The sequence below is a fragment of the Actinomadura sp. DC4 genome, from assembly GCF_030406325.1.
Taxonomy (GTDB): domain Bacteria; phylum Actinomycetota; class Actinomycetes; order Streptosporangiales; family Streptosporangiaceae; genus Actinoallomurus.
On the sequence record NZ_JAUEQY010000019.1, the window covers coordinates 1 to 54,902 of the forward strand.

Annotated in this window: 60 protein-coding genes and 1 pseudogene (1 of these 61 running past the window's edge); 27 read left to right on the forward strand and 34 right to left on the reverse strand. The window is 72.2% G+C overall.

Translation table 11 applies throughout. The features are described from left to right. The 4 genes and pseudogenes from QWU11_RS28090 to QWU11_RS28105 form a co-directional block, all read left to right on the forward strand. Window positions 1–285, forward strand: a pseudogene (locus QWU11_RS28090) (hypothetical protein); the annotation flags it as partial. Window positions 286–331: 46 nt separating this feature from the next. Next, complete coding sequence (locus tag QWU11_RS28095; protein WP_290117444.1) at window positions 332–856, forward strand: CGNR zinc finger domain-containing protein; 525 nt, start codon at window positions 332–334, stop codon at window positions 854–856. A 105-nt stretch (window positions 857–961) separates the two neighbouring features. Next, window positions 962–1,492: a GNAT family N-acetyltransferase gene (locus QWU11_RS28100; RefSeq protein WP_354670914.1), complete on the forward strand. Its 531-nt coding sequence runs from the start codon at window positions 962–964 to the stop codon at window positions 1,490–1,492. Between the two features lie 26 nt (window positions 1,493–1,518). After that, on the forward strand, window positions 1,519–1,656 hold the full coding sequence (locus QWU11_RS28105) for a hypothetical protein (protein ID WP_290117446.1): 138 nt from the start codon (window positions 1,519–1,521) through the stop codon (window positions 1,654–1,656). Window positions 1,657–2,025: 369 nt separating this feature from the next. Here QWU11_RS28105 and ung read toward each other — a convergent pair whose 3' ends face one another. Together ung and QWU11_RS28115 are read right to left on the reverse strand one after the other, a co-directional pair. Continuing rightward, window positions 2,026–2,718: a uracil-DNA glycosylase gene (ung, locus tag QWU11_RS28110; RefSeq protein ID WP_290117447.1), complete on the reverse strand. Its 693-nt coding sequence runs from the start codon at window positions 2,716–2,718 to the stop codon at window positions 2,026–2,028. Between the two features lie 49 nt (window positions 2,719–2,767). Continuing rightward, window positions 2,768–3,247, reverse strand: coding sequence for a MarR family transcriptional regulator (locus tag QWU11_RS28115; protein WP_290117448.1), 480 nt, complete (start codon window positions 3,245–3,247; stop codon window positions 2,768–2,770). Window positions 3,248–3,471: 224 nt separating this feature from the next. On the opposite strand from QWU11_RS28115, the gene QWU11_RS28120 reads away from it, so the two are divergent. The 6 genes from QWU11_RS28120 to modA all read left to right on the forward strand — a co-directional run bounded on the left by QWU11_RS28120 (window position 3,472) and on the right by modA (window position 9,009). Next, window positions 3,472–5,025 (forward strand): MFS transporter, encoded by a 1,554-nt coding sequence (locus QWU11_RS28120; protein WP_290117449.1) that lies wholly within the window; start codon window positions 3,472–3,474, stop codon window positions 5,023–5,025. Window positions 5,026–5,050: 25 nt separating this feature from the next. Then, window positions 5,051–5,917, forward strand: coding sequence for a 1,4-dihydroxy-2-naphthoate polyprenyltransferase (locus QWU11_RS28125; RefSeq protein ID WP_290117450.1), 867 nt, complete (start codon window positions 5,051–5,053; stop codon window positions 5,915–5,917). 65 nt (window positions 5,918–5,982) lie between these two features. Beyond that, window positions 5,983–6,366, forward strand: a complete 384-nt coding sequence (locus QWU11_RS28130; RefSeq protein WP_290117451.1) for a TOBE domain-containing protein — start codon at window positions 5,983–5,985, stop codon at window positions 6,364–6,366. Window positions 6,367–6,409: 43 nt separating this feature from the next. Then, the gene (modB, locus tag QWU11_RS28135; protein WP_290117452.1) at window positions 6,410–7,186 is read left to right on the forward strand and encodes a molybdate ABC transporter permease subunit; all 777 of its coding nucleotides are present in this window, start codon (window positions 6,410–6,412) and stop codon (window positions 7,184–7,186) included. Continuing rightward, window positions 7,183–8,211 carry an ABC transporter ATP-binding protein gene (locus QWU11_RS28140; RefSeq protein WP_290117453.1) on the forward strand — a complete coding sequence of 343 codons (1,029 nt, stop codon included), beginning with the start codon at window positions 7,183–7,185 and terminating at the stop codon, window positions 8,209–8,211. Before modB ends, QWU11_RS28140 begins: the two co-directional genes overlap by 4 nt. 48 nt (window positions 8,212–8,259) lie before the next feature. Further along, window positions 8,260–9,009 (forward strand): molybdate ABC transporter substrate-binding protein, encoded by a 750-nt coding sequence (gene modA / locus QWU11_RS28145; RefSeq protein ID WP_290117454.1) that lies wholly within the window; start codon window positions 8,260–8,262, stop codon window positions 9,007–9,009. On the opposite strand, the gene QWU11_RS28150 is transcribed toward modA, so the two are convergent. Next, window positions 8,996–9,502 (reverse strand): MarR family transcriptional regulator, encoded by a 507-nt coding sequence (locus QWU11_RS28150; protein WP_290117455.1) that lies wholly within the window; start codon window positions 9,500–9,502, stop codon window positions 8,996–8,998. The two genes, modA and QWU11_RS28150, sit on opposite strands and share 14 nt — an antisense overlap. Before the next feature lie 131 nt (window positions 9,503–9,633). On the opposite strand from QWU11_RS28150, the gene QWU11_RS28155 reads away from it, so the two are divergent. Beyond that, complete coding sequence (locus QWU11_RS28155; protein ID WP_290117456.1) at window positions 9,634–10,542, forward strand: sigma-70 family RNA polymerase sigma factor; 909 nt, start codon at window positions 9,634–9,636, stop codon at window positions 10,540–10,542. Between the two features lie 87 nt (window positions 10,543–10,629). Further along, window positions 10,630–11,499, forward strand: coding sequence for an alpha/beta hydrolase (locus QWU11_RS28160; RefSeq protein WP_290117457.1), 870 nt, complete (start codon window positions 10,630–10,632; stop codon window positions 11,497–11,499). Window positions 11,500–11,889: 390 nt separating this feature from the next. On the opposite strand, the gene QWU11_RS28165 is transcribed toward QWU11_RS28160, so the two are convergent. Then, entirely contained in the window at window positions 11,890–13,287 is a 1,398-nt protein-coding gene (locus QWU11_RS28165) for an MFS transporter (RefSeq protein WP_290117458.1), read from the reverse strand. A gap of 183 nt (window positions 13,288–13,470) precedes the next feature. Here QWU11_RS28165 and QWU11_RS28170 point away from each other — a divergent pair, with 183 nt between their 5' ends. After that, a complete protein-coding gene (locus QWU11_RS28170; protein WP_290117459.1) occupies window positions 13,471–14,205 on the forward strand; it encodes a hypothetical protein in 735 nt (244 codons plus the stop codon). Here the strand turns inward: QWU11_RS28170 and dapB are convergent. From dapB to QWU11_RS28200, 6 genes are all read right to left on the reverse strand, one after another. After that, on the reverse strand, window positions 14,202–14,942 hold the full coding sequence (dapB, locus tag QWU11_RS28175; protein WP_290117460.1) for a 4-hydroxy-tetrahydrodipicolinate reductase: 741 nt from the start codon (window positions 14,940–14,942) through the stop codon (window positions 14,202–14,204). The two genes, QWU11_RS28170 and dapB, sit on opposite strands and share 4 nt — an antisense overlap. A 98-nt stretch (window positions 14,943–15,040) precedes the next feature. Then, window positions 15,041–16,369, reverse strand: a complete 1,329-nt coding sequence (locus QWU11_RS28180) for a pitrilysin family protein (RefSeq protein WP_290117461.1) — start codon at window positions 16,367–16,369, stop codon at window positions 15,041–15,043. After that, a complete protein-coding gene (locus QWU11_RS28185) occupies window positions 16,366–18,711 on the reverse strand; it encodes a polyribonucleotide nucleotidyltransferase (protein WP_290117462.1) in 2,346 nt (781 codons plus the stop codon). Before QWU11_RS28185 ends, QWU11_RS28180 begins: the two co-directional genes overlap by 4 nt. A 252-nt stretch (window positions 18,712–18,963) precedes the next feature. After that, the gene (rpsO, locus tag QWU11_RS28190) at window positions 18,964–19,233 is read right to left on the reverse strand and encodes a 30S ribosomal protein S15 (RefSeq protein ID WP_290117463.1); all 270 of its coding nucleotides are present in this window, start codon (window positions 19,231–19,233) and stop codon (window positions 18,964–18,966) included. 228 nt (window positions 19,234–19,461) lie between these two features. Further along, a complete protein-coding gene (locus tag QWU11_RS28195; RefSeq protein ID WP_290117464.1) occupies window positions 19,462–20,430 on the reverse strand; it encodes a bifunctional riboflavin kinase/FAD synthetase in 969 nt (322 codons plus the stop codon). Window positions 20,431–20,559: 129 nt separating this feature from the next. Next, window positions 20,560–20,745 (reverse strand): hypothetical protein, encoded by a 186-nt coding sequence (locus tag QWU11_RS28200; protein WP_290117465.1) that lies wholly within the window; start codon window positions 20,743–20,745, stop codon window positions 20,560–20,562. A gap of 80 nt (window positions 20,746–20,825) precedes the next feature. Between QWU11_RS28200 and QWU11_RS28205 the strand changes: the two genes are divergently transcribed. Continuing rightward, window positions 20,826–21,362: a CGNR zinc finger domain-containing protein gene (locus QWU11_RS28205; RefSeq protein ID WP_290117466.1), complete on the forward strand. Its 537-nt coding sequence runs from the start codon at window positions 20,826–20,828 to the stop codon at window positions 21,360–21,362. Between the two features lie 59 nt (window positions 21,363–21,421). On the opposite strand, the gene truB is transcribed toward QWU11_RS28205, so the two are convergent. The 8 genes from truB to rimP form a co-directional block, all read right to left on the reverse strand. Continuing rightward, window positions 21,422–22,288: a tRNA pseudouridine(55) synthase TruB gene (truB, locus tag QWU11_RS28210; RefSeq protein WP_290117467.1), complete on the reverse strand. Its 867-nt coding sequence runs from the start codon at window positions 22,286–22,288 to the stop codon at window positions 21,422–21,424. Continuing rightward, complete coding sequence (locus QWU11_RS28215) at window positions 22,285–23,313, reverse strand: bifunctional oligoribonuclease/PAP phosphatase NrnA (protein WP_290117468.1); 1,029 nt, start codon at window positions 23,311–23,313, stop codon at window positions 22,285–22,287. The genes truB and QWU11_RS28215 overlap by 4 nt, the downstream gene beginning before the upstream one ends. Next, on the reverse strand, window positions 23,310–23,792 hold the full coding sequence (gene rbfA / locus QWU11_RS28220) for a 30S ribosome-binding factor RbfA (protein WP_290117469.1): 483 nt from the start codon (window positions 23,790–23,792) through the stop codon (window positions 23,310–23,312). Before rbfA ends, QWU11_RS28215 begins: the two co-directional genes overlap by 4 nt. Before the next feature lie 187 nt (window positions 23,793–23,979). Further along, complete coding sequence (locus QWU11_RS28225; RefSeq protein ID WP_290117470.1) at window positions 23,980–24,276, reverse strand: DUF503 domain-containing protein; 297 nt, start codon at window positions 24,274–24,276, stop codon at window positions 23,980–23,982. A 106-nt stretch (window positions 24,277–24,382) separates the two neighbouring features. Beyond that, the gene (gene infB / locus QWU11_RS28230) at window positions 24,383–27,514 is read right to left on the reverse strand and encodes a translation initiation factor IF-2 (protein ID WP_290117471.1); all 3,132 of its coding nucleotides are present in this window, start codon (window positions 27,512–27,514) and stop codon (window positions 24,383–24,385) included. Window positions 27,515–27,633: 119 nt separating this feature from the next. After that, the gene (locus QWU11_RS28235) at window positions 27,634–27,945 is read right to left on the reverse strand and encodes a YlxR family protein (protein WP_354670910.1); all 312 of its coding nucleotides are present in this window, start codon (window positions 27,943–27,945) and stop codon (window positions 27,634–27,636) included. Next, complete coding sequence (gene nusA / locus QWU11_RS28240; RefSeq protein ID WP_290117473.1) at window positions 27,911–28,966, reverse strand: transcription termination factor NusA; 1,056 nt, start codon at window positions 28,964–28,966, stop codon at window positions 27,911–27,913. Before nusA ends, QWU11_RS28235 begins: the two co-directional genes overlap by 35 nt. 23 nt (window positions 28,967–28,989) lie before the next feature. Next, complete coding sequence (gene rimP, locus QWU11_RS28245) at window positions 28,990–29,523, reverse strand: ribosome maturation factor RimP (RefSeq protein ID WP_290117474.1); 534 nt, start codon at window positions 29,521–29,523, stop codon at window positions 28,990–28,992. A gap of 186 nt (window positions 29,524–29,709) precedes the next feature. On the opposite strand from rimP, the gene QWU11_RS28250 reads away from it, so the two are divergent. The 4 genes from QWU11_RS28250 (at window position 29,710) to QWU11_RS28265 (ending at window position 33,282) form a co-directional block, all read left to right on the forward strand. Then, the gene (locus QWU11_RS28250; protein ID WP_290117475.1) at window positions 29,710–30,183 is read left to right on the forward strand and encodes a hypothetical protein; all 474 of its coding nucleotides are present in this window, start codon (window positions 29,710–29,712) and stop codon (window positions 30,181–30,183) included. Further along, complete coding sequence (locus tag QWU11_RS28255) at window positions 30,180–30,656, forward strand: ferritin-like domain-containing protein (protein ID WP_290117476.1); 477 nt, start codon at window positions 30,180–30,182, stop codon at window positions 30,654–30,656. The genes QWU11_RS28250 and QWU11_RS28255 overlap by 4 nt, the downstream gene beginning before the upstream one ends. 74 nt (window positions 30,657–30,730) lie before the next feature. Continuing rightward, window positions 30,731–32,116, forward strand: a complete 1,386-nt coding sequence (locus tag QWU11_RS28260; RefSeq protein ID WP_290117477.1) for a threonine/serine exporter family protein — start codon at window positions 30,731–30,733, stop codon at window positions 32,114–32,116. Window positions 32,117–32,214: 98 nt separating this feature from the next. Continuing rightward, window positions 32,215–33,282 carry a lysylphosphatidylglycerol synthase transmembrane domain-containing protein gene (locus QWU11_RS28265; protein ID WP_290117478.1) on the forward strand — a complete coding sequence of 356 codons (1,068 nt, stop codon included), beginning with the start codon at window positions 32,215–32,217 and terminating at the stop codon, window positions 33,280–33,282. Here QWU11_RS28265 and QWU11_RS28270 read toward each other — a convergent pair. Further along, window positions 33,279–34,202, reverse strand: coding sequence for a hypothetical protein (locus tag QWU11_RS28270; protein WP_290117479.1), 924 nt, complete (start codon window positions 34,200–34,202; stop codon window positions 33,279–33,281). The two genes, QWU11_RS28265 and QWU11_RS28270, sit on opposite strands and share 4 nt — an antisense overlap. A gap of 373 nt (window positions 34,203–34,575) precedes the next feature. Between QWU11_RS28270 and QWU11_RS28275 the strand changes: the two genes are divergently transcribed. Then, window positions 34,576–35,151: a flavin reductase family protein gene (locus QWU11_RS28275; RefSeq protein ID WP_290117480.1), complete on the forward strand. Its 576-nt coding sequence runs from the start codon at window positions 34,576–34,578 to the stop codon at window positions 35,149–35,151. A gap of 40 nt (window positions 35,152–35,191) precedes the next feature. On the opposite strand, the gene QWU11_RS28280 is transcribed toward QWU11_RS28275, so the two are convergent. Further along, a complete protein-coding gene (locus QWU11_RS28280) occupies window positions 35,192–35,494 on the reverse strand; it encodes a hypothetical protein (RefSeq protein ID WP_290117481.1) in 303 nt (100 codons plus the stop codon). Window positions 35,495–35,708: 214 nt separating this feature from the next. Between QWU11_RS28280 and QWU11_RS28285 the strand changes: the two genes are divergently transcribed. Continuing rightward, window positions 35,709–36,365, forward strand: coding sequence for a hypothetical protein (locus tag QWU11_RS28285; protein WP_290117482.1), 657 nt, complete (start codon window positions 35,709–35,711; stop codon window positions 36,363–36,365). On the opposite strand, the gene QWU11_RS28290 is transcribed toward QWU11_RS28285, so the two are convergent. After that, window positions 36,362–37,024, reverse strand: a complete 663-nt coding sequence (locus QWU11_RS28290; protein WP_290117483.1) for a hypothetical protein — start codon at window positions 37,022–37,024, stop codon at window positions 36,362–36,364. The two genes, QWU11_RS28285 and QWU11_RS28290, sit on opposite strands and share 4 nt — an antisense overlap. Before the next feature lie 27 nt (window positions 37,025–37,051). Next, window positions 37,052–38,329, reverse strand: a complete 1,278-nt coding sequence (locus QWU11_RS28295) for an aspartate aminotransferase family protein (protein ID WP_290117484.1) — start codon at window positions 38,327–38,329, stop codon at window positions 37,052–37,054. Between the two features lie 75 nt (window positions 38,330–38,404). On the opposite strand from QWU11_RS28295, the gene QWU11_RS28300 reads away from it, so the two are divergent. Together QWU11_RS28300 and QWU11_RS28305 are read left to right on the forward strand one after the other, a co-directional pair. Beyond that, the gene (locus QWU11_RS28300; RefSeq protein ID WP_290117485.1) at window positions 38,405–39,295 is read left to right on the forward strand and encodes a LysR family transcriptional regulator; all 891 of its coding nucleotides are present in this window, start codon (window positions 38,405–38,407) and stop codon (window positions 39,293–39,295) included. A 36-nt stretch (window positions 39,296–39,331) separates the two neighbouring features. After that, window positions 39,332–40,390, forward strand: coding sequence for a MerR family transcriptional regulator (locus QWU11_RS28305; protein WP_290117486.1), 1,059 nt, complete (start codon window positions 39,332–39,334; stop codon window positions 40,388–40,390). Here the strand turns inward: QWU11_RS28305 and QWU11_RS28310 are convergent. Both QWU11_RS28310 and QWU11_RS28315 read right to left on the reverse strand, forming a co-directional pair. Next, on the reverse strand, window positions 40,387–40,647 hold the full coding sequence (locus QWU11_RS28310) for a hypothetical protein (RefSeq protein WP_290117487.1): 261 nt from the start codon (window positions 40,645–40,647) through the stop codon (window positions 40,387–40,389). The two genes, QWU11_RS28305 and QWU11_RS28310, sit on opposite strands and share 4 nt — an antisense overlap. 53 nt (window positions 40,648–40,700) lie before the next feature. After that, entirely contained in the window at window positions 40,701–41,252 is a 552-nt protein-coding gene (locus tag QWU11_RS28315; RefSeq protein ID WP_290117488.1) for a hypothetical protein, read from the reverse strand. A gap of 182 nt (window positions 41,253–41,434) precedes the next feature. Between QWU11_RS28315 and QWU11_RS28320 the strand changes: the two genes are divergently transcribed. Next, window positions 41,435–41,959, forward strand: coding sequence for an NUDIX hydrolase (locus QWU11_RS28320; RefSeq protein ID WP_290117489.1), 525 nt, complete (start codon window positions 41,435–41,437; stop codon window positions 41,957–41,959). A gap of 12 nt (window positions 41,960–41,971) precedes the next feature. Here QWU11_RS28320 and QWU11_RS28325 read toward each other — a convergent pair whose 3' ends face one another. From QWU11_RS28325 to QWU11_RS28350, 6 genes are all read right to left on the reverse strand, one after another. Beyond that, window positions 41,972–43,309: a serine/threonine-protein kinase gene (locus tag QWU11_RS28325; RefSeq protein WP_290117490.1), complete on the reverse strand. Its 1,338-nt coding sequence runs from the start codon at window positions 43,307–43,309 to the stop codon at window positions 41,972–41,974. A gap of 4 nt (window positions 43,310–43,313) precedes the next feature. Beyond that, window positions 43,314–44,351, reverse strand: coding sequence for a LacI family DNA-binding transcriptional regulator (locus QWU11_RS28330; protein WP_290117491.1), 1,038 nt, complete (start codon window positions 44,349–44,351; stop codon window positions 43,314–43,316). Window positions 44,352–44,355: 4 nt separating this feature from the next. Then, window positions 44,356–45,768: a GH1 family beta-glucosidase gene (locus tag QWU11_RS28335; protein ID WP_290117492.1), complete on the reverse strand. Its 1,413-nt coding sequence runs from the start codon at window positions 45,766–45,768 to the stop codon at window positions 44,356–44,358. Continuing rightward, the gene (locus tag QWU11_RS28340) at window positions 45,765–46,640 is read right to left on the reverse strand and encodes a carbohydrate ABC transporter permease (protein ID WP_290117493.1); all 876 of its coding nucleotides are present in this window, start codon (window positions 46,638–46,640) and stop codon (window positions 45,765–45,767) included. Before QWU11_RS28340 ends, QWU11_RS28335 begins: the two co-directional genes overlap by 4 nt. Continuing rightward, on the reverse strand, window positions 46,637–47,602 hold the full coding sequence (locus tag QWU11_RS28345; protein WP_290117494.1) for a sugar ABC transporter permease: 966 nt from the start codon (window positions 47,600–47,602) through the stop codon (window positions 46,637–46,639). Before QWU11_RS28345 ends, QWU11_RS28340 begins: the two co-directional genes overlap by 4 nt. An 84-nt stretch (window positions 47,603–47,686) precedes the next feature. Beyond that, window positions 47,687–49,012: an extracellular solute-binding protein gene (locus tag QWU11_RS28350; protein ID WP_290117495.1), complete on the reverse strand. Its 1,326-nt coding sequence runs from the start codon at window positions 49,010–49,012 to the stop codon at window positions 47,687–47,689. Between the two features lie 191 nt (window positions 49,013–49,203). On the opposite strand from QWU11_RS28350, the gene QWU11_RS28355 reads away from it, so the two are divergent. Continuing rightward, on the forward strand, window positions 49,204–49,620 hold the full coding sequence (locus QWU11_RS28355; protein ID WP_290117496.1) for a TIGR03668 family PPOX class F420-dependent oxidoreductase: 417 nt from the start codon (window positions 49,204–49,206) through the stop codon (window positions 49,618–49,620). Between the two features lie 4 nt (window positions 49,621–49,624). Here the strand turns inward: QWU11_RS28355 and QWU11_RS28360 are convergent, their stop codons facing one another. Beyond that, window positions 49,625–50,221 carry an HAD family phosphatase gene (locus QWU11_RS28360; protein WP_290117497.1) on the reverse strand — a complete coding sequence of 199 codons (597 nt, stop codon included), beginning with the start codon at window positions 50,219–50,221 and terminating at the stop codon, window positions 49,625–49,627. 105 nt (window positions 50,222–50,326) lie between these two features. On the opposite strand from QWU11_RS28360, the gene QWU11_RS28365 reads away from it, so the two are divergent. From QWU11_RS28365 to QWU11_RS28375, 3 genes are all read left to right on the forward strand, one after another. Then, window positions 50,327–50,983 carry a TetR/AcrR family transcriptional regulator gene (locus QWU11_RS28365; protein WP_290117498.1) on the forward strand — a complete coding sequence of 219 codons (657 nt, stop codon included), beginning with the start codon at window positions 50,327–50,329 and terminating at the stop codon, window positions 50,981–50,983. Window positions 50,984–51,118: 135 nt separating this feature from the next. Beyond that, entirely contained in the window at window positions 51,119–51,790 is a 672-nt protein-coding gene (locus tag QWU11_RS28370; protein ID WP_290117499.1) for a hypothetical protein, read from the forward strand. Further along, a complete protein-coding gene (locus QWU11_RS28375; protein WP_290117500.1) occupies window positions 51,787–52,086 on the forward strand; it encodes a transcriptional regulator in 300 nt (99 codons plus the stop codon). Before QWU11_RS28370 ends, QWU11_RS28375 begins: the two co-directional genes overlap by 4 nt. Before the next feature lie 39 nt (window positions 52,087–52,125). Here the strand turns inward: QWU11_RS28375 and QWU11_RS28380 are convergent, their stop codons facing one another. The 3 genes from QWU11_RS28380 to QWU11_RS28390 all read right to left on the reverse strand — a co-directional run. Beyond that, window positions 52,126–54,267, reverse strand: a complete 2,142-nt coding sequence (locus QWU11_RS28380) for an MMPL family transporter (RefSeq protein ID WP_290117501.1) — start codon at window positions 54,265–54,267, stop codon at window positions 52,126–52,128. A gap of 120 nt (window positions 54,268–54,387) precedes the next feature. Next, window positions 54,388–54,687 carry a Dabb family protein gene (locus QWU11_RS28385; RefSeq protein WP_290117502.1) on the reverse strand — a complete coding sequence of 100 codons (300 nt, stop codon included), beginning with the start codon at window positions 54,685–54,687 and terminating at the stop codon, window positions 54,388–54,390. 40 nt (window positions 54,688–54,727) lie between these two features. Further along, a protein-coding gene (locus tag QWU11_RS28390) for a MarR family transcriptional regulator (RefSeq protein ID WP_290117503.1) crosses the window boundary here: on the reverse strand, window positions 54,728–54,902 show its end. It continues 263 nt past the right edge of the window; only the last 175 of its 438 coding nucleotides appear in the window; its start codon lies beyond the right edge, outside the window; the stop codon is at window positions 54,728–54,730.

Sequence of the window (54,902 nt, forward strand, 5' to 3'; positions counted from 1 at the left end):
CCCCACCCCCTCCTCCCATCCTCCCCCCCCCCCCGCTCCTCTCTTCCGATCTTGCCGGGCGGCGGCCACCACCTGTGGGCCGGGCTGCCCGCCGGCACCGACGACGCCGCGGTCGCCGAGGCCGCGCTGCGGGCCGGCGTGCTGGTCGGTGCCGGCCGCCGCTACTTCCCCGCCGAGCCGGCCGGGCCCCGGCTGCGGCTCAGCTACGGCTCGGCGTCCGGCGAGGCCGAGCTCGCGGACGGCGCCGCCCGCCTCGCACGCGTGCTCGTGGCCGCGACCGGGTAGTGTCCGCAACCGGTGACCGGGTTTCGCCGGTGTCGAGGAGGACGGGATGGCGGGTTCCAGGAGCGCCCTGCTGCTATGCGACTTCGTCAACACCTATGACCTGCAGTGCGACATCGACGAGTTCGGCGCCCCCTCCGACCTCGGCGGATGGCTGTCCGAGCACGGCCTGGCCGCGCCGGGCGCACGGGCCGAGGAGGCCGACCTCGGCACGGCGGTCGCGCTCCGCGAGGGCCTGCGCGCGGCCATGCTGGGGCACCAGGAGACGGCGGCCCGGCGACCGGACCTCGACGCCCTGCTCGCCGCGCTGCCGCTGCGGATGTCGCTCGACGGACCGGCCCTCGTCCCCCTGCACGGCGGGGTGCGGGGCGCGCTCGCCCGCGTCGCGGTGGCGGTGATGACGTCCGCGGCCGACGGCACCTGGCCGCGGCTCAAGGTGTGCCGCGCGACGTCGTGCCGGTGGGCGTTCCTGGACACCTCCAAGAACCGCTCGCGCACGTGGTGCTCGATGCGCATGTGCGGCAACCGGACCAAGACACGCGCCTACCGCGCGCGGCGCGGACTCAGCCCCTGACGCCACAGGCCCTAGAGTGCGTGCGAAGCGGTACGACAAGGAGATCACCGAGCGCCACGGCCACGTGACGCCGGAGATCCGATACGAACGGGAAGTCCGTTGAGTGTGGTGGGGGTACGCCCGGCCTATCCGGGTGACGTCGAGGCCGTCTCCGACATCCAGGTACGCGCCTGGAGCGAGGGCTACGGGACGATCCTGCCCGCCTCGGCCCTGGCCGAGCTGACGAGCGCGGAGGCCCTCGGCCTGTGGCGCTCGCGCTGGGCGGAGGCGGTGGCCGCGCCGCCGAGCCCGCGGCACCGGCTGCTGGTCGCGGTCGACGAGGGCGTCATCACCGGCTTCGCGGCGCACGGCCCGGCCGGCGACCCGGACCAGGACCCGGAGACGACGGGTGAGCTGCTGACGCTGATGGTCGACCCGCGGCACCGCCGGGCGGGCCACGGCAGCCGCCTGCTCGCCGCGACCGTCGACCACCTGCGCGACGACGGCTGCACGACGGCCGTCACCTGGCTGTTCGCGGCCGACGAGGTGCTGCGGGCCTTCCTGGTCTCGTCCGGCTGGGCGCCGGACGGCGCCCACAGCAAGGGCGACCTGGGCGAACCGGTCGCGATGGTCCGCCTCCACACGGGCGTCGCCTGAGCCTCACAGAATCTTCAGGTCCACCCGTGAAGGGCTCCCCGACGTGGCCGAACAGCGTCACGGCCGCCGGCCTCGTCGCCGCGGGGACCGGGAAGACGCAGGGCTCGGTCAGCGACCGCCCGGGGAAGATGCGGGTCCTCGCGGCGAAGGACACCTTCGGGTAGTACGTCCTGCCGTCCGTGCCGAGGAGGTCGACCGGCCCGGCGTCGCCCCGGTCGAGGCGGCTCGGCCACTTTCCGACGTTCTTCGCGGGGACCGTCACGATCACGAGCCGCTGCCCCCGCCGGCGAAGGCGGGCGGCGGTCCGTACGGAGGCCACGCGGACGCGGAAGCTCGTGTCGTGGTTCCGCACCGTCCCGGACGCGACCGGTGGCGAGGAGGGCGACCCGGCCGGGGACGGGGAGGCCGTCCGCGCGTCCGCGGCCGGCCCCGCCGCCGCACCCGGTCGTGAGAGCGAGCAGGACGGCGGAGACGATCATCGAGCGCACGCCTGCGCAGACACGCGGACCGGCGCTCCGGCTGACGGGGGACGGTCAGAAGATCTTCTCGTCGAGGGTCCAGTCGATCTCGGGGCGGCCGGCGTCGGCCAGGGCCTTGTTGACCGCGCTGAACGGGCGGGTGCCGAGGAAGCCGCGCGGGTTCATCGGGCTCGGGTGGCCGGCCTCCAGGACCACGTGCCGGGGGTTGGTCACCAGGTCGCGCTTCTTGCGGGCGTAGGCCCCCCACAGCACGAACACCACGCGCTCCTCCTTGGTGTCCAGCGCCCGGATCACCGCGTCGGTGAACTCCTCCCACCCCTGGCCCGCGTGCGAGCCCGCCTTGCCCGCGCGGACGGTCAGCACCGCGTTGAGCAGCAGGACCCCGCGCCCGGCCCAGGGGGTCAGGTCGCCGCCGGACGGCATCGGGACGCCGAGGTCGTCGCGCAGCTCCTTGAAGACGTTGCGCAGCGACGGCGGGATGCGCACGCCCTCGCGGACGCTGAAGCTCAGGCCGTGCGCCTGGCCGGGCCCGTGGTAGGGGTCCTGGCCCAGGATGAGCACGCGCGCCTCGTCGGGCGAGCACAGCCGGAAGGCGCTGAACAGGTCCGGCTGGGCCGGATAGACGGTCTGCCCGGCGTACTCGGCGGACACGAACTCACCGAGGCGGCGCGTGGCGTCGGCGTCGAGCAGCGGCTCGATGAGGTCGCGCCACTGGTCGGGCAGGAGCTCCAGAAGGTCGAAGGACATGTGCCGAAACTAACAGCGGGCACTGACACACGACCCCCGAACACACCGGCTACAGCGGATAGCCGAGCACGGTCGAATGATCTTCGTCCATCTCCTGGAAACGCGTCACCGTCTCGAGGAGGAACCGGCGTACGGCCGGCTCGTCGGAGGGGGCCAGGTGGTCGAGCATCGGCTCGATCTGCCGGTCCGCCGCCTCCTGCACCTGCCGGAGGTGCCGCCGCCCGGTCTCGGTCAGCGCCAGGCGTACGAGACGGCGGTCGGCGGCGTCGCGGCCCCGCTCGACCCATCCCGACCTGGTCAGGTGGTCTACCGTGTGATTGAGGGTCGACGGTGCGACGCCGCAGCGTCTGGCCAGTTCACGCTGGGTCAGCGCGGAGCCGTGCTCGAGGGAGGCCAGCACCGCCAGGCCGTGCGGCGTGAGGCCGTAGCCTCCCATGAACCTCTGCCAGCGGATGGCCACGACGTGTCCGGCCACCGCCAGCAGGCGCGAGAGCGGCATGGTCTCGGGATCGGCATCAGAGTCACCCACGGCGACATTGTCCGTGCTCTCGGTCCGCGAGGCCAGCGGCCGGGGCGGGGAACCGCCCCGGAGAGGGGCTTTCAGAGGGCGGGGGTATGTTGAGGTCGAACCGTTCGGCGGCGAACAACCGCCCAGAGTCGAGCAGACCGGCCCAGAACCCAATGACTGTAAGCGCGGCTCCGGCCGTTCCCGCACCCGCCATCGGCACCCCTGACCGCCGTCGATGGCTGGGCATGGTGATCATCGGTCTCGGTGTCTCGCTGATCATCATCGACGCCACGATCGTCAACGTCATGTTGCCGCGCGTGGTCGGTGACCTGAGCCTGACGACGGCCGGCGCGGAGTGGGTCACCTCGATCTACTCCCTCGTCTTCGCCGCCCTTTTGATCCCCTTCGGGATGGCGGGCGACATGTACGGGCGGCGGCGGATGTTCGTGCTCGGCACGGTCGTGTTCGTCGCGGCCAGCCTCCTCGCCGCCGCCTCGGGCAGCGGCTCGGCCCTCATCGGCGCTCGCCTGCTCCAGGGCGTGGGCGCCTCGATGATCCTGCCGGCCACGCTCTCGACCGTGACCGCGGTGTTCAAGGGCCGCGACCGGGCCGTCGCGTTCGGCATCTGGGGCTCGCTCATCGGCGGCATGGCCGCCGTCGGACCGCTGCTCGGCGGCTGGCTCGCCACGTCGTACGGCTGGCGCTGGGCGTTCGCGGTGAACCTCCCGCTCGGCGCCGTGGTGGCCGTCGGCGCGCTCCTGCTGGTCCCCGAGACCCGTGACCGTACGGCGCCGCGCGGCATCGACTGGAGCGGCGGGTTGCTCAGCGCGGCCGGCCTCGCCGCGGTCGTGTTCGCGCTGATCGAGGGCCAGCGGTACGGCTGGTGGTGGCTCACCCGCCCCTTCTCGGCCGGCCCGGTGCGCTGGGAGAGCGGCCTGTCGCCCGTGCCCGTGGCGCTGGCCGCGGGCGTCGCGGCGCTGGGCGCGCTCCTCGCCGTCGAGCGCTCGCGGGCCGCCGCGGGCCGCCCGGTCGTCCTGGACCTGTCACTGTTCCGCATCCCCGGTTTCGGCCGGGGCAACGCGGCCGCCTCGCTGATCAGTGTGGGCGAGCTCGGGCTGATGTTCACGCTTCCGCTCTTCCTCCAGGACGTGCACGGCGACTCGCCGCTCCAGGTGAGCGTGGCGATCCTGCCGCTCGCCCTCGGGACCCTGCTGACCGGCGGTTTCGCGGCGCGGCTGTCCCGGCGTCTCGGCGCGGTGCGGATGCTGCAGAGCGGGATGGCCCTGGAGATCGTCGCCGTGGTCCTCATCGGGCTGACGACGCGCGCCGACACGACCGGGTACGCGCTCGCGCCCTGGATGCTGATCTACGGCATCGGGCTGGGGCTCACGACGGCCCAGCTCACGAGCATCATCCTGCGCGACGTGCCGCCCGCTCGTGCGGGCCTGGCCTCCGGCACCCAGTCGACCGCGCGGCAGGTCGGGTCGGCGGTGGGCATCGCGCTGATCGGCACGGTGTTCGCGATGAGCCTGAGCCACGTCATGACCGACCGGCTGCGCGCCTCCGGGGCCCCGGGCAGGGGCGGCGCGTACGCCGAGCGGCTGCGCGACTCCGCCGGGACGTTCGCCCGCGACCTCGACCACGGCGACCCGCGCGTGGCGCGCGCGGCCGACGAGAGCCTGGCGGTCGCGACCGACCGCGCGGCCTTCGTCACCGCCGGCCTGCTGAGCATCGGTTTCGTCCTGACCCTGGGCCTGCGTCAGCCGCCCGAGACCCGTCCGGCAGAATCTCCGGCATGATCTTCGACGCCATCCGGGCGCTGTAGTGGCCTCTCTCCCCCAGTGGGTCGCCGGCGCGCGGCCCCGTACGCTCCCCAACTCGATCGTCCCGGTGCTGGTCGGCACCGGCCTCGCGATCGGGTTCGGCCACGCGATCTGGTGGCGGGCGGTCGTCGCGCTGCTCGTCTCCGTGCTCCTGCAGATCGGCGTCAACTACGCCAACGACTACAGCGACGGCATCCGTGGCACCGACGAGGTGCGCGTGGGCCCGATGCGGCTCGTGGGCTCGAAGGTGGCGCCGCCGAAGCAGGTGCTAGCCGCGGCGGCCGCCTGCTTCCTGCTGGCGGCGGTGGCGGGACTGGTCCTGGCGGCGGTCACCTCGTGGTGGCTGCTGCTGATCGGCGCCGCGGCGATCGCGGCCGGCTGGTTCTACACCGGCGGCTCCCGCCCGTACGGCTACCGCGCGCTGGGCGAGATCTCGGTGTTCGTCTTCTTCGGCCTGGTCTCGGTGGTCGGCACCGCGTACGTGCAGCTGGAGGGGCTGCCGTGGGCGGTCTGGGTGGCGGCGGTGCCGGTGGGCCTGCTGTCGTGTTCGATGCTCGTGGTGAACAACCTGCGCGACATCCCGACCGACCGGGAGGCGGGCAAGCGCACCCTCGCGGTGCTCCTGGGCGACGGCCGCACCCGCCTGCTGTACGCGGGCTGCGCCATCGCCGCCTTCTGCTGCGTGCCGGTCGTGGCCGTGGCCCAGCCGTGGGCGATGCTCGGCCTGCCGGCCGCGCTGTGGGCCATCTCGCCGGTACGGCGCGTCCTGCGCGGCGCGAAGGGCCCGGAGCTGATCGCGGTCCTGGGCGAGACGGGCCGCCTGCAGATCATCTTCGGCGTCCTCCTCGCCGTCGGCCTCGCCCTCTGAGCGGTCGCATCTGCCTGGTGTTTCGTCGGAGATGCTCCGCTTCTGCGAGGGATATACTCTCCGCCGTGACGGTGTTCCGAATCAGTGAGGTCGCCTCTCTTCTCGACGTCAGCTCCGACACCGTCCGCCGATGGGTCGACTCGGGCCGGCTCCTCGCCGAGCGGGACGAGCACGGCCACCGGATCGTGGCAGGGGTCGACTTGGCGGCCTTCGTCCGCTCGCCCGCCGAGCCCGACGCCGTCCTGTCCTCCGCCCGCAACCGCATGCGCGGCATCGTCACCGACGTCGTACGCGACGGCGTGATGGCCAAGGTGGAGATCCAGGCGGGTCCCTTCCGCGTCGTCTCGCTCATGAGCCGCGAGGCCGCCGACGACCTCGGGCTCGAACCCGGCGTGGTCGCCGTCGCCGTCGTCAAGTCCACCAACGTCGTCGTGGAGCGGTCCGAGTGATCGGCGAGAGGGTCCCCGGCCCGGCGACCCGGCGCGTACGGCCGTGAGCCGGCGGGCACCCTGGGTGCTCGTGCTGCCCGCGATCGCCGGCTTCGTCTTCCTCGTCCTTCCGGTCGTCGGCCTGCTGTTCCGCGCGCCCTGGTCGACGATGGGCACCCGGCTCGGCCAGCCGCAGATCCTCGACGCCCTGCGGCTGTCGATCGTCTGTGCCACACTCGCGACCCTGTTCTGCCTGGTCATCGGGGTACCCCTCGCGTGGGTGCTCGCCCGGGTCGTCTTCCCCGGCCGCCGGCTGGTCCGCGCGCTCGTGACCGTCCCCCTCGTGCTGCCGCCGGTCGTCGGCGGCGTGGCGCTGCTGCTCGCCCTCGGCCGCAACGGGCTGGTCGGCCAGTGGATGTACCGCTGGTTCGGGCTGACCCTGCCGTTCACCACCACCGGGGTCGTCGTTGCCGAGGCGTTCGTCGCGCTGCCGTTCCTGGTGATCAGCGTCGAGGGCGCGCTGCGCGCCGCGGACCTGAGGTACGAGGACGCGGCCGCCACGCTGGGCGCCTCGCGCTGGACGACGTTCCGCCGGGTGACGCTGCCGCTCATCGCGCCGGGCATCGGCGCGGGCGCGGTGCTGTGCTGGGCGCGGGCGCTGGGCGAGTTCGGGGCGACGATCACCTTCGCCGGCAACTACCCCGGCCGTACCCAGACGATGCCGCTGGCGGTCTACCTCGCGCTGGAGACCGACCCGCAAGCCGCGATCGTGCTCAGTCTCGTCCTGCTCGCCGTCTCCGTCGTCGTCCTGGCCGGGCTGCGGGGGCGGTGGGTCTCGTGATCGACGCCCATCTGGTCGTACGCCGCGCCGGGTTCACCCTCGACATCGAGCTGAACGTCGCCGAGGGCGAGGTCGTGGCGCTCCTCGGGCCCAACGGCGCGGGCAAGACCACCGCGCTGCGCGTCCTCGCGGGCCTGCTCCCGCTGTCCGGCGGGCACATCCGGTTCGGCGGCGAGGAGTGGGGGCACCGGCCGGCCGACCGGCGTCCCGTCGGCATGGTGTTCCAGGACTACCTGCTGTTCCCGCACCTGTCCGCGCTGGACAACGTGGCGTTCGGGCCGCGCTGCCAGGGGATGCGCAGGGGCGAGGCGAGGCGGCTCGCGGCCGAGTGGCTGGAGCGCGTCGGTCTCGCCGAGCACGCCGGGCGCCGGCCGCGGACCCTGTCCGGCGGGCAGGCGCAGCGGGTCGCGCTCGCCCGCGCCCTGGCCGTACGGCCCCGGCTGCTGCTGCTCGACGAGCCCCTGTCCGCGCTCGACGTCGACACCCGCCGGGAGATCCGGGCCGGGCTGCGCCGTCACCTGGCCGAGTTCGAGGGCGCGTCGCTGCTCGTCACCCACGACCCGCTCGACGCGATGGCGCTCGCCGACCGGCTCATCGTGATCGAGGACGGGCGGATCGCGCAGGAGGGCGCCCCGGCGCACGTCGCCCGCCACCCGCGTACGGACTATGTCGCCCGGCTCGTCGGCCTGAACCTCTACCGTGGCCGCGCCGACGATCACAACGTGGCGCTGGGCGACCTCACCCTCAGCGCGGCCGAGTCCCTGAGCGGCGAGGTCTTCCTCGCCTTCCCTCCGTCGGCGGTGGCGCTGTTCCGTACGCGCCCGGACGGCAGCCCGCGCAACCTGTGGGAGGCCGCGATCGCCGGGATCGAGCCGCACGGCGACCAGGTGCGGATCCTCCTCGACGGGCCGCTGCCGGCCTCGGCCGACATCACGCCGGCCGCGCTCGCCGACCTCGGCCTGGCCGAGGGCGACACCGTGTGGGCCGCGGTCAAGGCCACCGAGACCCACGCGTATCCGGCCTGACGGCGCGTTGCACCCACATACCGGCCGAAGCGCCCTAAGATCGCGCGCATGCCGTATTTCCCGCGCCTGGCCGTGGTCCTCGCGGTGGCGCTGGCCCTGGCCGGCTGCGGCATCGCCTCGGGGGACGAGCGCATCACCCTCAAGGTGCTGGCCGCCTCGTCCCTGACCGACGTGTTCGGCGAGCTCGGCGCCGCGTACCGCATCGCCAACCGGCACGTGACCTCGATGCAGTTCGAGTTCGCCGGGTCGCAGGAGATGGCCGGGGACGTCGCGGACCACGAGCACGCCGACGTGCTGGCCACCGCGGACGAGACGTCGATGAACATCGCCGCCGAGCAGATCTCCGACCGCCGCCCGTTCGCGCACGGCTCGATGACGATCGCGGTCGCGCCGGGCAACCCGCGCGGGATCCGGCGGGTCTCGGACCTGGCCAGGCCGGGCCTGCGCGTCGTCCTGGGCGGCCCGGTCGTCCCGGTCGGCCGGTACGCGCAGCAGGTGCTGGCCAAGGCCGGGGTGACCGTACGGCCGAGGTCGGAGGAGGCCGACGCGCGTACGGTGCTCACGCGCGTCCGTACGGGCGCCGCCGACGCCGGGATCGTCTACGTGACCGACATGCGCTCGGCGGGGGTGTCGGCGACCAGCGTGCCCATCCCCCTGCAGCAGAACGTGGTCGCGACCTACTTCGCCGCGGCCGTACGGCGCAGCACGCACGGCTCGGCGGCCAAAGACTTCGTGACCTGGCTCGGTTCGCCGGGCGCGACGACCATCCTTCGCAAATACGGGTTCACTCCGGCCTGAGGCCCGTCTCGGCGAGCGCGTCGACGGCCTCGGCGAGCTGGCGCATCCCCGGGAGCGCCTCGGCGAGCACCGACCGGTTGCGCTCGTCGAGCAGGTCGAGGGCCGCCCGCAGGATGGCGGTGTTGGTGGTCTTCCAGCCCTCGACCGCCTGCCGCCCGGCCGGGGTGGGGCTGAGCGCGATCGCCCGCGCGTCGTCGGCGGAGTGCGTCCGCTCGACCAGCCCGCGCGTGTGCAGCGCGTTGACGAGCGTGGTGACGGAGTTGGCGGCGAGCATGAGCCGCCGCGCGATCTGCCCGGGCCGGATGCCGGGCTGGTCGGCCACGCACGACAGGACCTCGAGCTGTGCCACCGACAGCGGGTTTCCGGGGTCGGCGGCCCGCGCGGCGCGGCGCATGGCGCGCCGTAGCCGCGCGACGGTGTCGGCGAGAAGCACACCGATGTCCGCCGAGGCGCTCTCCGCCGGAACCCCGGCCGATCGGTTCACAGGACCCATACCGGTAATTGTCCCCCTAATCGGGAGGATAAGTGTGCGGTGTCGTCCGATCGGCGGGGGCGCGTGGTCACGCGCGCCGATACGGGTGTCGTACCCTCTTTCGCGCCGGTTCGCGATGGGAGGAGGACGGCGTGCCGCCTGCTTCGCCGTCGGACAGCGAGCTCGCGCGCAGGGCGCGGTCCGGGGAGGTCGGCGCGCTCGGGCTCCTGCTGGCGCGGCATCAGGCCGGGATGCGGGCGGTGGCGCTCAGCCTGCTCGGCCACGGCCCGGACGTCGACGACGTGTTGCAGGACGCGGCACTCGTCGCGCTGCGCCGGATCGGCGGCCTGCGCGACCCGGCCGCCGCCGGGCCGTGGCTGCGGATGATCGTGCGCAACGCGTGCCGCATGCGGCTACGGGCGCCGGTCACCGTGCCGTTCACCGACGACCTGACGCCCGGCGGGCCGACGCCCGAGCAGGTGATGGAGGAGCACGCGCTGCGCGACTGGGTCTGGCACGCGATCGACGAACTGTCCCCGCCGCTCCGCATGGCCGTCATGCTGCGCCACTTCAGCGGCATCACCTCCTACGAGCAGATCGCGGCGGCGTGTGAGGTGCCCGTGGGCACGGTCCGCAGCCGGCTCAGCCAGGCGCGGGCCAAACTGGCCGGCACGCTGCTCGCGACGGCGACGCTGGCCCACGACGACGCCGCCTCGCTGACCGCGGCGTCCGGCCGGGAGGCCCGCGAGACCCTGGCCGCGGCCGAACGCGGCGCGATGGCCGAGGTGGCGGCCGAGCGGTGGTCGCCGCGGTTCGAGATCGTCGGCGGACAGGGCGAACGCGGCGGGTACGACCTCGCGCTCCGGGGGATGGACGACGACCTCGACGCGGGCGTACGCCAGCGGTTCCTCCACGCGGTCGCCGGCCGCGACCTCGTCATCTGGGAGATGGACCTGATCAGCCCGCCGGACGACCCGGCGCACTGCCCGCCGGCGGTGGCCTGGCTCATGCGCCTGCGGGAGGGCCGGGTCGACCGGCTTCGGCTGTTCCACGGGGTGTGACGAGGGTCACGTTCGGGAAATCGAACTCGGACCGCCGTTCCGCATCTTGCCGGTGTTCCTGAGCACCGAACGAGATCGGAGACTTCCATGGATCCCCTGACCCCGGGCACGCACACCATCGACGCCGGTGGCATCGTCCAGAGCTACCACGTCAGCGGCACCGGGCCGGTGTGCGTGGCCCACCCGGGCGGCCCCGGCATGGCGTGGGACTACCTGAGGATGCCGGCCGTGGAGGAGCACCTGACCATGGTCTACACCGAGCCCATCGGGACCGGCGCGTCGGGCCGCCTCGCGAAGCATCCCCATGGCTACACCCGCGAGCGCTACGCGGACGCCCTGGACGCGCTGATCACCCACCTGGGCGTGCCGGGGGTCCATCTCCTCGGCCACTCCCACGGCGGTTTCGTCGCGCAGCACTACGCGCTGAAGCACGCCGACCGGCTCGCCGGGATCATCCTGTACGAGAGCGCGCCGGTGACCGGGCCCGAACACGTCGCCGAGGCGATCGCCGGGATGGAGGAGTTCGCCCGGAGGAACGCCGGCAACCCGGCCCTCCCGGGCGTCCTCGACGCCTGGCGGTCGGTTCCCGAGATCTCCGACGACGAGTCGCTGACCTCGGCGGCCCAGGGGCTGTTCCCCGCGTACTTCGCCGACTACTGGGGCCGCGGGGAGTTCGCCGAGACCCGAAAGGCGGTGCGCGGCTTCTTCATCTCCGGCCTCGGCGACCGGCTGGACCCGATCGGCATCGACGACCGCGAGCTCCTCGGCTCGATCACGACGCCCGCCCTGGTGATCGTCGGCCGGCACGACTTCATCTGCGGCCCGCGCTGGGCGGCCGAGCTGCACGAGGGGATCCCGGGCTCCGAACTGGTCGTACTGGAGGACAGCGGCCACTTCGGGCATCTGGAACAGCCCGCCGAGTTCGCACGCGCCGTGGCGGGCTTCGTGGGCGCTTAGGCGGACGGATTCGAGATTCCGGGGGGCGCGGGTGGCGGCCGACTCGGCGACGGCCGCCCGCACCCCCGCTGTTCGTCGGCAGGCGGCGCGGGATCACGATGTCGCCGACCGGCCCGGAGGCGTCGTGGCGGGTTTCGTGGGCACCCCGCCGTCCTCGGCAGGTGGCGCGAGATCGCGGCGTCGCCAGCCGAGACGAACACGCCGGCGTGGCCGGTCCGGAACAACCCTGTGAGCTTCGTGAACGCCTAAGCGGCCGGTCAGACCGGCCACGATCGCAAGGACCGCGCCCGCACCCGCCGCCCCCAGGCAGCGCGGGATCGCGGTGTCACCGGCCGGGATGAACGCGCCAACACGCCCGGTCCGGAGCCGTCCCGATGAGATTCGTGACGCCTAGGCCGGCGGGCCCGGCGCGCCCGCGGCGCGGGCGGTCAGGCCGGTGGCGGTCGCGAGGACCGCGGCCGCCGTCAGCACGGCGAAGGCCGCCCGCGCTCCCCCCGCGACCGACCCGCTCGCGTGCAGGGCCAGTGTCACCGAGGCGATGCCCAGGGCCGTACCGGCGCCGCGGGTCATGTTCACCATGCCGCCCGCCGTCGCCGCCAGGTGGCGTGGGATCGCGCCCATGATCGCGGCGTTGTTCGCCGGGACGAACAGCCCGAGGCCCATCCCGAGCAGGGCCAGTGCCGGTGCGGTCGCGCCCGGGCCGTACGGTCCCGTGCTCAGGGCGGCGGCCGAGAGCGCCGCGACGGTTCCGCCGAGCAGGCAGCGACGCCGGTTTCCGAGGCTCTTGGGCAGGACGCGGTCGGCGGTCAGGGCGGCGAGCGCGAAGCCCGCCGGGAGCGCTGTCAGGACCAGGCCGGCGTACGCCGCGCCCTGGGCGGTGAGGATCTGCGGGATGAGCGCCAGCGGGCCGAACAGCACGAGGTAGCCGCACATCGCCCCGGCCAGCCCGGCCGAGACCGCCGGGGCGTGCAGCAGCGACAGGTCGACCAGCGGTGAGGGCGCGCGTCGCTCGCGTACGGCGAAACCGGCCGTCGCGGCCACCGCGGTGACGAGCAGCGCGCCGATCGACCAGGAGGCCAGGCCGAGGCCGGAGGCCCCGGAGACGGCGAACAGCACGGCGGTGCTCGCCCCGGCCAGCAGGAGCAGGCCCGGCCAGTCGAAGCGGGTGGCGGCGGCGCGCTCGCGCGTACGAGGCAGCAGGTAGCGGCCCACGACGACGGCGGCGCAGCCGATCGGGACGTTCACCCAGAAGACCCAGCGCCAGCCGGCCGAGCCGACCAGGAGGCCGCCGACGGTCGGTCCCAGCGCGAGGCCCAGCGCCTGCGCGGCGGCCTGCATGCCCAGCGCCGCCCGCATCCTCGCCCGTGGCACGCTCGTCACCACGAGGGCCACGCTGTTGGCCTGGAGCATGGCCGCGCCCGCGGCCTGCACCACGCGGAAGGCCACGAGCAGCCCCAGCGAGGGCGCGAAGCCGCAGGCCACCGAGGCGACGGTGAAGACCGCGAAGCCGTACAGGTAGACGAGCTTGCGGCCGGCCACGTCCGCCAGGCGCCCCGCCCCGGCCAGGAGGCCGACGAGGGCCAGGAGGTAGGCCAGCGACACCCACTGCGCTGCGGCGAGCGAGGCGTGGAACTCCTTCTGCAGCGCGGGGAAGGCGAGCGTGACGATGCTGGCGTCGAGCTGTCCCATGAACGCGCCGACGCACACCGAGCCGACCGCGAACCACGGTGCGTTCCGATGCTCACGTACGGCCTGCGGCCGTGGTGGCTCCGTCAGCAACCGCGTCATCGATGCCCCATCACTCGACAAATCCCAATAGTTCTGTCTGAGAAGTATATGCCGAGACGTGGGGTGGGCGATCTGGCGGTGGACGCGTTGGGGAGATCACGGCGGGTCGTGATGCGCCTGGATCCACGAGAGAGGGACAATGCTCACCCCAAGCGACACTTCCCCCCTTACGGAGTTCACTCTTTGGGCCTCGCCGACCTCGACAACGTCGACCTCGTCACGGGAGAACCCGGCGGTGACCAGGGCCTCTGGATCCTGAGCGATCACTGGTCACCGGAGCGCGAGGCGCTCGACTACGTCCAGCTCCTGGTCAAGCTCGCCGGGGTCCTCGCGCACGCGGACCGGCTCGGCGGCGACGGCCAGCGCTCGACCGTGCTCCTGCACAGCAGCGGCGAGCCTCCGTCGAGCGTGCTGGAGTTCCTGCGCGACCGCGGCGTCGCCGCGATGCTCGCGAGCAGGTCCGGGCCGCACCCGGCCGCCGGGCGCCCCGCGCGCTTTCCCAACCTGCACGACGGCACGCCCGACCTGGACTCGCTCCAGGCCGCGAACGCCGACCGGTTCGCCGCCGACAACGGCCTCGACGGGACGATCGAGTCACTCGTCCTGCTCGACGACGCGCTGGAGGAGTGCCGCCGCGTGCACGGCCTGGCCCCCGGCGACGTCGAGGAGGACTTCACCGACGGCGACCTGGTCGTGCTGGCCGGAGCGTACGCGGGCGAGGTGCTCCGGCGGCACACGCGTGAGGCGATGTGGTGGCTGGGCCCGCCCGGCCGGTCGGGCCCGCTGCACATGCGCGCCGGCCTCGGGCTGGGCACGCGCGTCAACACACTCGGCCGCGTGCGGAGATATCTCCAGCACGGCTCGGGCGAGTCGGTGCACAAGCTGATCGCCGACCTGGCCGCCCGCCTCGGCCGTTAGGCGAGACCGAGCAGGGACTCCAGGCCGATGGTCAGGCCGGGCAGCCCGGCGACGTGACGAACCCCCAGCAGCACGCCCGGCCCGAACGACTCGCGGCTCAGCGAGTCGTGCCGGATGGTCAGCGTCTCACCGTGTCCGCCGAGGAGCACCTCCTGGTGCGCCACCAGGCCCGCCAGGCGTACGGCGTGCACATGGACGCCTCCCACGTCGGCCCCGCGGGCACCGTCGAGTGAGGTCGTCGTGGCGTCCGGGGAGCGGTCCGCTCCGGCCTTCTCGCGGGCGGCGTCGACCAGCTCGGCGGTACGGCGGGCGGTGCCGCTCGGGGCGTCGGCCTTGTTCGGGTGGTGCAGCTCGACGATCTCCACGGACTCGAAGAACGGAGCGGCCTTCTGCGCGAAGTGCATCATCAGCACCGCGCCGACGGCGAAGTTGGGGGCGATGAGAACGTTGACGGCGGGGTGGTCGGCGAGCCAGCCGCGTACGGTCTCCAGCTTGGTCTCGTCGAAGCCCGTCGTGCCCACGACGGCGTGCACACCGTGCTCGACGCACCAGCGCAGGTTGTCCATGACGGCGTCGGGATGGGTGAAGTCGATGGCCACCTCGGCGGAGGTGAGCGGGTCCCGCGCGTCGCCGACGTCGACCGCCGCGACGAGCTCCAGGTCCTCCGCCGCCTCGACGGCACGGCACAGCTCCGCGCCGACGCGCCCGCGCGCACCCAGCACCCCGACCTTGATCATGATTCTCCTCCCGCTCGCCTCGGCGCAGCCTATCGCCCGGCGGGAGACGACCGTCCCGTACGGCCCCAGAAGATCGTCCGGGACCGTACGGGAACAGGTCAGAGCGTGAAGTCGCGGCCCTCGAAGGGACCGATGACGCTCAGCGTCATCGGGCGGCCGAGGACCTCCTCGCCGATGACGCGCACGTCGTCGAGGGTGACGGCCTCGATGCGGCCGAGGATGTCGTCCACCGACAGCAGGCTGTCATAGACCAGCTCGCTCTTGCCGATGCGGCTCATCCGCGACCCGGTGTCCTCCAGGCCGAGGACGAACGAGCCGCGCAACTGGCCCTTGCCGCGTTCGAGCTCGTCCGCGGTGATGCCGTCCGCGGCCACCTTGGCGACCTCGTCGCGGCAGATCGCCAGGACCTCGTCGACCTTGGCCGGAAGGCAGCCGGCGTACACGCCGAACGTGCCCGTGTCGGCGTACTGGGAGTTGTAGCTGTAGACCGAGTAGGCCAGCCCGCGCTTCTCCCGGATCTCCTGGAACAGGCGCGAGGACATGCCGCCGCCGAGCGCGGCGTTCAGGACGCCCAGGGCGAACCGGCGCTCGTCGGTACGGGTGATGCCGACCGTGCCGAGGATCAGGTTGGCCTGCTCGGTGGGGCGGTCGAGGGAGTGGACGCCAGGGTTGGCCTCGGCGCCCGCGCCGCCCGTACGGGGGGCGTTCGGCGACCGGCCCGCGTCGCCCAGGCTGCCCTCGAACGCGGCGGAGACCAGGCCTACGACCTCGTCGTGGTCGAGGTTGCCGGCCGCCGCGACGACGAGGTTGGGAGCGACGTAACGCTCGCGGTAGTAGCCGGCGATGCGCTCCTGGCCCAGGCCGCTGATCGACTCGACGGTGCCCAGGATCGGGCGGCCGAGCGGGGCGTCGCCGAACAGCGCCGCCGCGAACTCGTCGTGCACCGCGTCGGTCGGGTCGTCGTCGTGCATGGCGATCTCTTCGAGGATCACCCCGCGTTCGGCCTCGACGTCCTGGCCCTCGATCAGCGACGAGGTCACCATGTCGGAGACGACGTCGATGGCGAGCGGCAGGTCGGAGTCGAGCACCCGCGCGTAGTAGCAGGTGTACTCCTTGGCGGTGAAGGCGTTCATCTCGCCGCCCACCGCGTCCATCAGCGAGGACATCTCCAGCGCGGTGCGCTTCGGCGTGCCCTTGAACAGCAGGTGCTCCAGGAAGTGGGAGGCACCGGCCTGCTGAGGAGTCTCATCGCGCGACCCGACGCCCGCCCAGATGCCGAAGGCGACCGAGCGTACGGTCGGCATCGTCTCGGTGACGATGCGCAGGCCGCCCGGCAGGACGGTCCGCCGAACCACCCCGGCGCCGTCGGCGCCGGGGTGAACGGTAAGCGTCGAGCCAGGCTCTTGCTCCCGAGCCGTGACCGTCATGAGTTGCGGTCGCCGCTGTCGCCGCGGCCACCGCCACTGCGGGTGCGCCGGCGACGCGGGCGTTCGCCGCCTCCCTCGCCGCCACGGCTCTCACGCCGCTCCTCCGGCTGCCCGTCGCCCGCGGCGGAGTCCTCCGGGGCACCGGAGCCGCCCTCGGCGGCCTCGGCCGCCTCACGCTCGACGACCTCGACCGGCACCAGCGACAGCTTGCCGCGGGAGTCGATCTCGGTGACCTCGACCTGGACCTTCTCACCGACCTTGATGACGTCGTCGATGTTCTCGATCCGGGCGCCGCCGTGCAGCTTGCGGATCTGCGAGACGTGCAGCAGGCCGTCCTTGCCCGGCAGCAGCGACACGAAGGCGCCGAACGTCGTGGTCTTGACGACGGTGCCGAGGTAACGCTCGCCGACCTCGGGCATGTGCGGGTTGGCGATCGAGTTGATCGCCTGCCGCGCGGCCTCGGCCGACGGGCCGTCGGTGGCGCCGACGTAGATCGTGCCGTCGTCCTCGATCGTGATCTCGGCGCCCGTGTCGTCCTGGATCGAGTTGATCATCTTGCCCTTGGGGCCGATGACCTCGCCGATCTTGTCGACCGGGACCTTGATCGTGATGATCCGCGGCGCGTTCGGGCTCATCTCGCCGGGGGCCTCGATGGCCTCCTGCATGACGTCCAGGATCGCGAGCCGGGCGCCCTTGGCCTGCTTGAGCGCTGCGGCCAGCACGCCGGCCGGGATGCCGTCGAGCTTGGTGTCGAGCTGCAGGGCCGTGATGAGGTCACGGGTGCCGGCGACCTTGAAGTCCATGTCGCCGAAGGCATCCTCGGCGCCGAGGATGTCCGTCAGCGTGACGTACTCCTCGCCCTCGTTGATGAGGCCCATGGCGATGCCGGCCACCATCTGCTTCAGCGGCACACCCGCGGACAGCAGCGCCATCGTGCTGGCGCAGACCGAGCCCATCGAGGTGGAGCCGTTGGAGCCGAGCGCCTCCGACACCTGCCGGATGGCGTACGGGAACTCCTCGCGCGTGGGCAGCACCGGCAGCAGGGCGCGCTCGGCGAGCGCGCCGTGCCCGATCTCGCGGCGCTTCGGCGAACCGACGCGGCCGGTCTCACCGGTGGAGTACGGCGGGAAGTTGTAGTTGTGCATGTAGCGCTTGGTGCGCTCGGGGTTGAGCGTGTCGATCATCTGCTCCATGCGGAGCATGTTCAGCGTGGTCACGCCCATGATCTGGGTCTCGCCGCGCTCGAACAGCGCCGAGCCGTGCACCCGCGGCACCACGCCGACCTCGGCGGTGAGCTGGCGGATGTCCTTGACCCCGCGGCCGTCGATGCGGACCTTCTCGGAGATGACCCGCTCGCGGACGAGCTTCTTGGTCAGCGCGCGGAACGAGGCGCTGATCTCCTTGTCGCGGTCCTCGAAGTCCGGGCCGACCTTCTCGATCGCGAGCGCCTTGACCCGGTCGAGCTCACCCTCGCGCTCCTGCTTGCCCGCGATGGTCAGCGCCTGGGCCAGCTCGGAACGCACGGCGCCCTCGACGGCGGCGTACACGTCGTCCTGGTAGTCCAGGAAGATCGGGTAGTCGGCCGTCTCCTTGGACGACTGCGCGGCCAGCTGGCTCTGTGCCTGGCAGAGCACCTTGATGAACGGCTTGGCGGCCTCGAGGCCCTCGGCGACCGAGTCCTCGGTCGGAGCCGCGGCGCCGTCGGCCACCAGGGTGAGCGTGCGGGGCGTCGACTCGGCCTCGACCATCATGATCGCGACGTCGCCGTCGTCCAGCACCCGGCCGGCCACGACCATGTCGAAGGTCGCGCGCTCCAGCTCGGTGTGGGTCGGGAAGCCGACCCACTGGCCCTCGATCAGGGCGACGCGGACGCCGCCGATCGGGCCGGAGAACGGCAGGCCCGCGATCTGCGTGGACATCGACGCCGCGTTGATCGCGACGACGTCGTACAGGTGGTCGGGGTTGAGCGCCAGGATCGTCTCGACGACCTGGATCTCGTTGCGCAGGCCCTTCTTGAACGAAGGACGCAGCGGACGGTCGATCAACCGGCAGGTGAGGATGGCGTCCTCGCTCGGCCGGCCCTCACGACGGAAGAACGAGCCGGGAATGCGCCCGGCGGCGTACATGCGCTCTTCGACGTCGACCGTCAGGGGGAAGAAGTCGAGGTTGTCCTTCGGCTTCTTCGAGGCCGTGGTCGCGGACAGGACCATGGTGTCGTCGTCCAGATAGACGACGGCGGATCCGGCCGCCTGGCGGGCGAGCCGCCCGGTCTCGAACCGGATCGTTCTTTGACCGAAAGCGCCATTGTCGATGACGGCTTCGGCGATCTTCACACCTTCCACGATGTGGACCCTCCTTGGATTAGGTGGCGCCCGCATCCGGTTCCCGGGGGTGCAACGCTCTGTGGAGAGGTGCCGGTCTTCGATCGAAGCCGTCGGATCCGCCCGGTTCCGATGGCCACTACCGAGGACCGGCCCCCGACGCACCCAGGGGCGGCGGTCACGGGCTCTTTCTGTCTGTAGTTGTGCGAGCTGCTTCGTGCGAGCCGCGGTCAAACAAGAGAGGGAGCGGCGAACGCCGCTCCCTCTACGCCGCTATCGGCGAAGGCCGAGACGCTCGATGAGCTGACGGTATCGAGTGATGTCCTTCTTCTGCAGGTACTGCAGGAGGCGACGACGCCGGCCGACCATCAGAAGCAGACCACGACGGCTGTGGTGATCGTGCTTGTGGGTCTTCAGGTGCTCGGTGAGCTCGTTGATGCGCTTGGTGAGCACGGCCACCTGCACCTCGGGTGAACCGGTGTCACCCTCGGTCGTGGCGTACTCATCCATGATCTTCTTCTTGGCGGCGGTGTCGAGCGACACGGCTCTCCTTCTCTGTTCGGGTACGCGGTATCAAGTCGAAACGCCCGGAAACCATGCGTACCCACAGTCATCCGAGTGGAAGGGTGACGGCTCGACGAGCCCTCACGACCCGCGGGGCAGCCGACTACTGCCGGTCACTTCCCAGCGGCAAATCACGGTACCACGTCAAACCTGGTACCCCGTTAACGATTGAACACCGTGCCAAGGCCCGGTGTTCCCGCGCCCCGCTCACTCCCTGGTCAGCTCACGGGCCCGGTCGACGTCCTGGTGCATCCGCTCGGTCAGGGCCTCGACCGAGTCGAACTTGAGGGTGTCGCGGAGCCGGGCGGTGAAGTCCACGCTCACGTGCGCGCCGTACAGGTCGAGATCGTCGCGGTCGAGCGCGTACGCCTCGACGGTCCGCTCGCCGCCCTCGAAGGTCGGGTTGGTCCCGATGGAGATCGCCGCCGGCCAGCGGGCGTCCGGATATCCGGCGGATCGGTCGCCGGTCCGGCGGCCGTAGTCCTCGCACTGGAGGAAACCCGCGTAGACGCCGTCGCGCGGGATCGCGGTGTGCGGCAGGCTCTCGAGGTTCGCCGTCGGGAAGCCGAGGTCGCGCCCGCGCTGGGCGCCGCGGACGACGACGCCCTCGACGCGGTGGGGACGGCCCAGCAGGCGCGCGGCGCCTTCGACGTCACCCGCGGCCAGGCACTCGCGGACCAGCGTGGACGAGATCGGCCGGCCGTCGGCCACGAGCGGGACCCCCTCCGCCTCGAAGTCATACTTTCCGCCCAGCTCCTGTAGCAGGACGACGTCGCCCTTGGCGCGGTGGCCGAACCGGAAGTCCTCCCCCACCACGACGCGCGCCGCGTGCAGGCGGTCGACCAGGACCGACTGGACGAACTCGTCGGAGCCCATGCGGGACAGCTCCAGTGTGAAGGGCAGCATCATCACCGCGTCGGCGCCGAGCCCGGCGAGCAGCTCGGCCCGCCGCTTGGGCGTGCTGAGCAGCGGCGGATGCGTGCCGGGCCGTACGACCTCGTCCGGATGCGGGTCGAAAGTGATCACCACCGAGGGCAGGCCGAGCTCGTGGGCCAGCTCCGCCGTACGGTCGACGAGCCGCTGATGCCCGCGGTGCACACCGTCGAAAACGCCGATGGTGACGACCGACCTGCCCCACCCGGCGGGCACGTCGTCGAGGCCATGCCAACGTCGCACTGTCCACCCCTCTCGCGGTGCTCCCAGGGCGTGAGTCCCGCTGTCAGACACGCCCTAGCGTGCCATGCGCGGAGCGCGGAGGGTGACATCGGGCCGGTTCCGGCGAATCCCCCCATGCGACCGGCCTGTTCAGGGCCGGAGGATCTCCGCTCCGCCGTACGGCCGGAGGGCGACGCGCATCTCGCCGCAGGCGCACCGGCTGTAGGTCACGACCCCCTCGGAGGTGGCGTGCCGGGAGACGACCTCGTACGGCTGGTCCAGGGGCCAGGCACAGACCGGGCAGGCGGTGGGGCGGTCAGCTGGGCGATCGGTCACCGGGATCCCGCCTATGCGTTCGGGTAATGATTAACACGATAATAACGCTTACAAGGTCAAATGTCGGGCAGGATGGTGCGATGCGGGTCACGGGCTACAAAAGTCATGGCGTCGGCGCCGCGGCCGCGCTCGTCAACGCCGTGACGAGCGCCGAGGGCGACGACGGCGACGAGGCGCTGCGCACCGTCCTGGCCGACCACGGGTTCTTCGTCGACGGCTTCACGCCGGACACCGCCGCCGCGCTGCGGCCCTGGGCCCGTACGCTGCGGGCGTTCTTCGAGGCCGGCTCCCTCGACACCGCCGTGGAGCTGCTGAACGGCCTGCTCACGGACGTGCCGATGCATCCGCACCTGGCCGACCACGACGCGCTCGGCCTGCACCTGCACTACGCGCCGCCGCAGGTCGACCTGGCGCACCGGTTCCGGGCGACCACGCTGATGAACCTGTCCGAGCTGCTCTGCGACCACGGCATCGACCGGATCGGCGTGTGCGCGGCGCCGGGCTGCGACCGCGTCTACGCCGACGACTCACGCGGCGGGCGGCGGAGGTTCTGCTCCGACGCGTGCGCGAACCGCACCAACGTCGCGGCCTTCCGCGCCCGCCGGCGCACGAGATAAGCGCGCGGCCACCGGGTCCGGCTCCCGCTGGAGGTTGCGCTCCACGGCCTACGGGGTGGTCAGGGGACGAAGACGGCCAGGGGCTTGGCGACCGGGCCGTGCTCCTCCATCAGGGCCAGCAGCGTGCCGTCCGGGCCGAAGACCCCGATCGGGCCCGGGCCAAGGCCCGTCGCGCCCAGGCGGCCGCCGTGGGCGATCTTGCGGGCGTCGTCCTCGGACACGTCCAGGCGCGGGAAGGCCGCCGAGACCGCCTCGGCCAGCGGCAGCACCGTGAGCTCCTCGGTGAGCTGCTCGATCGTACGGGCCTGCGGGAGGTCGTACGGGCCCACACGGGTGCGGCGGAGGTAGCTCAGGTGGCCGCCCACACCCAGGGCCGCGCCGAGGTCGCGGGCCAGCGCGCGGATATACGTGCCGCTGGAGCAGGTCACGGAGGCGGCGACGTCCAGTACGTCCCCGGCGTAGCTCAGGTCGCCGATGGCGAAGTCGTACACGGTGACGGGCCGGGCCTTGAGCGCGACCTCCTCGCCGTCGCGTACCCGTTTGTACGCCCGCCGGCCGTCCACCTTGATCGCGCTGACCTGGGGCGGGATCTGCTCGATCGGCCCGGTCAGGTCGGCGACCGCGGCGCGCAGGTCGTCCTCGGTCACCCCCGCGGCCGGAGAGGTCGCGGTGACCTCGCCCTCGGCGTCGTCGGTGTTGGTGGACCGGCCGAGCCTGATGACCGCGTCGTAGGACTTCTCGGTCAGCGCCAGGTGGCCGAGCAGACGCGTGGCCTTGTCGACCCCGATGATGAGTACGCCCGTGGCCATCGGGTCGAGCGTGCCCGCGTGCCCGACCCTGCGTGTGCCCGCCAGCCGGCGCATCTTGCCCACGACGTCGTGGGACGTCCAGCCGGCCGGCTTGTCGACGATGACAAGTCCGTTCATGAGCGGGTGGCGACCTCGATCTGGGTGAGGAGCTCGCGTAGTCGTTCGACCGCGTGCTCGACCTCGCCGTGCAGGGTGAAGCCGGCCGCGGTCGGATGGCCGCCGCCGCCGAGGGCGACGCACGCCATGCCGACGTCGACGCGGCCCTTGGAACGGGTGGAGACCTGCCAGGCCCCCTCGTCGTCCTCCTTGAAGACGACCGCGACCTCGGCCTCGTCGGTGCGCCGTACGACGTCGATCACGCTCTCCAGCAGGTCGTACGGGAGCGTGTGCTCGGCGCGGTCGGCGCGGGTCACCGTCGTCCAGACCATGCCCAGGCCGCCGGCGACGTCGGGTTCGAGCCGGGCCCGGCCGAGCGACGCCGCCAGCACCGGGAGGTAGCCGAACGGGGCGCGGTCCCAGACCTCGCGGGCGACGGCCTCGGGCCGGATGCCGGTGGCGAGCAGCCGCCCGGCGAGGGCGTGCACCTCGGGGGTGGTCGCGGCGTACTTGAACGAGCCGGTGTCGGTGACCAGGCCGACGTACAGGTCCAGGGCGATGTCGTGGGTGAGAGGAACGCCGAGCCGGGCCACGAACTCCTCGGCGACCGCCGCGGTGGCCGCGGCGGCCGGGTCGACGAGGTGCGTCGTGCCGAACCGGGTGTTGGACGAGTGGTGATCGAGGACGATCACCTCCCGCGCCTTGCGGGCGTTGGCCGCGAGGCTGCCGAGCCGGTCGCGGCTGGCCGCGTCGAACGTGACCATGACGTCCGGGTCGGCCGGGTAGGCGTCCGGGTCGGTGAGCAGGTCGAGACCGGGCAGGAACCGCAGGATCCGCGGCACGACGAACACGTCGCCGAAGGAGGCCGTGAACGGCTTGCCCAGCGTCCGCAGCGCCTGCGCGAAGGCCAGCATCGACCCGAGGGCGTCGCCGTCCGGGCAGACGTGACAGGCCAGGCAGACCGATTGGGCCTCCTCGATCGAGGCGACCGCCCGCTCCCATTCGTCGGCGGTGATGGCTGCGGCGCTACCCGGCGCGGAGTTCACGACCCGGAGTATCCCGCGTTGTCGGCATCGTCGCCGTCTGTTTCGTCAACATCCTCCTCGGAACGCGCCTCCCGGTAAGGGTTGGCCTCCCCTGCGGGAAGGGCGCCCTCGGCGACCTTGGCCACCTGCTCGTCGGCGGCGCGCGCCTTGGCGAGCAGATCGTTGATCTGCCGCGCGTTGTCGGGCAGGGCGTCCGGTACGAACGTCAGGCTCGGCGTGTGGCGTACGCCGGTGCGTTTGCCCACCTCCGAGCGGATCACGCCCTTGGCGCTGTCGAGCGCCGCGGCGCTGTCCGCGCGCTCGGCGTCGCTGCCGTAGACGGTGTAGAAGACCGTCGCGTCCCGCAGGTCGTTGGTGAGCCGGGCGTCCGTCACGGTGACGAAGCCGAGCCGCGGGTCCTTGATCCGCCGCTCCAGCATCTCCGCGACGATCTGCTGGATCCGGTCTGCGAGTTTGCGAGCCCTCGCGGGATCGGTCACCGCTCCTCCTTCGTCGCCCCGGTGACCGCGCTGTCGCGTCGAACGGCGCTGCGCCCGGTCACGGGTCCTCCTTCGTCGTACCGGTGACCGGGGTGCCGCGTTCCGCGCACCCGGTCACGGGTCCTTCTCCATCGGCCGTGACCAGGTGCCTCGGCCACGGTTTCTTCACTTGTGTCCAGCGGCCGGGCTACGACTCTTCGCTGAAGAGCCGTTGCCGGGCGGAGAGCAGCTCGATCTCCGGTCGCCCGGCGATCAGCCGTTCACACGACTCCAGCACCTCGACGCAGTTGCCCGCGTCGGAGGAGACGACCGCGACTCCGATCTCGGCCCGCCGGTGCAGGTCGAGACCGCCGGTCTCGGCCACCGCCGCCGCCGGGAACCGCCGCCGTACTTCGGCGACGATCGGACGGACCACGGCACGCTTCTGCTTCAGCGAGCGTACGTCGCCGAGCAAAATGTCCAAGGTCAGCGCTCCTACGAACAACCGTCAGCCCCCGCGATGAGATTCCTGGGTACGACCGACGAGGTGGCGTGCGACAGAGCCGCACGCCACCTGATCGCCGTCATCGGGACCGGTGGGAAGACCACGCTCAGACGCGCGGCTTCTCCCGCATCTCGAAGGTCTCGATGATGTCACCGATCTTGATGTCGCCGTAGCCGACGCCGATACCGCACTCGAAGCCCTCGCGGACCTCGGTCGCGTCGTCCTTGAACCGGCGGAGCGAGGAGACCGTGAGGTTGTCGGAGATGACCACACCGTCCCTGACCAGCCGCGCCTTGCTGTTGCGGTTGATCGTGCCGGACTGGACCATCGAGCCCGCGACGTTGCCGATGCGCGGGACCTTGAAGACCTCGCGGATCTCCGCCGTGCCGAGCTGCACCTCTTCGAACTCGGGCTTGAGCATGCCCTTGAGGGCGGCTTCGACCTCTTCGATCGCCTGGTAGATGACCGAGTAGTAGCGGATGTCGACGCCTTCGCGGTCGGCCAGTTCCTGCGCCTTGCGCTCCGGTCGCACGTTGAACCCGATGATGACGGTGCCCTCGGACGTGAGCGCGAGGTTCACGTCGTCCTGGGTGATGGCGCCGACGCCGCGGCGGATCACCCGCAGACCGACCTCGTCGCCGACGTCGATCTTGAGCAGTGCGTCCTCGAGGGCCTCCACCGAACCGGACACGTCGCCCTTGACGACGAGCAGCAGCTCCTGGAGCTCGCCCTTCTCGAGGTCCTTGAAGAGCTCCTCGAGGGTGCGGCGCCCACGGCTGCGAAGCAGCTCGGCGTTGCGCTTGCGCGCCTGACGGCGGTCGGCGATCTGCCGGGCCATCCGGTCGTCGTCGACGACGATGAAGTTGTCGCCGGCGCCGGGGGTCGCGGAAAGGCCCAGAACCTGGACCGGACGCGACGGCGGAGCCTCCTCGACGGGCTCGAAGTTCTCGTCGAGCATCGCCCGGACGCGGCCGAAGGCCTCGCCACAGACGATCGAGTCGCCGACCTTGAGCGTGCCGCGCTGCACGAGCACGGTCGCCACGGAACCACGGCCCTTGTCGAGGTGTGCCTCGATCGCGACGCCCTGGGCGTCCTGGTCGGGGTTGGCCCGGAGGTCCAGCTCGGCGTCGGCGGTCAGGACCACCGCTTCGAGCAGGTCCTCGATGCCCATCCGCTGCTTCGCCGAGATGTCGACGAACTGCGTCTGGCCACCGAACTCCTCCGCGACGAGGCCGTACTCGGTGAGCTGGGCGCGCACCCGCTGGGGGTCTGCGCCCTCCTTGTCCACCTTGTTGACGGCCACGACGATCGGCACTCCGGCCGCGTTGGCGTGGTCGATCGCCTCAGTGGTCTGCGGCTTCACCCCGTCGTCGGCGGCGACCACCAGCACGACCAGGTCGGTCGTCTCGGCGCCACGGGCACGCATGGCGGTGAACGCCTCGTGACCCGGGGTGTCGATGAAGGTGATCTTGCGTTCCTGGCCGTCGACCTCGGTCGCGACCTGGTAGGCGCCGATGTGCTGGGTGATGCCGCCGGCCTCGCCGGCCACCACGTTGGCGTTGCGGATCGCGTCGAGCAGCTTGGTCTTACCGTGGTCGACGTGACCCATGACGGTCACGACCGGCGGACGCGACACGAGGTGGTCCTCGCCGCCCTCGTCCTCACCGAACTCGATGTCGAACGACTCGAGCAGCTCACGGTCCTCGTCCTCGGGGCTGACGACCTGGACGCTGTAGTCCAGCTCCGCACCGAGGAGCTGCAGGGTCTCCTCGTTGACCGACTGTGTCGCGGTCACCATCTCACCGAGGTGCAGCATCACCTCGACGAGTGACGCCGGGTTGGCGCCGATCTTCTCGGCGAAGTCGGTGAGGGAGGCACCCTGCGGCAGGCGGATCGCCTGCCCGTTGCCACGGGGAACGCGCACGCCGCCGATCGAGGGCGCCTGCATGTTGTCGAACTCTTGACGCCGCTGCTTCTTGGACTTGCGGCCACGCGTGGGACGCCCGCCGGGACGGCCGAACGCACCCTGCGTGCCACCACGGCCACGGCCTCCGCCGCCCGAACGCGGGCCACCGAAGCCACCACCGGGACGGCCGCCGCCACCACCTGCGCCGGCCGGACGACCGCCGAAGCCGCCGCCGCCACCGGGACGGCCGCCGCCACCGGGACGACCGCCGCCGCCACCGCCACCGCCGGGACGGCCTCCGCCGCCACCGCCGCCACCGGGACGACCACGGCCACCGCCGCCGCCACCGCCGGGGCCGCCGGAGTCGCGCTGCGGACGCGACGGCATGTTCATCGGGCTCGGGCGCGGGCCTCCCGGCCGCGGCGGCATGCCACCGGGGCTCGGACGAGGACCGCCGGCGCCGGGAGCGCCGGGACGGCCTGAGGCCGGACGCGGCGGAGCGCCTGCACCGCGGTCACCGCGGGGCGGGCTGGGCCGGTCGCCGCGCGGGCCCGCCGGACGGTCGCCACCGCGCTGCCCAGGACCCGCGGGGCCGCTGGGACGCGGACCCGGCTTGGCCGAGCCCATGCCGGTGTTGGTCGAGGAGAACGGGTTGTTCCCCGGACGCGGACGGCCACCGGGACGCTGCCCGGGCGCCGCGGGACGCGGACCGCCGCCGGGGCCACCGGAACGCGGACCCGGCTTGGGGCCCTGCTGTCCCGGACCCTGCTGTCCCGGACCCTGCTGTCCCGGACCCTGCTGTCCCGGACCCTGTCCCGCACTCGGGCGAGCGGCCGGACTCGGACGGGGACCCGGCTTGGGCCCCGTCTCCGCGGGGCCGGACGGGCCTGACGGACTTGCCGGGCCGGGCGCCGGGCGCGGCGCGGCCGGACGCGGCGCCTGCTGGCGCGGAGCCGGCTGTGGGGCGGGCTTGGGCGCCTCGGGCACCGGCGGAACGTCGGGGCGCGGCGGCGCGGGGGGCGCCTCCGCCTTGATCTCCGGTCGAGCCTCCGGCTTGATCTCCGGCTTCGGCTCGGCCTGGAATTCGGGTTTGGGTGCGGCCGGCCGCGGGGCCGGCTTCCTCGGGCCCGGCTTGGGCACCGACGACTTCTTCCCGTCGGCCGACTTGGCCGAGGGCCCTCCGAATGCTTCCTTAAGTCTGCGTACGACCGGCGCCTCGATTGTTGAGGACGCCGACCGAACGAACTCGCCCATTTCGTTGAGCTTGGCCATGACGGCCTTGCTCTCGACTCCGAACTCCTTGGCGAGCTCGTATACCCGGACCTTTGCCACTGCACTCCCTACTCGGTCCGGGGACGTCCACGGACCGTCGCTACCTTGCGGTAATCATTGCTGCGTGCTCATCGAGCGCTCATAGCAATCTCGACCTGCTTCCGACTAGACGTCGCTTACTATCCGTCCTGCTGTGACTCGAGCCACTGGCGGAGCATGTGAACCTCGAGCGGTCCCGCCCGGCGAAACGCCCGCGGAAACGCCCGACGACGCTCAGCCAACTCGAGACATGCCAGATCGGGGTGCAGGGAGGCGCCCCGTCCCGGCAGCCGCCCGCGCGGATCGGGGACTATGGAGTCCTCGATCACGACCAGGCGCAGCAGGTCGGACTTGGCCGCGAGTATCCGACAGCCCACGCAAGTACGCCGTGGGACCGCACGACCACAATGCATGAGTCTACCGCGTCGGCGCGTCCGCGGGACCTGCAGCATGCTCGCCTTCGGCTGAAGATCCGTTTTCGGTGTCCGGGCGGATGTCGATCCGCCACCCCGTCAGCCGGGCCGCGAGACGGGCGTTCTGCCCCTCTTTGCCGATGGCCAGAGACAGCTGGTAATCAGGCACGATGACCCGTGCGACCCGTGCCTCCGCGTCGATGACCTCGACGTGGTTAACCCGTGCCGGAGACAGGGCGTTGCCCACGAATTCAGCGGCTTCGTCCGACCAGTCGACAATGTCGATCTTTTCGCCGTGCAGCTCGTGCATGACGTTGCGGACCCGGCCGCCCATCGGCCCGATGCAGGCGCCCTTGGCGTTCACCCCGGGCTTGCGGGAGCGTACGGCGATCTTGGAGCGGTGACCGGCCTCGCGGGCGATCGCGGAGATCTCGACGGTACCGTCGGCGATCTCGGGGACCTCCAGTGCGAAGAGCTTCTTGACCAGGTTGGGATGGGTACGGGACAGCTTGACCAGCGGCCCGCGGTGCCCCTTCTTGACCTGGACGACGTAGGAGCGGATGCGCTCGCCGTGCTCGTAGTTCTCCCCCGGGACCTGCTCCTCGGGCGGGATCACACCCTCGATCTTGCCGAGGTCGACCAGGACGTTGCGCGGGTCCTTGCCCTGCTGGATGACGCCCGCCACGATGTCGCCCTCGCGCCCGGCGTACTCCCCGAAGGTCAGCTCGTCCTCGGCGTTGCGCAGATGCTGCAGGATCACCTGTTTCGCGGTGGTCGCCGCGATCCGGCTGAAGTTGGTGGGTGTGTCGTCGTACTCGCGCGGCTCCGGCGGGGGCGCGACCCCCTCCTCACCCTCGCCCGCGCCGGTCTCGGCGTCCTCGGCAGGGGTCTCGGTCGCCCAGACCGTGACGTGGCCGGACTTGCGGTCGAGCTCGACGCGCGCCTTGACCGCGGCGCCCTCGGTGCGGTGGTAGGCGATCAGCAGTGCTTCTTCGATCGCCTTGACCACGAGCTCGAGAGAGATGTCCTTTTCACTCTCGAGACTGCGCAAAGCCGTCATATCAATGTCCACGAGGCTTCCCCCTAGTCCTCGTCGCCGACGGAATCGTCGGCACCCCGGCGGTTGAACTCCACCTGGACCAGCCCGCGGGTGAGCTCGTCATGGCCGAGCCGCCGCTCCCGGCCGTCGGTGTCGAGCACGACGGCCTCGTCGTCGGCCGTCTTGACGCGGCCGGTGATCTCTTCGCCTCCGGAGAGCGTCGCGCGCACCAGGCGGCCGCTCGCGCGCCGCCAGTGCCGTGGCTGGGTGAGGGGACGGTCGACGCCCGGCGAGGTCACCTCGAGGACGTACGGCCCCGAGCCCATCGCGTCGCTACCGTCGAGCGCGGCGGAGACCGCCTGGCTCACGGTCGCGACGTCGTCCAGGCTCACACCGTCGTCGCCGTCGACGATCACACGCACCTGCCGCCGCTTGCCCGCGGGCGTCACCAGCACGTCCTCAAGATCGAGACCGGTCTCGACGATCACCGGCTCGAGCAGCCGCAGCAGCGCGGCCCGCGTCTGGTGGCCCGGCCCCCGGCCCCCCTGAGCACGCCCGGAATCGGCATGAACGCTCATGGGACCTCCTTCGTTGCCGCACGGCCGATGCGGGTGGCCGCCCGATGCGTCCACTCCGCACATAAGCCTATCCACAGCTGCGGGCGCCGGGTGCCGCATCGGCAGCCGACCGGCGCGCCTTGTGGAATGCTTGCGCACCTGAGTGGAAGACGATGGACGGAGGCACGCTTGGACGCGTCGCGGTCCGTGACTCCAACGCGGCGTGCGGTGCTCGGCGGCTCGGCCGCGGTGCTGGCGGCGGCCACGGGGTGCACGAGTGTCGGGCAGGCGGAGGCGCCCGCCGCCGGACCCGAGGTCACCCTGCTCGACGGGGTCATCCAGAACGAGGCCGGGCTCATCGCCCTGTACGACGCGGTCCTCGCCGCGCATCCGGGGCTGGCCGGCCGGCTGAAGACGATGCGGGACCACCACGTCCAGCATCTCGCCGTGCTCAAACGCCACTACGTGCCCGGCAGCACCACCGGCACCGCCACTCCCGCGCCGAAGCCGGCCGCCACCGCGCCGGAGGGCGAGACGAGGTCCGTCACGGCGATCCGCAGTGCGGAGCGCAAGGCGGCCACCGCGCGCGCCGACGAGGTGCGCCGCGCGTCGCCGGGGCTCTCCCAGCTGCTGGCCGCCATCGGCGCCTGCGAGGCGGGACACGCTCAGGAGCTCGCATGACCACGACACCGGCCGCGACACCGACCGCGTCGCCGGAGACGATCGCCGCCCTCCAGGGCGCGCTCGCCGCCGAGCACGTGGCGGTCTTCGGGTACGGCGTGCTCGGCGCCCACCTGCTGGGCACGCAGCGGCAGAGCGCCGACCAGATGTGGAACTCCCACCGCGCGCGCCGCGACCGCCTCCGCGCCTACGTCGAGACGGCCGGCGCGACGCCGGTCGTGGCGGCGCCCGCCTACCGTCTGCCCTCGCCGGTCTCCTCGGCCCGTACGGCGGCCCAGCTCGCCGCCCGGCTGGAGGACGGCGTGACGGCCGGCTACGCCGGGCTGGCCGGAGCCGCCGACCCGGCCCTGCGCCGCTACGCCGCCCAGGCCATGCAGGAGGCGACCGTGCGCGCGGTGCGCTGGCGTGGCTCGCCCCCGGCCGCCTTCCCCGGCCTGACCGGCGCGGAGCTCTACCCGAAAGAGCAGGACTGAGCCCGGTCCAGCGATAGGTACCCTTCCTGGCGAGGTCACAACAAGATCACGACAGGGAGGTCATCGGCGCGCGTATGGGCGTGAGTCGAGAGCAGGTGCGGCACCACTGGCGGACCCTCATGGGCGAGACGATGCTGGAGCCGCCTGACGAAGAGCCCGGCGACCGCGTCTCCGGCCCGGCCCTGGACCTCGTCCTGCGCGTCGGGGAGCTCCTGCTGGCGAGCGGTGAGGCCACCGAGCGGGTCAACGAGTCGATGCTGAGCCTGGCGGTCGCCTACGAGCTGCCGCGCTGCGAGGTCGCGGTGACCTTCACGGTGATCTCCGTCTCGGTCCACCCGGGCATGGGCGCCCTGCCGGTCACCGGGGCGCGGGCCATCCGGCGGCGCAACCCGGCGTACTGGCGGCTGGTCGCGCTGCACGCGCTGATCCAGGACGCCTCCGTCGGCCTGCTGGACCTGGAGGAGGCGCACGACCGGCTCAGGAGGATCAAGCGGGGCCATCCGCCGTACGGGTCGCCGTATCCGCCCTGGCTCGGCGTCGTCGCGCTCGGCCTGATCGCCGCCTCGGCGGGCGTGATGATGGGCGGCGGCGCCCTCGTGGCCGGGACCGCGTTCGTCGCGACCGTGCTGGCCGACCGTACCGCCGCGCTGCTGGGCCGCCGGGGCATCGCGGAGTTCTTCCAGCTCGCGGTGGCCGCGAGCATCGGCGCGACGGCCGCCGTCCTGGTGATCGCGGCGGGCGCGCCCGCCAACGCCGCCACGATCGTCACCGGGGGCATCGTCGCGCTGCTGCCGGGACGGCCGCTGGTGGCGAGCATCCAGGACGGCATCACCGGAGACCTGGTCAGCGCGGGGGCACGGATGCTGGAGGTCTTCTTCATCGTGGCGGCGATCGTGTCCGGGCTCGGCCTGACCGTCTACACCGCGGTGCGCCTGGGGCTGGCGATCGACGTCAAGGACCTGCCGGTCGCGCCGATGACCTTGCGGCCGGTGGCGGTCCTCGCGGCGGCGGCCGTCTCGATGACCTTCGCGATCGCGCTGGCGGTCCCGCGGCGCGTGCTGCCGGCGGCGGCGCTGGGCGGGGCGCTGATCTGGGCGGTGTACGTCCTCGGCCGCGAGGTGGGCGCGGCGCCGCTGCTGTCCGCGGCGGTCGGCGCGGTGATCGTCGGGCTGCTCGGCAACGCCCTCGCGCGGCGCCGGCACCAGCCCGCGCTGCCCTACATCGTGCCGGCCATCGCGCCGCTGCTGCCGGGCACGGCGCTGTACCGCGGCATGATCCAGCTCAACGGCGGAGCGCCGACCCAGGGCGTGCTGACCCTGATCGGCGGCATCTCTGTGGCGCTCGCCCTCGGCGCGGGGGTCAACCTTGGCGGGGAGTTCGTCCGGGCCTTCCAGCGCGTCGGCGTCGGAGGGTCCGGCCGCGGCGCCCGCCCGGCGGCCCGGCGTACGCGCGGCTACTGAGCGTGTTCCTCCTGATCAGGGGCGCCTTGCCGGGAATGTGAGGTGCCGGGCACGTGTTTCCTCGCTCGACGTATTGACGCAGGTGAGGTGGACGACACGTGGCAGAGGCGACGACGGCGGCCCCTGCCGCGGATGCCGTGCTGGGCGCGGGTGACGCCGTCACCATCTGGGAGCGCGGCGTCCCGGCCCGGGTCCGGTGGGCGGGCCGCGCCGTCATGATCGGTGCGCTCGCGGCCTGCGTCGCGATCTTCCATGACGACCTGCCCGACCTGGGCGCGGTCTGGCGCGTCCTCATCCACGCGGGGCCGGGCTGGCTCGCCTGCGCGGTGGTCGCCCAGCTCGCGTCGATGGCGATGTTCGCCCGGGTCCAGCGGCGGCTGCTGCGGGCCGGCGGCGTACGGATGTCACTCCCCCGCGCGATCCGGATGACCTACGCGGGCAACGCCCTGTCCACGACGCTGCCGGCCGGCCCGGCGATCAGCGTCGCCTTCAACTTCCGGCAGTACCGCCGCGCGGGCGCGCCGGCGCGGCTCGCCACGGCGGTGGTGCTGCTCGGCGGAGCGATCATGACGGGCGGCTACACCGTGGTCGCCCTGGCCGCGCTGGTGGCCGAGCCGAGGTCGCGGGCCTTCGCGGTCGCCGCGCTGATCCTCCTCGCGGCCTTCGCCGGCCTGCTCGTCCTGGCCGGCCGCCGGCGCGGGTCGGGCCCGGCGGCCCTGGTCCGGCGCGTCCTGCACCCGGTCATGGGACACCGGCTCGCCGCGCCGTTCACCGGCCCGCTCTGCGAGGGTCGGGCCGGCCTGCGCCTGCGGCCGGCCGACTGGGCCATGCTCACCGGCGCCTCGCTGTTGAACTGGGTGTTCGACATCCTGTCGCTGGCCGCGGCCGGCCGCGCGGTCGGCCTGCACGCGGCGCTGTACGCGATCACGCTGGCCTATTTCGCCGCCCAGGCGGCGGGCAGCCTGGTGCCCCTGCTGCCGGGCGGGCTCGGCGCGATCGAGGGAAGCCTCGCGGCGTCGCTGGTGGCCTTCGGCGCCCTGGCCGCCCCGGCGGGAGCGGCGGTGGCGCTGTACCGGCTGGTGTCGTTCTGGGGCGTGATGGGCGCCGGCTGGCTGGCGTGGCTCGCGGTCAGAGCCGGCGAACGCCCCGCCGAGACACTCTCCTAGACCGCCCGGTCCACGACCGCTCGATCCACGACCAGGGCCGGGGTGCCCACGGCGGGCTCCAGTGGCTCGTCGTGGTGGGGCATGAACGCCACCACGAGGATCGCGGCGCCGAAGCCCGCCGACCTGAGCACGAGGCGTACCGGGTCCTCCGGGAGCGGCTCGCCGAACACCGCCGTTCCGGCCAGCACCGTGTAGACGCTGCCGACCACGCTGGAGACCGGGACCACGATCGAGGCCCGGCCCCGCTGCAGGGCGGTCTGGAACAGCAGCAGCCCGGCGCCGGACAGCACGAGATACAGGTACGGGTACGGCGAGCTCAGCGTACGGCCGACGAAGTGATGGGGGTCCTCGGCGAGGAAGCCCGAGACGCCCTTGGTCTGCAGGCCCGCCGCGCCGTACAGCAGGCCGGACGCGGCGCCGTACAGCAGGGCGGGCTTTCCGGCCCTCGTGCCCGAGCGCATCGCCGCGACGAACGCCACCAGGCCGAGGACGACGGTGCCGCCGATGACGGAGAACATCACGCCCGTGCCGGCATGGAGGCCGAGCCGCGTGGGCTCCATCGACAGGCAGACGAGCAGGAGGGAGACCGCGAGCACGCCCAGGCCGGCCCACTCCCGCTGTGTGGTCCGTTCGCCGAGGAAGACCGCGGAGAAGACGACCAGCAGCGCCAGGCCGCCCAGCTGGATCGGCTGCGCGACGCTCAGCGGGACGAGGGACATCACGACGACCTGGCACGCCATGCCCATGCCCATGACCAGGAAACCGGTCAGCCACGCCTTGCTGGTGGCCAGGAGACGCACCAGCCGGCCGACCCGCCGCATGCTCAGCGGCGGCAGCTCGCGCAGCGCGCGTTTCTCGAGCACGAAACCGGCGTTGTAGAGCACCGTGGCGACCAGCCCGAGGACGATGCCGTAGAACAAGCAGCCTCCTCCGAGCCTGCGTTGGGGGATCACGGTCCAGGCGCGGGGTTGCCTGATACCGCTGGTCAGCACAGGCGACGATGAAAACGCCGAGGTGACCTTGAGCCATGAATTTACCCGATCGGCCCAAATCGGAGGTCTGGACCGGTCGAAAAGCCGCTACCGGCCCGGCCCAGGCACCCGACCTGGAAGAACTCACTCTTCCACACGACCGGCGGCCGCCTCGGCAGGCACCCCGCCGCCGCGAGGTCCTAGGCCTTTCGACCGAATTGCGGCCTCCGATGGAATCTTGGACGCCGAGCGGCGCTTTACTGGAGTGCGTCCCTCCGCACGGAGCGGCGTACGGGACGAGCGTTCGAGGAGAGGACGGCCCATGACCGACGGCGCAGCCGCCGCCATGCCGTACGGTCCATCCGATGACACCGCTCAGCGGCCCGGAGCACACCGGGACGCACCCTCCCCGCCCACGGGGATCGAGGCCAGGCGGTTCCGCACCATCCTCGGCCACTTCGCGACGGGCGTCGTGGCGGTCACCGCGATCGACGGCGAGACCGGGCGGCCGGCCGGGCTGGCCGCCAACTCCTTCACATCCGTCTCACTCGACCCGGCGCTCGTGTCGTTCTGCGTCGCGCACACCAGCACCACCTGGCCGCGGATCCGCCGGGCCGGCCGGTTCTGCGTCAACATCCTCTCCGCGCCCCAGCTCGAGGTCTGCCTCCGGCTCGCGGCCAAGGGCGGGGACAAGTTCGCCGGGCTGGACTGGACCGAGTCGCCGGGCGGCGGGCCGGTGATCGACGGCGCGCTGGCGTGGCTGGAGTGCACGGTCGAGGCCGAGCACGTCGCCGGCGACCATGTGATCGTCGTGGCCCGCGTCCACCACCTGGACCGCCACCACGACGGCGACCCCCTCGTGTTCTACCGCGGCTCCTACGGCAGCTTCACGGAGTGAGGGAGGGGTACTGGAGGCCGTCTCGACCTCCAGTACCGGCTCAGGAGCTGTACTCCCCGGTCACGGCGAGCACGCGGGTCACGCGGCCTGCCGCCTCGCCCAGGTCGTCGGCGGGAGCGATGCGCTCCGCCCACGACCACCAGAACCACCAGGTCCCGTCGGTGCTCTCCGCGAGGATGTTCTCCGCGAGGGCCGACGCGCGTGGGTTCACCACGTGCAGGCTCGGCGGTCCTCCTTGCGGAATCGTCAGCCGTACGGCGAAGCCCCGGTCGCGGAGCTCCTCGCCGAGGCCTTCGAGATATGCGATTCGCGTCCGCGTTAACGCGGCCTTCTCATCAGACACGTCGGATCACCTCATCTGGAACGCGTGGCCCGATGAGACATCAGCATTTCGCCGGGCCGCCCGGGTCGCAATCAGCATCACCGGGCGCGGGCGAAGTGACGTCCGGGACGCGTGGGAATGCTCGGGACATGCGGGGGTTTCGCCCTATGCTCGTCCCGAACTCACGGCGGCCCGCGTACGTCCTATCGGGCGTGACGAAGGATTAGGGGGCGCGGTGGACGCGACGATGACGAACCGGGTGGCGGGGCACAGGCGCCTCCACGTCCCGGCGTGCGCTTTTCTGATCCTCTTCGGCGTCGCGAAGCTCGCCGAGTTCCTCGACTGGTCCCGCCTGCATCGCGACGCCGTCGCGATGCTCGGGCTCGGGTCCGGCACGGTGACCGGGCTCCTGCTCGCGGGCAAGGGCGCCGAGCTGCTGCTCACGGCCCTGGCCGTGCTCGGGCTCGTACGCCGCCACCCCGTCTGGCCGCTCGCGGCGCTCGCCGGGTGGACGGCCGACCTGGCCCTGCTGACGGTCGTGGCGGCGGTCGGCGGCGACCTCGGCCGGGTGCTCGAACACGGGCTCACGTTTCTGGTGATGGCGGCCCTGCTGACGGTGATGTACCGGTCCGTCCGGTCGGAACGGCCCAAAGAGGCGCCCGGATCGGCGGAGCGGCCCGTTGAGCCCGGGTGGCTCGACGGGCCGCCCGCGGACGGCACCCGCCAGGACCTGCGCGTGTCCGACGCCGATGCCACCCGTCACGACGTGCCGGCGCCCTCCGCCGACGCGACCCGGCTGGACCTGCCGGTCCGCCGCCCCGACGTGACGCGGCGGGACCTGCCGGTCCAGGGCCGCCAGAAATGGCCCCCGCCGCCGAAGGACGGGCCCTAGCCGACCAGCCGCGCCACGGCGGTCATCGTGCCCGGGGCCACCTCGGTGAAGCCCCCGTCCCGTACGACGGTGTCCGCCTCGGCGACCGCGCGTCCCCAGTCTGCCGGCTCCACCACGCGCACCCGGAGGCCGGGCCACGCGCCCATGGTGCGGAGCAGCAGGTGGGCGGCGTGCCCGCACTGCGCCGCCGCCTTGCCCGTCGTCATCGTGACGCCGGGGTTCAGGCCGATCAGGGCGTACGGGGGCTCGGGCGGTGGTTTGGGCTCCTCCTCGCGCGGCAGGTCGGTGCCGCCGACCTGCAGGCGCGCGATCTCGGGCGGCACCTCGGTGACCGGGCCGGGCACGAACGCCCGCGCGGGCGCTCCCCCGTGGTCCACGAGTACGCCGGGCAGGGCGTCCAGCGCCGGCCAGCGCACGCCGCGCGCACGGCGTACGACCTTGCGGATGCGCCGGTCCTCCCAGCTCGCGACCGCCTCGTGCCACTCGCCGCCCGGCGCCGAGCGCGGGTCGGCGAGCAGGGTGACCGCCGCCATCGCCGCGGCCTCGCAGACCGCCAGGTGCGCCGGCGGCGCGCTCTTCTCCACGCGGACCACGAGCTGCATCGCCCACGCAGGTTCGTCCGCCGGATCCTCATGCCCGTTCACGCTCACGAGCACCATGTCTACACGAGACGCGCCACGGCCCGGTCAGGTGAGCTTGGCGAGCGCGTCGTCCATGATCTCGACGCCGGTGTCGATCTCCTCCTCGCTCACCGTCAGCGGCGGGGCGATGCGCAGGCAGGCGGCTCCGCCGGCGCGGCCCTTGGTGATGTTCAGCGACAGCCCGCAGGCGTAGCAGACGTCGGTCAGCGCCTTGCCGAGATCGTTCGCGGGCGCCTTCGTCGCGCGGTCCTCGACCAGCTCCACGCCCCAGAGCAGGCCCATCCCGCGCACGTCGCCGACCACTTCGTACCGGCGGGCGAGCTCGCGCAGGTGACCGCCGAGGCGTTCGCCGCGCGAGGCGGCACGGGCGGCGAGGTCCTCCTCCTGTACGACGTCGAGGACGGCCAGCGCCGCCGCCGCGGGCAGCGGGTCGGACTGGTGCGAGGTGTAGTACATGAGCCCCGCGTCGAACGCGGCCTGCTCGATCGCCTCCGTCGTGACGACCGCGCTGATCGGCAGGCCGCCGCCGAGGGTCTTGGACAGCACGACGAGGTCCGGCACGACGTCGAAGACGTCCATGCCGAACATCGCGCCGAGCCGGCCGAAGCCGGTCTGGGACTCGTCCAGCACGAACAGCATGTCGCGCTCGTGCGCCAGGTCGAGCAGCCGGGCGAGGTAGCCGGGCGGCGGCACGAGGATGCCGCCCGAGGACAGCACCGGCTCGGCCACCACGGCGGCGCGGGAGCCGCTGGTCTGCTGGTCATAGAGGTCGAACCCGACCTCCAGGCAGGTGTGGTCGCACGTGCCGGCGCAGTGCCGTACCGGGCAGCGGTAGGCGTACGGGGCCGGCAGCGCGAACGACCCGGGCATCGTCGGGCCGTGGCCCCGGCGCCCCGCCGAGTAGGTCAGCGCCTGGCTGCCGGAGGTCATGCCGTGCCAGCTCCGGGTCAGCGACACGACCTCGAAGCCGCCGGTGGCGAGCTTGGCCATCCGGACCGCCGCCTCGTTCGCCTCGCCGCCGGTGCTCAGGAACATCGAGCGGTCGAGACCGGCGGGCATGAGGTCCGCGACCCGGTCGGCCAGGGCCAGGACCGGCTCGGACAGCAGGCCGGAGTTGAGGTGGACGGCCTCGCCGAGCGAGCGGCGTACCGCCTCGACGATGCGCGGGTGGCTGTGGCCGATCGTGGCGCAGATCTGGCCGGAGGTGAAGTCGAGGACGCGGCGTCCGTCGGCGGTCTCCAGCCACGAGCCGGACGCGCGGGCGATCACGTCGTGGGAGAACTCCCCGTTGTAGCGGATCAGGCGGCGTTCACGTGGGTCCATGGGCCGATCGTCACTCCGGCGAACCGCCGGGTCCAGCGATGATTCCCGGTGGATATCCGTGGAAGAATTCGAACGATGCTGGATCTTCGGCGGCTGCGGCTGCTGCGCGAGCTGCATGCCCGCGGCACGATCGCCGCCGTGGCGGACGCCCTGTCCTTCAGCCCCTCGACCGTCTCCCACCAGCTCGCCGAGCTGCAACGGGAGGCCGGGGTGCTGCTGTTCGAGCGCGACGGGCGGCGGCTGCGCCTGACCGAGGCGGCCCGCGTGCTCGTACGCCACGCCGACGCCCTGCTCACCCGGATGGAGCGCGCCGAGGCCGAGATGGCGGCCGCCGCGGGCGTGGTGGCCGGGACCGTACGGCTCACGGCGTTCCAGACCGCGGCGATCAGCCTGGCCGCGCCCGCCCTGGCCGACCTGACGAGCCGCCATCCGGGCCTCCGGCTGGAGGTCACCGAGGCCGAGCCCGACGAGGCGCTGGACGCCCTCCTGCGCCGGGAGTGCGACGTGGCGGTCTGCGACGAGTACGGCGACCAGCGGCGCACCCGGCCTCGCGGGCTCGCCGTCGAGGAGGTCTACGCCGAGCGGGTGCGCCTCGTCCTGCCCCGCGGCCATCCGGCGGCGCACCTGCGTGAGCTGGCCGGCGCCGCGTGGGCGGGCGGCCATCCGGGCACCAGCCACGAGCGGCTGCTGGTCCAGGCGTGCACCACCGTGGGCGGTTTCGCGCCCGACATCCGGCACCGCGCGACCGACCTGCTCGTCCTGCTCGCGCTCGTCGCCACCGGCGGCGCGGTGACCCTCCTGCCCGACCTGTCCCGGCCCGAGCGCGAGCCGACGGTCACGACGAGGGACACCGGGATCGCCCGGCGCGTGCTCGTCGCCGTACGGGAGGACGGTCTCGCGCGGCCGGCGCTCGCCGCGGTCCGGTCGGCGCTGCGCCGGGCGGCGCTTGACCTTGTCCCTGGGTGAGGCAACAGCATCGGACGCGACGCGGAGAAAGGCGACATGGGTTCCCTCACGATCGGCGCGTTCGCGCGGGCGGCACGGCTGTCGCCCAAGGCACTGCGGCTGTACGACGAGCTCGGCCTGCTCCGGCCGGCGCGCGTCGACCCGGCCTCGGGCTACCGGCTGTACGAGCCGGCGCAGCTGCCCCGTGCCCGGCTCGTGGCCTGGCTCCGGCGGCTCGGCATGCCGCTGGCCCGGATCCGCGTCGTGTGCGAGCTCGAACCGGAAGAGGCCGCCCGCGAGGTCGCCGCGTACTGGGCGCGGGTCGAGGCCGACACCGCCGCCCGGCGCGACCTGGCCGCCTTCCTCATCGACCAGCTGTCGGAGCAGGCCGATGAGCGGCTGACACTCGGCATCCGCTACGCCACACGGTCCGACATCGGCCGGGTCCGCGCGACCAATGACGACTCCGTGTACGCGGGCGCGCGGCTGCTCGCGGTCGCGGACGGCTTCGGCGAGGAGGGACGCGGCGCGCCCGCGAGCGCGGCCGTCATCGAGGCGCTGCGGCCCCTCGACACCGACGTCCCCGCGGGCGACCTGCTGAACGCGCTCGACGAGGCGGTCCACTCGGCCGATGCGGCGCTGCGCGAGATCGCCCGGTCCGACCCGGCGATGGAGGGGTCCGGCAGCACGCTCACCGCGATGCTGTGGTCGGGCTCCCGGCTCGGCCTCGTCCACATCGGCGACTCCCGCGCGTACGTCCTGCGCGACGGCGAACTGTTCCAGATCACCGACGACCACACGCACGTCCAGTCGCTGGTCGACGAGGGGCGGCTCAGCCCGGAGGAGGCGGCCTCCCACCCGCAGCGGTCGCTGCTGCTGCGCGCGCTGCATGGCGGCGGCGTCGCGGCCGACCTGAAGCTGCGCGAGGCGCGGCCCGGCGACCGGTACCTGCTGTGCTCCGACGGCCTGTCCGCCGTCGTCCCGGTCCAGGCCCTCCGGGAGACCCTGACCACGTCCGCCGACCCCGAGGAGGCCGTACGGCGGCTGGTCGACCTCGCCAACGACGCGGGCGGGCCGGACAACATCACCTGCGTGGTCGCGGACGTGACCGGTTAGCCGGCGCAGCCCGGCAGCGCGGGCGCGCAGTCGGTCGGGCTGTTCACGTCGACGACCGAACGCCTGAGGACGACGGTGCCGGCGTTCTGGATCCCGCCGCCGGCCGCGCCGCTGCCGAGGGCCGGGTTGAACCGCACGAGCGTGCGGACGAGCGTGGTCGTGCCCCGGTTGTCGACCCCGCCGCCGAGGTTCCCGGCGGAGTTGGCCGCGATCGTGGACCGGATGATCCGCGCGGTGTGGCCGGCGGTCGTGAACACGCCGCCGCCGTCGCGGGCTCCGATGTTTCCGGAGAAACGGCTCGCGAGAACGGTCAGTGTACCGTCATTGTGAATGGCGCCGCCGTCTCTGTCGCCGTCCGGCCCCGGGTGGCGTTGGCCGCGAAAACGGAATGGGCGATCAGCGCGTTCCCGGTGTTCTCCGGTCCGCCGCCGTTGTCGTTCAGCGCGGTGTTCCCGGTGAGCGTGACGTGGTCGAGGACGAGCGTGCCCGCGTTCCGTACGCCGCCCGGCCCGGTGGTCGTGCCGCCGTTCCGCAGCGTGATGCCCAGGACGCGCAACCGGCCGCCGGCGGCCACGTCGAGGAGCCGCAGGTCGGCCGCCGACGGGTCGCGCTTGAGGGTCGTGGCCGGGCCGCCGACGAGCGCGATGTCGCCGGTGACCTGCGGCAGCGCGGAGGCGATCAGGTAGGTGCAGAGCGGCGCCAGCCGGAGCACGGAGGGGGTCGCGGCGACCGCGGCGGCCAGCGAGGCCGCGCCGCAGGGCACGGGGACGAGACGCCGCCGGGCGACCGCCTGTGCCGGGGCGGCCACGCCCGCGAGCACCACCACGGCCATTCCGGCCGCGGCTCCTGAGAATGAGGTCATCCGGCTCCCCCGCGTTTCTTCTCCCGTTCTCCGAAGAAGATCATCGGGATGGCTGGAAAGGCCGGCGGCGGCATTGGCCGTGTCTCAATGATGTGCGGGCACTGACGGTTTCTTGGCCGTGCGCCCGGCCGGTGCGGGAGGCCGCCCACGCGGAGGCCGGATGGTCATGGCATTGTGGGCGGATGATCCAGATCGCGACCCGTGAGGTCTATCGCAACCGCTGGATGTCCGTGCGTGAGGACGACATCCGGCACCCCGACGGGTCGCCCGGTATCTACGGCGTGGTGGACAAGCCGACGGCGGCGCTGATCATTCCCGTGCAGGACGACGGGTTCCACCTCGTCGAGCAGTACCGGTACGCGCTGTCGCGCCGGTCGTGGGAGTTCCCCCAGGGCACCTGGCCCGATGACCGGCAGACCACCACCGAGGAGCTGGCGCGCGCCGAGCTCGCGCAGGAGACCGGGCTGCGCGCGGGGCGGATCGAGCGGATCGGGTCGCTCGCGATCGCGCCCGGGCTCACGAGCCAGAACTGCGACATCTTCCTCGCCACCGGCCTGACCCCCGGCGAGCCCGACCGCGACCCGGAGGAGCAGGGCATGCGGCAGGAGTGGTTCCCCCGTGCCGAGGTGGAGCGCATGATGCGGACCGGCGAGATCGTCGACGGCCCGACCATGGCCGCCTACACGCGCTATCTCCTGCACGGCTGAGGCCGCGCGGGCTCAGACCGCGGACAGGACCCGCGTCAGGGCGTCGGCGCGCGTCTGGGTGAGGCCGCCCTCCCGTACGCGCTGGGCGATCTTGGTGCGCAGCTCGCTGACCCGCTGGTTCACGTCCACCTTCTGCCCCATCGCCAGCTGGGACTGCAGGGCGCTGATGATGTTCTCCAGGTCGATGGCCACGTCCACGCGTATGTCGCTCGCCGACAGGCCCTCATCGACCGAACGGCGCATCTGGCTCAGCGCCTCCAGCGCGGTCGGCGGCGTGACGGCCGGCGCGCTCGGTACCGTGCCCGCCTGGTTCGGCGTGGTCTGGTGCGCGGCGTGCTGGTGCGCCTGCACCCGCGAGGGCGGCGACGCGTCGGTGACCGGGCGCTCCGGCGAGGCGTCCAGCGAGCCCGGCGACGCGGAGGCCGACGGCGAGGCGTCCTCCGGCGCCGCGACCGGGCTGAACGTCGCGCCGCCCAGGACCAGGCCGACGGTGACGGCCGCCGCGGCCGTCGTGCCGCCCGCGACCAGCAACAGCCGTCCGCGCGATTTCGCCGGCGGAACCGCCGGCGCCGTGAGGGCGCGCGTCGGTGTGCGGGGCGGCCGGCGGAGCGTGATCTCACGAGCCGCGCTGGCGGCCTCGTACGCCGCCGCCTGCTCGCCCCCGGCCACCTCGTCCTCCTGGTCGCCGGGCGTCACCCCCAGCGCGGTGGCGATCTCCGAGGCGGTGGGGCGGTCCACGGCGGAGGCGGAGACGCAGCGCTCCTGCATCCCGCCGAGGGTCTCCCCCTGCTCCGGGCGGCGGCCGCGTACGGCCTCGAACCACACGATCCCGAGCGCGTACACGTCCGCGGACGGCGACAGGTCGTGCTCCGGGGGGAGGTAGGCCGGCGTGCCCATCCGCTCGTCGTCGGCAATGCCGAAGTCGAGCACCTTGACCCCGGCGGAGGTCAGGAAGATGTTGGTCGGCTTGATGTCGCGGTGGACGATCCGCGCGGCGTGCGCGGCGGCCAGGGCCGAGGCGATCTCGCCGATCACCCGTTCGATGTCGGGGACCGGGTAGCGCTCGTCCAGCGTGCCGCCGGTGAGGAGTTCCATCACGATGTACGGGGTGCCGTCGGACTCTCCGTAGTCGTGCACGGTCACGATGTGCGGATGCGACAGGGCGGCCGCCGCGCGCGCCTCCTCGCGGAAGCGCTCGCGGAACGTCTCGTCGCGTACGAGGTCCGGGTCGATCAGTTTCACCGCGACCGGACGGATCAGAACCTCATCGCGGGCGAGCCAGACGGAAGCCATGCCACCGGTGCCGATCCGCTGGCGCAGCCGGTATCTGCCGGCGAGGAGCGAGTCCATCCGCTCAGTGTGGCGCACATGAGGACGCTCGTGTGACCAGATGGGTGTCCAAAATGACCATGGAATCCTCGATCGATTCGCCCCGTATGCGCGCTACCAGCAGTCTTGCCATTTCTCGGCCCATCGCCTCCAGCGGCTGATGGACCGACGTCAACGGCGGGTCGGTGTGCCGCGCGGTGGCCGAATCGTCGAATCCGACGAGCGCGACGTCGGCCGGAATCCGCCGCCCGTGCTCCTTCAGGACGCGCATCGCGCCGACCGCCATCGGGTCCGAGGCCGCGAAGACCGCGTCCAGATCCGGCACACGGGCGAGCAGCTCGCGCATCGCGCGCTCGCCGGACTCCTCGCTGAAGTCTCCGACGGCGACGAGCTCGGGCAGGCCGGCCGTGGACAGCACGTCCTGGTAGCCGCCGAGCCGGTCGACGCCCACGCGCATGTCCTGCGGCCCGGTGATCGCGGCGACCCTGCGGCGCCCGAGGCCGATCAGATGCTCGACCGCCTTACGGGCGCCGCCGCGGTTGTCGGCGTCGACGCAGCTCACCGGATCGACGCCGACCGGCGCGCCACCGAGCACGGTGGGCACGCCGTTCTCCTCCAGGTGCCGGGGCAGCGGATCGCCGCCGTGCAGCGAGATCAGCAGGACGCCGTCGACGTGCTGGCCGGTGAGGTAGCGCTCGAACCGCGTGTGGTCGTCGGCGGACTGGGCGATCGCCAGCAGGAGCTGAAGGCCCGTACCGGCCAGCCCGGCGCTGATCCCGCGGATGATCCCGGCGAAGTACGGCTCGCCGAAGACGCGTTCCTCCGACTCCGACACGAACAGCGCGACGGTGTCGGTACGCCGGGTGACCAGTGTACGTGCGGCGCGGTTCGGGACGTAGCCGAGTTCGTCGATGGCCCGCAGCACCGCCTCGCGGGCCTCCGGGCTCACCTTCGGCGATCCGTTGACCACGCGTGAGACGGTGCCCCGGCCGACGCCGGCGAGGGCCGCGACGGCCTCGAGGGTCGGACGGGCCTGTGCTGGGTCCCGCGTACGCTCACTCACGACTTCATTCTGCCGATGACAAGCCGATTCCGCCTCGCCCGATCACCGACGAGTACCAGCGGGCGCTGGTCTTGGGGATGCGCGCCTGGGTCTCGAAGTCGACGTACACGATCCCGAACCGCTTGGCGTACCCCCAGCCCCACTCGAAGTTGTCCAGCAGTGACCAGGCGAAATACCCGCGCAGCGGCACCCCCTGGCCGATGGCCGCGTGGCAGGCGCGCAGGTGGGCGTCCAGGTAGGCGACCCGGTCGGGATCCTCGACTCCCTCGGCCGACACGACGTCGTCGAAGGCCGCCCCGTTCTCGGTGACGTAGAGCGGGACCGGCGGATAGTCGGCCGCGACCCGGGTGAGGACCTCGGTCAGGCCGGACTCGTCGATCTCCCAGCCCATCGCGGTGACCGGCCGCCCGACCTGCACGAACCCGACGTGCTCGCTGCCGGGCCAGGGCGAGGCCTGGGCGAACGGCGAGGTGATGGCCGGGGCGGCGCCCTCCTTGCCGGTGACGATGAAGCGGTTGTAGTAGTTGACGCCGAGCATGTCGATGGGCCCGCCGATGATCTCCAGGTCGCCGTCGCGGACACCGAGGTCGTACGGCTCAAGGTCGGCCAGGACGTCTTCGGGGTACCTCCCGCGCAGCAGGGCGTCGAGGAAGAACCGGTTCTGCAGCCCGTCGATCCGGCGGGCGGCGTCCACGTCTTCCGGAGCCTCGCTCGCGGGCGTGACGGCGTAGAGGTTGACCGCGGCGCCGGCCTGGGCCCCGGCGCCGCGGAGTGCGGCGGCCGCCATTCCGTGCCCGAGCAGCAGATGGTGCGCGGCCCGTACGGACGACTCCGGGTCGCGGCGGCCCGGCGCGTGGTCGCCGGAGGCGTACCCGAGGAACGCCGCGCACCACGGCTCGTTCACCGTCGTCCAGTGCGCCACCCGGTCGCCGATGGCCTCGTGCACGATCGCGGCGTATTCGGCGAACCGGTACGCCGTGTCGCGCGCGGGCCAGCCGCCCTTGTCCTCCAGCTCCTGCGGCAGGTCCCAGTGGTACAGCGTCGGCCAGGGCTCGATGCCCGCGGTGAGCAGCGCGTCCACGAGCCGACGGTAGAAGTCGAGCCCCTTGGCGTTGACCGCGCCGGAGCCGCCGGGCTGGACCCGCGGCCAGGAGATCGAGAAGCGGTAGGCGCTCAGGCCGAGCGAGGACATGAGCGCGACGTCCTCGCCGAACCGGTGGTAGTGGTCGACGGCGACGTCGCCGGTGTCCCCGCCCAGCACCACGCCGGGCGTGTGGGCGAAGGTGTCCCAGATCGAGGGCCCGCGGCCGTCCACGGCGACGGCGCCCTCGATCTGGTACGCGGCGGTCGCCGCCCCCCAGACGAAGTCCGTCGGGAAACCGAGCCGTGTCTCGGCCTGCGATGGCTGAGTTGTCATGCCTTGACCGCACCTTCCATGATTCCGCCGATGATCTGGCGGCCGAACACCACGAAGACGACGAACAGCGGGACGGTCGCCACGACGGTCCCGGCGAACATCAGCGTGTAGTCGTTGAAGTAGGCGCTGTTGAGCAGCGCGAGGGAGTACTGCACGGTCGGGTTGTCCGGGTTGAGCACCGCGCGCGGCCAGATGAACTCGTTCCAGGTCTGCATGAACGTGAACAGGGCCAGCACTGAGGCGGCCGGGCGCAGCGCCGGCAGCACGACGCTCCAGAAGATCCGGAACGTCGAGGCGCCGTCGACCCGCGCGGCCTCGATCAGCTCGTCCGGGACGGCCTGGGAGGCGTACTGCCGCATCATGAAGACGCCGAAGCCGGTGACCAGGAACGGCACGATGACGGCCTGCAGCTTGCCGGTCCAGTGCAGGTGCACCATGACCATGTACAGCGGGATGATCCCCATCTGTACCGGCACCATCATCGTGGCGACGATGACGAGCAGCAGCGCGTTGCGGCCGCGGAAGCGCAGCTTGGCGAAGGCGAACCCGGCCAGCGAGGCGAAGAACACCGTCGAGAAGGCGACCACGGCCGAGGCGATGGCGGAGTTCACCAGTGCCTTGGCGAAGTGCGCCTGCTCGTTGTCGAACAGCCGGTTCATGTTCTCGCCCAGGTGCTGGCCGGCGATGAACGGCGGCGGTACCGCGCCGACCACGTCGTTGGTACGCGTGGCGACGACGAACATCCAGTACAGCGGGAACGCCGACAGCGCGATCCCGAAGATCAGCACGGCGTACGTCAGCGGGCTCGCCTGCCACAGGCGCGCCGAGCCCGCCACGGCCACGCGCGTACGGCGAACGACGAAGGCCTTCATTTCTCGCCTCCCGCGAGCCGGCGGATGATCAGGAAGTTGAGCAGCGAGAAGACCAGGATCAGCAGGAACAGCATCCAGGCGACGGCCGATCCGTAGCCGTACTGGAAGCGCTGGAAGGCGTTCTCGAACATGTACATCGACACGGTCTGCGACTGCCGGAGCGAGCCGCCGTTCATGTAGCCGTTGTTGAACAGCAGCGGTTCGGTGAACAGCTGCAGGCCCCCGATGGTGGAGATGATCGTGACGAAGACGATCGTCGGGCGCAGCAGCGGGACCGTGATGCGCCAGAACTGCTTCTTCCGGGACGCCCCGTCGATGGCCGCCGCCTCGTACAGCGTGCGCGGGATCGCCTGCATGCCGGCCAGGAAGATCAGCGCGTTGTAGCCGGTCCACCGCCAGTCGACCATGGTCGAGATGGCCAGCCACGAGGACCACTTGTTCGCCTGCCAGTCGACCTTGTGGACGCCGAAGAAATGCAGGAACCAGTTGGCCATGCCGTAGTCGCGCCCGAAGATCTGCGTGAACACGATCGCCACCGCCGCGACCGAGGTGACCAGCGGCAGCAGCACGCCCATGCGGAACAGCGTGGGCGCCCGCATCTTGCGGTTGAGCGCGTTCGCGAGCAGCAGTGCCAGCATGATCTGCGGGATGGTGGCGATGGCGAACATCCCGAACGTGTTGCCGACCGCGTTCCAGAACTGGTCGTCGCTCATCAGCCGCGTGTAGTTCCGCAGGCCGATGAACTCGTGGTCGCCGATGATCTCCCAGTGGTTCAGCGAGACCCAGAACGTGTAGCCGAGCGGGAACAGGCCGAACACGAGGAACAGCAGGTAGAAGGGCGAGATGTAGAGGTACGGCGAGAGCGACACGTCCAGCCGGGACAGCCGGGTCCGCCATCGGCGGCGCCGGGATGGCGGCGCGACCTGGGCGCCGGCCGGGGCGGGCCGCACGTCGAGAGCCATTCGGGAGGTCCTTTCCATTAGGTGTCGGGGGCGGGGGGCGGCGCCGGCAGGTCGTCCTGGGGAGCCCGGCGCCGCCACCCGGTCTCACCCCGTTCCCGCGGCCTTCTTCGCGTCGGAGACGGCCTTGCCCCAGCCGGAGCCGGGAGACAGCTTCCCCTGGGCGATCGCGCGCAGGTCGGCCTCGACCGCCTGGCGCACCTCCTGGTTGTCGGCCCCCAGATAGACCGGCTTGAGGTTGACCGCGGCCGGGCCGTAGATCGCGCCGACCGGGGCGTTGTTGAAGTACGGGTTGGCGAACGCCTTGACCGAGGCGTCGCTCAGCGCCTGCGGCGAGGACGGCAGGTTGTTGGCGACCTTGAACGCGCCGATCTGCCCCTGCGTGCTGGTCAGGAACTTCACCAGGTCGGCGGCCTCTTTCGGGTGCTTGCTCTGCGTCGGCACCGCGAGCCACGAACCGCCCCAGCTACCGCCGCCGCCCGGCACACCGGCGACGTCCCACTTGCCGCTCTGCCCGTCGCCGCCGAACTGCTTGATCAGGCCGAGCATCCAGGCCGGGCACGGCGCCGTCGCGAACGCGCCCTTCTTCAGCGCCTGGCTCCACGGGTCGGACAGGAACTGCACGCCGTTCGCCAGGCCCGCCTGCGACATCTTCACGGTCTCGTCCCAGGCCGCCTTCACGGCCGGGTTCGACTCCATGACGAACTTGTTGCTCTGGTCGAAGTAGGTCTGGTTGGTGCCCTTGCCTGCCTCCTGCATGAGGATGGTGTTGTAGTAGGTCTCGGGGCTGTCGATGAACTTCGTGCCACCGCCGATCGCCGCGGTGAACTTCTTGCCGGTGGCGATGAAGTCGTCCCACGTGGGCCACAGCTTGGTGACGGCGTCCCGGTCGCTCGGCAGCTTGGCCTTCTTGAACAGGTCACTGCGGTAGCACAGCGCCATGCTGCCGACGTCGGTGCCGAGGCCGATGAGCTTGGAGCCGTCCGGGCTCATCCCGCCCTGCCACTTCCACGGGATGAAGTTGTTCTGCAGCGAGGACGCGCCGTACTTCTTCAGGTCGACGAACTTGTCCGGCTGGGACTTGAACTTGACCATGATGCCCTCTTCGATGGCCACCACGTCGCCGGCGCCGGCGCCCGCCGCGATCCACTGCTGGAGCCGCGGCGTGTAGTCATCGAGCTTGGGGACGTTCCGCTCGCTGATCTTGATATTCGGGTGTTGGGCCTCGTACTGCTTGTAAAGGTCCTGGTAGCCGAAGGTGCCGAAGTCGTCGACGGTCAGGGTGATCTTGTCGCCCGATCCGCCGCCGGAGCCCTTCTTGTCACTGTCCCCCGCGCACGCCGTCGCCGCAGCGAGCGCGGCGGACAGCACCATCGCCAGGGCGATATGCCCGCGATGTCTGATGACCCTCATTTGACGAACCCCTCTCAGGTCGTCTCCATTAGCCGGGTTCATGGGCCACCGGGCTCCGCGGGCCCGGCGCCCGTGGGAGCGCTCCCACGCAGCGAAGCCGTGAGAGGTGCCAGGTGTCAATAGTTCGAAACCGGTTCGTTACATGACGGACATGCCGCACTGGCCTTCCCGGCACATGACACGCTCGGAGAATGAGGCTCACCGAGGAGACCGCGCGCTCGCGCCTCGCGTCGGTGCCGGTCGTCCGTCTGGCCACGACGGATGGGGAGGGTCGCCCGCACCTGGTCGTGACGACGTTCGCGGTCGACGGCGACCGCCTCTACACGGCCGTCGACGCCAAGCCGAAGAGCACCCGCGACCTGAAACGCCTGCGCAACATCCGTGCCGACCCGCGCGTGGCCGTCCTGGCCGACCACTACGAGGACGACTGGTCACGCCTGTGGTGGGCACGCGCCGACGGCACCGCCGAGATCGTCGAGGACCCCGGCGCGATGGCCCGGCCGATCGCCCTGCTCCGCGAGCGCTATGGGCAGTATCGCGAGACGCCGCCCGAGGGCCCGGTCGTCGCGATCACCGTCGAACGCTGGACCGGCTGGGCCGCGGGCTAGGGCTCTAGGCGACGAGCGCGCGGACCTGTTCCGGGGTGCGGAAGACCTCGGCCCGCATGCCGGCCTCGCGGGCGGCGAGCACGTTGACCTCGCGGTCGTCGAGGAAGAGGCAGTCGCGCGGCTCGACGCCGAGGCGCTGGGCCACGATCTCGTACGCCCGGCGGTCGGGCTTGGCCACGCCGATCTCGCAGGAGTACGTCAGCGCGCTGAAGTGCGCGAGCCACGCGCGGTGCCGCGCCTCGAAGATCGGCACGAGGTCGCCGACGATGTTGGACAGCAGCCCGAGGGTGTGCCCCTCGGCGGCCAGCTCTCCGATCAGCTCGACCATGACCTCGTCGGCGTTGGACCAGCTGTCCATGTCGGCCTCGATCAGCGCGCGGACCGCGCCGTCGTCGAAGCGCGTCCCGATCCGGCCGGCGACCGCGGCCCAGTAGTCCGCGCCCGGCTGCCCGGCGTCGTACGGCTCGCGCAACGCCCAGTACGCCTCCCAGAACGCGGTGGGGTCGTCGAGGCCCGCAGCCTTTTCGATCTTGCGGATGTCCTCGGGCGCCTGGGTCGAGGCGATGACTCCGAACAGGTCGAACACGATCGCGCGCGGCATGGGGTCCTCTCGGTCTGGGGCGCTCGGCACGGCGACACCGAGCCTAACCGGCGGGGGATGACGATCATTTGAGCAAGCGGTTGGGCAACACGTCATAATGGTGGGGTGACGACCACGGGCAAGGACAAGGGACCGCACCGGGCCGCCGGTGGAGCCCGGCGCCGCGGCCGGGGCTCGTCCGTGCTCCCCTCAGAGCGCCGCGAGCACCTCGTACGGCTCGCGGCCGAGCTGTTCGCCGAAAAGGGCTACCAGGCGACGACCGTCCGCAACATCGCGGACGAGGCCGGCATTCTCTCGGGCAGCCTTTACCACCATTTCGACTCCAAAGAATCGATCGTCGACGAGATCCTCACGGCATTCTTCGACGAGCTCGCCGCGGCCAATCAGGCGGTGCTGGAAAAGGGCGGCGACCCGCGTACGATCCTGGCCGGGCTCGTCGGCATCTGCTTCGGCACGCTCGTGCCGCACCGGGCCGCCATCATGGTCCTGCAGAACGACTGGAACTACCTGCGCCAGTTCGACCGCTTCGACTATCTGTCCAAGTCCGAGGAGGTCGCGGAGCGGTTGTGGGTCGGCCAGCTCGTCGAGGGCCAGCGGACCGGGTTGTTCCGCGACGACATCGACGCCCGGCTGACCTACCGCATGATCCGCGACACGATCTGGGTGGCCGTCCGGTGGTTCCGGCCCGGCGGCCGGCTCGACGCCCAGGGTCTCGCCGACCATTACATAAAGGTGCTCTTCGACGGCATCGCCGTCCACTGAAGCGCCCTTCCAATCGTCATCCCACGGCCGTTCCAAGATCGGTTGGAGGCTGAGGACGGTCGAGCGGCGACCTGTTGACTTTGTGTTGCAAAGCTTGCTAGCTTTGCAACACAAAGCCGAGGAGGCGCAGATGCCATGAACGAGACACCTGACACCGGTCGCGCTGCCGCAGCGGGCGCCGGCGGCGAGTTCACCCCCCAGGCGGCGGCACTGCTCCTGGAGCAGGCCACGCGGCAGGCGCGACGCCGGTTCGAGCCGTACCCGCCGGTGTTCTCAGCGTTCCGGGCGGTCATCGCGCTCGCCATCTACGGCACGATCTGGCTGTCGGTGCGCGACCAGCACCCCTACCGTGGGCCGGATGTCGCGGTCTACCTCGTCGTCCTCGCGCTCGCGGCGGTCAACCTCGGCGCGGCCGTCACGGTGGCCAGACGCGCGACCGCCGGGATCCGCGGAAGAACCCGCATGCGCCCGGCCGAGGTCACGACCATGGCCGCGGTGTGGATCGGCGTGTTCGTGGTCATGGGGGCGCTGCCCGCGGCCGGAGCGAGCCGGGGCGTCGTCTACGGCCTCTATCCGGCCAGCGCGCCGCTCATCGTCGCCGGCCTCGCCTGGGCCGGCATCATGGCGGCCCGGGCGAACGGGCCCGGCACCGGCGCCGCGCTGGCGGTGGCCGCCGTCGGCGCGCTGGCCGCCGTCGCGGGACCGGCGGGCGCATGGGCGGTCGCCGGCTCGGGCCTGTGCGTGGTGCTCATGGTCACGGCCGCCGCCACCGCCCGGCGGCACCGTGCCCGGGCGATTCGCCCATGACCGATGACGCGCTCGACCCGCTGATCCACGTCCCGGCGCGGCTGCGGATCGTCGCGGCCCTGGCCACGCTGCCCGACGGCGACACCCTCTCCTTCACCCGCCTGCAGGATCTCATCGGGCTGACCCCCGGCAACCTCATCACCCACCTGCGCAAGCTGGAAGACGCCGGCTACCTCAGCAGCGACAAGACCGGCAGCGGAACCGCGTCCAAGACCACAGTGGCCTTGACCGGTCACGGCCGCACCGCCCTCGCCGCCTACACCGCAACGCTCCGCACGCTGCTCAACGGCCTGTAGAACGACCCGGTCCCGGGCTGGGAGAGGCGTGGACGGTCCTCAGCGCCTGATCGACTCCTCGGTGAGTGCGGGCGGCGCGGTCGCGGGTGCCTCGACGGCGGGCAGGACGCGGGCGAGCCAGCCCGGCAGCCACCAGTTGACCGCGCCGAGCAGCTCCATGACCGCGGGCACGAGCACCATCCGTACGACGGTCGCGTCGATCAGCACCGCGACGCCCAGGCCCAGGCCGACCTGCTTGACCTCGATCTGCCCGACGAGCAGCACCGACAGGAACACGAACACCATGATCGCGGCGGCCGCGGTGATGACGCGGGCGGTGCGGGCCAGGCCCCTTGTCACCGCCGTCCTCGTCTCGGCGCCCAGGTCGTACTCCTCGCGGACGCGGGAGATCAGGAAGACCTCGTAGTCGGTGGAGAGCCCGAACAGGATCGGGAACATGAACAGCGGCACCCACGGCGTCACCGGCATGCCGGTCGGGAAGCCGAGCTGGTGGCCGAGCCAGCCCCATTGCACGACCGCGGTGAGCACGCCGTACGCCGCCGCGATGGATAGGAGGTTCATCACCGCGGCCTTCACCGCGATGGCGACCGAGCGGACGAGCACGAGCAGCAGGAGCAGTGACAGGCCGACGACGACCGCGATCAGCCACGGCAGCCGGGACCGTACGGAATCGGAGAAGTCGATCGTCCCGGCGTTGGGCCCGCCGATGAGCACGCGCGCGTCTCCCGCCGCGCGCGGTACGACGGTGTCGCGCAGCCGGTGGACGAGCCGCGGCGTCGCGGCGTCCTGCATCCCGGTCGTGGGGTAGGCGACGAACAGCGCGGCGGCCCCGTCCCGGCTGGTACGCGCGGGCGTCACGGTGGCGACGCCGGGCGTGCGCCCGACCGCGGCCGCCACCGCCGACGCGGCGCCGGGCGAGCGGGAGACGACGACCAGCGGCGCGTCGTAGCCGGGGCCGAAGCCGTCGGCGAGGATGCGGTGCGTGGCGTAGCTGCTGGTGTCGTGCGGCTGGGTGCTGGAGTCGGTGAAGCTCAGCCGCATCGACAGGGCCGGGGCCGCGAGGACGAGCAGGAGGACCGTGGCGATGACGCCGGCCGCGACCGGGCGTCGCTGGATCACCCCGGCCCAGCGCTCGGACAGCGGAGGGCGCCCGGTCCGGCGGGCCAGGAACGGCACCCGGAACCGGTCGATGTCACGTCCGGTGAAACCGAGCAGCGCCGGCAGCAGCGTCACCGCGGCGATCATGGTCATCAGCACGGTGAGCGAGGCGGCCACCGCGACCGCGCTCAGCAGCCGCTGCTGCATGACGAACAGGCCGAGGAGCGCGACCACGACGGTGGTGCCGGCGAAGACGACCGACCGGCCCGCCGTCGCGATGGCCGTCGTGGTGGCCTCCTCGGGGTCCGCGCCGCCGTCGAGGGCCTCGCGGAAGCGCGTGACGATGAACAGCGCGTAGTCCACGCCGACGCCGAGCCCGATGAGGCCGGCGACGATCGGGCCGAACGAGGGCGCGGGCAGCGCGTGGGCGACCAGTTCGATGCCGGCCAGCCCGGTGCCGATGCCGAAGACCGCGGTGATGATCGGCAGGCCCATGGCGAGCAGGGAACCGAACGCCACCAGGAGCACGATCACCGCCGCGAGCAGGCCGATCCCCTCGGTGGGGCCGCCTCCGGGCGTCTCGGCGTCGGTCACCGCGCTGCCGCCGAGGGCGAGCGTGAGGCCGTCACCGGACGCGTCGCGTACGTCGGAGATCATCTTCAGCACGCCGGCCTTCGGCATCTCGGCGGAGATCCGGTCGAGCTGGATCGGTGCGAACGCCGTGCGCCGGTCGGGCGAGACCTGTCCCGGAGTCCCGTACGGGGAGGTCACCGAGGTGACGTGCGGGCCATGCGAAAGCTCGCCGATGACCTTCTCCACGCGGGGCCGTACGCCGGCCACTCCCCCGTCCGCGTGGATGGCCAGGGTGAGCGTGTCGCCGTTCTGCTCCGGGAAGTGGTCCTTGATCAGGTTCTGCGCCCGCGCGGACTCCGTGTCGCCGCCACCGAAGGCGTTGTCGGCCGCCGGGGCGAAGCCGAAGCCGGCCGCCATCACGATCGCGGCGCCGGCGATCCAGAGCAGCAGGACCCGGCGCCGGCGGCGATAGCAGAAGCGGGCCAGCCGGACGAGCGGGCCGTCGTGCATGGGAATCTCCTCGTTGTCTGCCGGCCCCCAGATTCCCGGGTCGGGGGCGGGCAGGGCGTCATGCGAGCGATGACACTTCGGCCCCGGCCGTACTCCGTGAGGAGTACGGCCGCGTACGCGTCACAGGGAGTACTGGACCGCGCTCCGCTCGGCGACGATCGGCGTGACGCACTCGTCGATGACCTTCCGGTGCGTGGGATGGTCGCGATAGACGAGGAACGCGTCGCGGTCCGCGAAGTCGGCGACCACGGCGAAGTCGGCGTTGCCGGGGTTCATCCCCGCGTCGGCGCCGACCGCGTAGGCGCGCAGCTCGGGGATGGCGCCGGGCAGCTCGTTCAGCCGCTCCCCGAGCGTACGGATCTGCTCCTCGGTCGCGTCCTCGCGCCACCGGAACACCACCACATGCCGGAATCCGGACACCGTCATCCTCCTCTTGTCGACACCGGGGACGACCCTACGCTCAGCCTCCGGGCGTCTCCCCCAGCAGGTCGCTCGCGGACCGGTGGATCTTGGCCAGCGCGCTCATCAGGTGCGTGCGCTCGGCCTCGGTGAGGTCGGCGGTGACCCTCTCCTCCAGGAACCTCCGCTCGGCCTCCACCGGCTCTCGCAGCGCCCGTCCGGCGTCGGTGAGCCAG

Bases quoted from the DNA above. Each gene is read 5' to 3' on its own strand.
- QWU11_RS28095 (WP_290117444.1), top strand. From the start codon at position 332: ATGGCGGGTTCCAGGAGCGCCCTGCTGCTATGCGACTTCGTCAACACC.
- ung (WP_290117447.1), bottom strand. From the start codon at position 2,718: ATGTCCTTCGACCTTCTGGAGCTCCTGCCCGACCAGTGGCGCGACCTC.
- QWU11_RS28120 (WP_290117449.1), top strand. From the start codon at position 3,472: ATGGTGATCATCGGTCTCGGTGTCTCGCTGATCATCATCGACGCCACG.
- modA (WP_290117454.1), top strand. From the start codon at position 8,260: ATGCCGTATTTCCCGCGCCTGGCCGTGGTCCTCGCGGTGGCGCTGGCC.
- QWU11_RS28150 (WP_290117455.1), bottom strand. From the start codon at position 9,502: ATGGGTCCTGTGAACCGATCGGCCGGGGTTCCGGCGGAGAGCGCCTCG.
- QWU11_RS28160 (WP_290117457.1), top strand. From the start codon at position 10,630: ATGGATCCCCTGACCCCGGGCACGCACACCATCGACGCCGGTGGCATC.
- QWU11_RS28165 (WP_290117458.1), bottom strand. From the start codon at position 13,287: ATGACGCGGTTGCTGACGGAGCCACCACGGCCGCAGGCCGTACGTGAG.
- dapB (WP_290117460.1), bottom strand. From the start codon at position 14,942: ATGATCAAGGTCGGGGTGCTGGGTGCGCGCGGGCGCGTCGGCGCGGAG.
- QWU11_RS28180 (WP_290117461.1), bottom strand. From the start codon at position 16,369: ATGACGGTCACGGCTCGGGAGCAAGAGCCTGGCTCGACGCTTACCGTT.
- QWU11_RS28205 (WP_290117466.1), top strand. From the start codon at position 20,826: ATGCGGGTCACGGGCTACAAAAGTCATGGCGTCGGCGCCGCGGCCGCG.
- truB (WP_290117467.1), bottom strand. From the start codon at position 22,288: ATGAACGGACTTGTCATCGTCGACAAGCCGGCCGGCTGGACGTCCCAC.
- QWU11_RS28235 (WP_354670910.1), bottom strand. From the start codon at position 27,945: ATGCTGCAGGTCCCGCGGACGCGCCGACGCGGTAGACTCATGCATTGT.
- nusA (WP_290117473.1), bottom strand. From the start codon at position 28,966: ATGACGGCTTTGCGCAGTCTCGAGAGTGAAAAGGACATCTCTCTCGAG.
- rimP (WP_290117474.1), bottom strand. From the start codon at position 29,523: ATGAGCGTTCATGCCGATTCCGGGCGTGCTCAGGGGGGCCGGGGGCCG.
- QWU11_RS28255 (WP_290117476.1), top strand. From the start codon at position 30,180: ATGACCACGACACCGGCCGCGACACCGACCGCGTCGCCGGAGACGATC.
- QWU11_RS28260 (WP_290117477.1), top strand. From the start codon at position 30,731: ATGGGCGTGAGTCGAGAGCAGGTGCGGCACCACTGGCGGACCCTCATG.
- QWU11_RS28275 (WP_290117480.1), top strand. From the start codon at position 34,576: ATGACCGACGGCGCAGCCGCCGCCATGCCGTACGGTCCATCCGATGAC.
- QWU11_RS28290 (WP_290117483.1), bottom strand. From the start codon at position 37,024: ATGGTGCTCGTGAGCGTGAACGGGCATGAGGATCCGGCGGACGAACCT.
- QWU11_RS28295 (WP_290117484.1), bottom strand. From the start codon at position 38,329: ATGGACCCACGTGAACGCCGCCTGATCCGCTACAACGGGGAGTTCTCC.
- QWU11_RS28300 (WP_290117485.1), top strand. From the start codon at position 38,405: ATGCTGGATCTTCGGCGGCTGCGGCTGCTGCGCGAGCTGCATGCCCGC.
- QWU11_RS28305 (WP_290117486.1), top strand. From the start codon at position 39,332: ATGGGTTCCCTCACGATCGGCGCGTTCGCGCGGGCGGCACGGCTGTCG.
- QWU11_RS28315 (WP_290117488.1), bottom strand. From the start codon at position 41,252: ATGACCTCATTCTCAGGAGCCGCGGCCGGAATGGCCGTGGTGGTGCTC.
- QWU11_RS28320 (WP_290117489.1), top strand. From the start codon at position 41,435: ATGATCCAGATCGCGACCCGTGAGGTCTATCGCAACCGCTGGATGTCC.
- QWU11_RS28325 (WP_290117490.1), bottom strand. From the start codon at position 43,309: ATGGACTCGCTCCTCGCCGGCAGATACCGGCTGCGCCAGCGGATCGGC.
- QWU11_RS28335 (WP_290117492.1), bottom strand. From the start codon at position 45,768: ATGACAACTCAGCCATCGCAGGCCGAGACACGGCTCGGTTTCCCGACG.
- QWU11_RS28340 (WP_290117493.1), bottom strand. From the start codon at position 46,640: ATGAAGGCCTTCGTCGTTCGCCGTACGCGCGTGGCCGTGGCGGGCTCG.
- QWU11_RS28345 (WP_290117494.1), bottom strand. From the start codon at position 47,602: ATGGCTCTCGACGTGCGGCCCGCCCCGGCCGGCGCCCAGGTCGCGCCG.
- QWU11_RS28350 (WP_290117495.1), bottom strand. From the start codon at position 49,012: ATGAGGGTCATCAGACATCGCGGGCATATCGCCCTGGCGATGGTGCTG.
- QWU11_RS28355 (WP_290117496.1), top strand. From the start codon at position 49,204: ATGAGGCTCACCGAGGAGACCGCGCGCTCGCGCCTCGCGTCGGTGCCG.
- QWU11_RS28360 (WP_290117497.1), bottom strand. From the start codon at position 50,221: ATGCCGCGCGCGATCGTGTTCGACCTGTTCGGAGTCATCGCCTCGACC.
- QWU11_RS28370 (WP_290117499.1), top strand. From the start codon at position 51,119: ATGAACGAGACACCTGACACCGGTCGCGCTGCCGCAGCGGGCGCCGGC.
- QWU11_RS28375 (WP_290117500.1), top strand. From the start codon at position 51,787: ATGACCGATGACGCGCTCGACCCGCTGATCCACGTCCCGGCGCGGCTG.
- QWU11_RS28380 (WP_290117501.1), bottom strand. From the start codon at position 54,267: ATGCACGACGGCCCGCTCGTCCGGCTGGCCCGCTTCTGCTATCGCCGC.